The organism is Pseudovibrio denitrificans JCM 12308, from assembly GCF_001310815.1.
GTDB classification, from domain to species: Bacteria; Pseudomonadota; Alphaproteobacteria; order Rhizobiales; family Stappiaceae; genus Pseudovibrio; species Pseudovibrio denitrificans.
In genome coordinates, this window is sequence record NZ_BAZK01000011.1 from 57,672 (window position 1) to 115,342 (window position 57,671).

Here is a 57,671-nt window from a genome sequence, read left to right on the forward strand (position 1 = left end):
AAGAACCCAGTCAGGACGGGCTTCGATCATCGCATTCAGACGGTTCTGGCCGGTTGCAGGCACGAAACGCGTCTCGGAGATCGCTTTCAGAGCGCGGGAACGCAGAGTGTCACCCTTCGCTTCTTCAGAAAGCTCTTTGTCCATGTAAACAAACCACTGAGGCGTGTTACGGAAGATCAGCGGTGCTTTGGAGCGCCAGGAGTGCGGGTAGGAGTGCTTCACGCGGCCACGAGCCATCAGGCCGCCAACCTCAACAAGCTTTTCAATAACGGCTTTGTTGGTGGAACCTTCCTTGCCCTTACGGTCAAGGATGTACTTGCCTTCAAACAGTGGTACGTGCGGGTAGTAAGAACCGTCCGGCTGAACGGTCATTGGAACCTGCTCAGTACCAGCCTTCGCAAATGCTTCGCGGTTGTCCAGGAACATCTGGAAGTCTTCCTGACCGTGACCTGGTGCGGTGTGTACGAAACCGGTACCAGCATCGTCAGTTACGTGATCACCAGCCAGCATCGGCACGTTGAAGTCGAAGTAGTCGCCAGCACCTTCAGCACCGCGCAGCGGGTGCGCGCAGTATTCGATGGTGCTCACATCAACGTCAGACACACGCTCATAAGCATCAACACGGGACGCTTCGAAAACAGACTCAGCAAGCTTGTCAGCAATGATGAATTCTTCGCCAACCTTCGCCCAGTTGTCTTCAGCAGCTTCAGTCACCTTGAAGATGCCGTAGCTGATGTCTTTGGAGAAGGAGATCGCGCGGTTTGCAGGGATGGTCCATGGAGTGGTTGTCCAGATCACCACCTTCTTGCCGATCAGCGCTTCATTGCCGGAAACAACCGGGAAGGTCACCCAGATGGTGTGGGAAGTATGGTCTTCATACTCCACTTCCGCTTCAGCAAGAGCAGTCTTCTCAACGATGGACCACATGACAGGCTTGGAACCACGGTACAGCTGGCCGCTTGTCGCAAACTTCATCAGTTCGTTCGCGATCACAGCTTCACTATCGTAGCGCATGGTCAGGTATGGGTTGTCCCAGTCGCCTTCAATGCCAAGACGCTTAAATTCTTCGCGCTGAACGTCGATCCACTTGTCCGCGAAGTCACGGCATTCCTTGCGGAATTCGTTGATCGGCACAGCGTCTTTGTTTTTGCCTTTTTTGCGATACTGCTCTTCGATCTTCCATTCGATCGGCAGACCATGACAATCCCAGCCAGGAACATAGTTCGCATCAAAGCCCTGCATCTGCATGGAGCGGTTGATGATGTCCTTGAGGGTCTTGTTCAGCGCATGGCCGATATGGATGTTACCGTTTGCGTATGGAGGGCCATCATGCAGGATGAACTTTGGGCGACCAGCGGATTGATCACGCATCACCTTGTAAAGATCCTTGTCTTTCCATTTATCAAGGATCTTAGGTTCATTCTTAGGAAGGCCTGCCCGCATTGGGAAATCAGTTTTAGGCAGGTTGAGCGTTTCCGAATAATCGCGGCTCGTAGTATCGGTCATTTGGCAGTCCGCTTATGTGGGCATCTGTTTGCCCATAGGCATTTGGTAAAGCGCAGGGATTTGCGCAAGCTTGAAAGTCCCGCCACCACGGTGACGGTTGGAGGTCTCCCGGTACTTCAGGGCGCCAGCGGGCGTCTCAGCTGAAGGCCGGGCCAATAATTCGAAATTGGCACACCTTGAAAGAGGTCAAAGGAGCAGTCCTGTTATCTTCAAACTTGGCTAACATAATGAGTGCTTTTAGCAGCGCTTATGTAAGGAATAAAGAGCCTCTAACAACAAAGCTCAATATTCTCAAGACCAAGAGTAATTTTCCTGAAGGCCGAAGCTGATGCGCCGGAGTGTATCACGAAAAGTGAAAACTGGTTTTGGGATGAAGATATGCAGTTGTAGTGACGACTTTTCGGCGGCTTTTCTGTTATGCGCAGTATCTTCGCCACGCCTGACTAACAATGATGGAAACAACATCCGTAAGCATCGCCTCAATGGTTTTGCCAAGTGGAAGTAAGATGCGGTGAGCAGCGTTTGAGTTGGTCTTGAAACAAGGGTTTTGCGATCAAACTCTGGTTAACGTGACAGCACCATGAAAAGCCGATAAGTTCCACTTCATTTGATGATGGATAATTGAGAAATGCCAAAAATAAAACAAGGCGACATAATATTACTGACTGTATCCCTTGCCTTTATGCTTGTGACGTTTTTTTACATATTTAACTATTACAAGTTCTATCAGCATAAACAGGATGTAGTTGAGTATGCCTCTCAGTATGCGCTGGCCTATCATCAAGATATAAAAAATAACACCGTATCTAATGCAATACGATATGACTCCTCCTTTAATAATATGGAGTTTGAATGGATTTTTATTCAAAAAAGCAGGGATGAATATTTAGATTTTTTCTTAGAAAACAGAATGTTCTCTGATTATGCTCTATTGTCTTTTGGTAAAATTTTGAATCGAAATAAAGAAGCTGTCTTTAAAATAGAAAAGTGTGGCGAGGATAACTGTATCTCTGGACCTTATTTTGAAGAAGAGAGCGAGATATTTGATCAGTACTGTGAGCATAGCCAGCAAAATATAAAATCTTTTAGTTACAGCTCCAATGTCAATATAACGGGTTGTCTCAGTGGTGACGGCAAACCTCTCGGTTTTAGTGTTAGCATTTTCACTTATGCAAAACCCTTGCTGTTTTGGACATGGTACATTGATGCCAGCGGTTCTGCGGAAGAACGTGGTGAGGCCGTGATCATTGCAAACTACGTGACAAAATACAGTTGCGGAATTCAGCTTTGGGAAGAAAGCAATTATGTTGCATCTGAGTGTTAGCCAGCTGGCGTTGTCACATTAGGCTTGAACCAAGTTTTATCGTCTGACAACAGCCTGTAACTTCTTCATCGCAGCCCCGCAACCGATGAGGCGCAAACAACATCTGCAAGATCGCCTCAACAGTTTTCCAAAGTGGAAGTGAGCGGTAATGGCCAATGCCTGAATAGCATCTAAAGCAAAGCTTTTGCGATCGAACTCAGGTTAACGTGATAGCTCCGCGTCAATAATGGCGTTTTGGGGAACTGTCGACCAGCTCCTCACTCTCCGTCTGACGCTTTGCTGCTGTCCGCTCACGGTGCGCAATGTAAAGCCCGCCGCTTGCGATAAGCGCAACACCCAGCCAGACAAACATGTCTGGAACATCGCCAAACAGCACAAAGCCAACGATGGTCGCGCTGATGATCTCCGTATAACTCAGCGGTGCAAGCACGGAGGCCGGTGCGCGGTCAAAGGCGAGCACAATGCAGCCATGTGAGGCGAAGGAGATAATGCCCATCAGCACAAATAGAGGCAGATGAGTAAGATCCGGTGTGGTCCAGGCGGCTGCCTCAAACCCAAACAGACTTGCAATAACCACCAGTGGGGTCAGCGTCAAAACACCAGCCACGCCAGTCGCAAACTGAATGCCAAGCAGGGACGCACTGCCAGAAAGCTTGCGCGTTAAAACAAGGTAGGCTGCAAACGAAGTCGCTGCTGCCAGCGGCAATAGGGAAGGCCAGCCCAAAGCACTGGAGCCTGGGCGAATGATGATAAGCGCGCCCACCATGCCGACAACAACCGCTGACCACCTGCGAACTCCCACTTTCTCTTTAAGCACCACGGCAGAAAGCACTGTCAGGATCATCGGCTGCACAAAGAAGATCGCGATGGCATCTGCCAGCGGCATGTATTTAAGAGAGCTGAAGAAGAAGATCGAACAGATCGCCAGACATGCACCGCGGATCAGCTGAATGCGGTTCACTTCTTTCATCAGCGAACCAAACGAGCGCCCCATGAAAACAGCGATCAGAAGAACAATCAGCGCCTGACAAAGAAAACGGCCAAGTGATACCTCAACCGGAGAGATAAAACTGCTCAGATACTTGGCAGTACCATCCATAAGCGGTGCCAGAGACATACCGGCGACCATAAACAGGATGCCATGCAGCCCGGCATTGGAACTATGACTGTCTGTCGAGGCGGTTGTTGTTGTCATGTTGCTCTCGGAAAATGGGGGATACGCTGACATATCAAAGCCAGCGATCAGGGTAAGGGCCTATATTGACGCACCAGCTATTCTTTAGCGCAAGAAAAAGAAAGTATTCGTCAAAGTCTATTCAGTGCAGTTATCTAAAGAGTATCTGTTCCGCCACTCAACATTATGAGGGTGATGGTTTTCGCTCCGCATTCGCCAGTATCAACCCACTGCAGACGAGCATCCCGACGCCAACCCAGACAAACTCATCCGGAATCTCGTTGAAGACCAGATAACCGATTGTGGTTGCAGAGATAATTTCCACGTAGTTGATAGGCGCCAGAACAGAAGCGGGGCTCTTTCAAAAGCCTTGACCAGCAACACGTGCGCAAACAGGCCCGTCCCACCAAGGCAGAGTAGTAAAATGGTCGGGAGTGTGAAATCTGCTTCCTGATCAGCAATCACCAGATCGCCGCCAAAGCCAGTCAGCCATGCGTAAAAGATAATCGGCAGGATGAACAGGCTGCCCGCAAAGCCAGTTGCGAACTGAATGGCCAGCTGAGAGGCTTGTCCGGAGAGCTTACGCGTTAACATCAGATAGCAGGCAAATGTAAACGCCGCCGCTAGGATAAGCAGACTTGCTGGTTGGAACACACCAGTCCCCGGCCGCATGATGACGAGCACACCGGCAAACCCAATCAACACCGCCAACCACCGCTTAGCGCCAACTTTCTCTTTCAGGAACACCGCAGACAAAACCACCAGAATAACCGGTTGCACAAAGAAGATCGCAGTCGCATCAGTAAGTGGCAGGTACTTCAGTCCAAAGACGATGAACACCGATCCAACGGCTAGCAAAAGGCCTCGGCAGAACAGGGGCAGGGTGGTTTCCTGCAGCAGACTGCGCCAGCTCCGTTTCTGAAAAGGGGCAATCGCCAGAATAATGACAAGCTGCACAGCAAAGCGGAAGAAGGCGACGGTTAAAGGTGAGAAAAACTCAGAAAGATACTTCACCACGCCATCAGTGCTCGAAAGGATGAGCAACCCGAACATCATCAACAGCACGCCGTGCAACACATTGTCAGAGCTGGCAGCGCCAGCCCGCGTAGCCGCTGATGTCATACTAGGTCTTTCTAAAGAGTAAGATTATCCGTCGGTGTTGAGCATTTGGTCCAGATGAGAAAGTGGTCGCATCGAAGCAATCATCGCCCGCGCTTCCGCACTATCCTGATCCATCTGCGCAATTAAGCCGTCAATACCGTCAAATTTAAGTTCAGGACGGATAAACCCGATGAAGCAAACGGTGACGAGCTTTTCATAAAGGTTGCCACTATAATCAAACACATGCACTTCAAGCAGCGGTGCTCCGTCATCAAAGGTCGGTCGACGCCCAAAGCTGGCAACGCCGTCATGCATCTCGCCGTCAATCTTGATCTGAACAGCGTAAACGCCTTCTTTCAGCTCACAGTTGTCAGCAAGCTTCAAATTTGCAGTCGGGTAGCCCAGCTCACGACCACGCTTTTCACCATGCTGAACAGTCGCTTCAACAAAATAGCGATAGCCCAGCAGACCATTGGCAACCGCCAGATCACCTTCACCAAGAGCTGCGCGAATACGGCTGGAGGAAATCACCTCACCACCTTCATCACCTTCAGCCCCAACAATAGTCACAGCAAACCCATGAGCCTCGCCTGCTTCGCGCAAAAACTCAGGTGTTCCCTGACGACCTTTACCAAAATGGAAGTCATAGCCGGTGATGCTCTGGGAGATCCCAAGGCGATCCACCAGAATATCCTTCACAAAATCCTCAGCTGCCATGCTGGCGAACTCTTTGGTGAAAGGCAGTTCGATCACACCATCCAGATGCTCTGCCTCAAGGATTTCTGCCTTGATATGGCTCGGAGTCAGACGAAACACAGGTTGCTCAGGGCGGAAGAAAGTACGCGGATGCGGCTCAAACGTCATGGCAAGTGCAGGAACACCGCGCTTTGCTGCTTCATCACGTGCCAGATCAAGTACAGCCCGGTGTCCACGATGCACACCATCAAAATTTCCGATCGCAACAACACCGCCGCGCAGCTTTTCAGGAAACTGTGCAAGGTCGGTAATATGCTGAAAAGAATGCGCCTGCTTGATCGGCTCACCCATGAACTGTACTTCCCGCTAAAGCGTATCCCGATAAGAGGCTCCGGTTTTCCTATGAGAATACGCGTGAAAATAAAGATTTAGAGTTTGCTGCACAAAAGCCTAGCGCGCAACATACTCCAAATTTCCAGAATTTTGCGAGACGGTGCCGTGAGAAGCCCGCCCCGTCAAGCTCTTCAGATAAGGTTTGACGGGCCGGACACAAGAAACTGCAAGTTCTTCGCAGGAATTTCGGCTTAAAGCGGAATATCCATATCAGCGCGAGCAGGGACTTTCACCATAGCTTCCCCTTCCAGAACCACCTTCCCATCCACAAGACACTTGCAGTCCAGGCGGGCTCTGCAGCCTTTGTCAATCAGCTCCGCAACGCTCACGCGAACCTCAATATCGTCGCCGATATACACAGGCGCGCGAAAATTTAAAGATTGAGACAAATAAATTGCACCTGGGCCCGGTAATCGCGTTCCAAGTACGGCTGAGATAAGGCTCGCGGTGTAAAGACCGTGCGCGATACGAGTTTTAAAAGGGGTCTTTGCTGCAAAATGCTCCGACAAATGGATAGGGTTTCTGTCACCGGAAACCTCTGCGAATCCTACGATGTCTTGAGAGCTGACGTGCTTAACGAATACTTCGGTCATGCCGACTGATAGGTCTTCATAAGCAAGCGGACGAAGGCTGAGCATAGTGTTTCCTCGGATTAACCACAGGCAATATTGCCGGTAAAACGCGCAGAAACGCTAGTAAGCGGACCTCTAAAAAACAATTAGGCTTTTAGCATTATTGAAATCGTATTGGAGAAATTAACCTAACTATAACGTAGGGCGGTTAGTTTCGCGAAAGTTGAATTGGTGGGGACCCCTTTTATTGGAAGGACACCTGCGTCCAGTGTGACCTAAAAATGTCGTGGTCGCCGTGAGTATAGCAGAGAGGCAACGACAGCCTCTTGAGAATATGGAGTTGTACATGGCCCTTGATCTTCAGATGCCAATTTTGGTTGTCGATGATTATAAGACCATGATTCGAATCATTCGGAACTTGTTGAAGCAACTTGGCTTTACGGACATCGATGATGCGGCTGATGGCACTGAGGCCTACGAGAAAATGAAGCAGCGCCGTTATGGCCTGGTCATCTCGGATTGGAACATGGAACCTATGACTGGCTATGAGCTGCTGAAGCAGGTCAGACAGGATGCGGCTCTGTGTAAGACGCCATTCATCATGGTTACAGCTGAGTCTAAAACGGAAAACGTGATCGCTGCGAAGAAGGCAGGGGTTAACAACTACATCGTTAAGCCGTTTAACGCGCAAACTCTTAAAGGCAAAATCGAAGCGGTTTTCGCTGACTAATTTTGCATTGCGCGCACATTGAAGAATTTGGGCTGGGGTGAGGACGCCATATCGATTGCGCCCCAACCCTTTCGTGCACCCAACTGACCGGTTACAAGGTCGGGTAGAGCTCCGGCCTGGCAGACATTTCGTCTGCTGGAGGAGACGTTCCCTACTCAAATAAAGGGAAAGTGTAGTTTTGACCAAAATTGATATTCAGCAACTCATCGATTTTCTGGAAGAAAGCCGTGAGAAGTCTAGCGAAGTCACATTAACTGACGTTATGGGGCTGGCTGAGGTTATGACAGGTTCAATGGGGGACATCATTGAACACATCCAACCTGCAGTGACCATGGAACTGGCAGAAATCGGCGAAGAAATCGCGCGGATGAAAGCCGAAATCAGTAAACTTCGCGTCGCAGATATGAGGGATAACCATATCCCTGAGGCTGGCCGGGAGCTGGATGCGATTGTTTCCTCAACAGAAGAGGCAACACATTCCATCATGGAAGCTGCTGAAGCCATTATGGCTGCTGATCCGGAAGACACCGAAGCTTACCAGGACACGGTCAACAATCAGGTGATGGAGATTTTCCAGGCCTGCGCATTTCAGGACATCACCGGACAGCGTATTTCCAAAGTTGTCAGCACACTGAACACGATTGACGAGCGCGTCTCTAACTTCGTTGAGCGTTTGCGTCTTGAGCAGGAAGCTCAGGCGGAACATCAGGGCGAAGAGACTGATGAAGAACGCCGCAAACGTGAGCTGATCCTTCACGGCCCTCAGCACAAAGGCGAGGGTGTCTCTCAGGATGAGATCGACGCAATGCTCGGCGACGTGCAGCAGGACGACATCGACAAACTGTTCGCCTGATCAAACGCGATAGGTTTGCCTGCAGACATGGGCCGCAGATATAAAAGACAAAAGCAGTTTGCTTGTCCTGAACAAGGTGCAAACTGCTTTTTTATTACCAGTTCAGGCGGCCCATAAAGCTATGTACCTGCATGCCTTCAGCCTCGAGCATCTTCACCACAGCTTCTGAATTTCCTTCAAGATCAGCCGCATGAATGCCGTCAGTCAGAAACAAAGCACTGATGCCCTGCGCATTTGCACCCTTGATGTCTGTGGGGAGCCCATCACCAATCGCGAGTATCTCACGGGTTTCAAGCGGTTTACCCGCATGAGCATTGAGCTCAGCGCGGGCCATGTCGTAAATCGGATGAAATGGTTTGCCGGTGATAACCACACGTCCACCCATCTCTTCATAAAGCTTCGCCAGTGCACCACCGCACCAAACCAGCTTATCACCTTGCTCGGCCACAATATCCGGATTAGCGCAAATCAGAGTGAGATCCAGCTTCAGCAAGTCTTCAAAATGAGAACGGTAGTCCTCCGGTTCTTCTACGCGGCGGTCATTCAAACCAGAGCAGACGATAATGTCAGCCTCTTTCGGCTCTACAAAGTCAAAACTAACACCATGAAACAGGCTGTGATTCTTCTTTGGGCCGATATGATAGACCTTGGCATGATCAATCGCCCTCAAGTCGGCCTGAACCACATCCCCGGATGAGACAATCGAGTCGTAGCAAGAACGTGGTACTCCCAAACTACGAAGATGCTCTTCAATCTCGTTGGCTGGCCGCGGTGCATTTGTAATCAGCACCACGGGTCTGTTGTAGTTTGTTTTGTAAGTCTCAAGAGCCTCAATCGCAGCTGGGAAAGCGCTTATCCCATTATGTAAAACACCCCAGACATCACATAGAATACCGTTAAACTGATCTGCTATCTGGCTAAGGCCAGTGATGGGGGAGTGTTGCTGCATGGATGTTCTCTTGGAGGAAGTTTGATAGTCTCTTGAAAAAAGAGCAGACTTGAGCCAAATCCTCATAACCTGAGCAGCTGGCGACGACAAGTAGTTACTATCACTGCTCACCCTGTATCATTATGGGCGCAAATCGCTGTCACAAATGCAGATCGGATGCGCCATATAAATGCACTCCCGAAACTCGGCGGGTTTTCGGTGATAAAAGCAGGGCAATTGAACAACGGAGCGGTTATGGCGGTAAGACAACTTAGCGATACGACGATCAACAGAATTGCCGCGGGTGAAGTAATCGAGCGGCCTGCAAGCGTCGTCAAAGAGCTGGTTGAAAATGCGGTTGATGCTGGTGCAACGCGCATCGAAATCGTAACTGCGACTGGCGGCAAGAGCCTGTTGCGCATAACCGACAATGGTGCAGGTATGACCAAGGAAGACTTGCAACTCGCTGTCCGCCGTCACTGCACATCCAAGCTGCCTGAAGATGACCTCATGGATATCCGAACCATGGGCTTTCGCGGAGAAGCGCTGCCATCCATTGGCGCGATCTCCAGATTGGAAATCACAACCCGCCATGCATCGGAACCACATGCCTGGAAAATTGAAGTAGAAGGTGGCCAGAACAGCGAAGTCGAACCAGCAGCTTTGAATGCAGGGACACGTGTTGAAGTCAAAGATATCTTCTTCTCTGTTCCGGCTCGCCTGAAGTTCCTGAAATCAGACCGCGCTGAAGCCACAGCGATTACCGAAATCATCAAACGTATCGCGCTTGCAAATCCAACCATCCGCTTCACCCTTTCTGGCTCTGATCGCAGGCAGCTTGAACTGCCGGCGTGCACTGGCGATGATGCAGACCTTGCGCGTATCGGCCAAATCCTCGGCGCAGAGTTCACAAAGAACGCAATGGAAATCGAGCTTTGAGGGAAGGGGTACATCTTTATGGATATGCTGGCCTCCCTACATTCCATCGCGCCAACTCTCAGCACCAATTCTTCTTCGTAAATGGCCGCCCTGTGCGTGATAAGCTCCTACTCGGTTCACTTAAAGCCGCATACTCAGACGTTCTCTCAAGAGACCGTCATCCTATCGTTGTGCTGAACATCGACCTAGATCCGCATCAGGTAGACGTGAACGTACACCCCGCAAAAGCAGACGTGCGTTTCCGTGACGGACAACTCGTTCGTGGATTACTGATTGGCGCACTTAAGAACGCGTTTGTTCAGTCTGGTTTCCGCGCATCTACGGCAAACACACAATCTGCTATCAATGCCATCCGCCCAATGGGGCAGGGGACGGGTTTCAACGTTCACTCAGGCGCATCTGCTCATACCCAACAAGGTCACGGAGAAGCAGCACAAAACTACTCCTGGCAACAATCAGCCTATCGCCCTGAAGAAAGCTCCTCCTCTGTCTGGAGCGCTGCAGATATACCTGAAGCAGGAATTCAGGAAACACAACTGGGCCTGATGGAGGCAACAGCACCTTACACAGCTTCGCCAGTGCCATCCATGGGGCAAGATTCTGCAGCTGTACAAGGACATCAAGCCTATAATCTCGTCGATGCGCCATCAGCAGATTCACGCGCACATGCGCATGAACTGCCAGAAGATAGAGAAAGCTTCCCACTTGGAGCAGCACGAGCACAAATCCACGAAACCTACATCGTATCGCAGACGAAAGACGGTCTCGTAATCGTGGATCAGCACGCCGCACATGAACGCCTTGTCTACGAACAGCTCAAAGAAGACCTCGCAAAACGGGATGTCCCAAGGCAAATGCTTTTGATCCCTGAGATTGTCGATCTCCCGGAAGATGACGTCGCCCGTCTGGAAGAGCGAGCTTCTGAACTGGAAGAAGTGGGGCTCGTCCTGGAACGTTTTGGTCCTGGAGCAATCGCTGTCAGAGAAACGCCTTCCATGCTGAAGCGGTTGAATATCAAAGCTTTGGTGCAGGATCTAGCGGATGACTTTGCTGAGTACGACAGTTCAACACGCATCAGAGAAAAGCTGGATCTGGTTGCTGCAACGATGGCATGTCACGGTTCGATCAGAGCAGGCCGCCGCATGCGCCCTGAAGAGATGGACAATCTGCTCAGAGACATGGAAGCGACACCAAAGTCCGGCCAGTGCAACCACGGCCGCCCAACATGGATTGAGCTAAAGCTTCACGACATCGAACGCCTCTTTGGGCGTCATTGAATTCACAACCAAAAAACCAGAAGGGGCGGATCAATGATCCGCCCCTTCCAGTTCGTATTCTCGACTACGCTAAGTAATCGATGGGTTCTGACATGTGGCCTCAGAAGTCCCTTTGAACACGGAGTAGGATAGAAATGATATCCTGCTGACCTAGCGGACGAGTTGGGTTACCGCCGTTAACGGTTGTGTCTGGATACAGGTCACCCAATCCAACGTTACGGTAAGCAACTTCTGTACCGATTTCGAAGCCGCTAACTGGTGTCCAGCCGATCTTACCGACAACATCCCACTGGTTCTGGTTCCAAAGGAACTTAGAGCGAGCGTTGGCGAAGGAAGCCTGGATAGCTGCGTTCCATTCAGGTGAGAAGTCTGCCTGGAAACCCCAAGCAATGGACCAACCGGTAGCGATACCGTCTTCACCATCTGTAAGGGAAGTTGCATCCCAGATGACGTTCTGCCAGTCACTGTTTACGTAACCGAGTGCACCTTGAGAGAAGGTTGCCTGAACCACACCCTGGAAGCCAGAGAGATAATTGGTGAAGAATGGTAGATTAAATTCTACACCACCACCGACGGCCCAACCGAGAAGGCCAGAAGGATAAGATTCAAGATAGCGAACTTCTGTCAGAGCACCCATGATCTGGGCAGAACCCCAACCTTGGTCCAAACGGATGTTTGCAACCAAGTCTGGGAAGCGCATGCCGCCGTAGCCCTGGTTAAATCCTGTAGAGTTAAGATACTCACCAGTAAAGAGGTTCTGCTGGCGAGCGGTTCTGTCTTCTACAGACCAGCTGGTTGAAAGGCCATTGCCAAGGTCAAATGTGTAACCGGCAAGCCAGAGGTTTTGGTCAGAGTATGCTACGGTGGTGATCGCACCATATGCATAACCGGTCCAGAAGTCATAGAAGGACTGTGCGCGACCAATGGTCATGCCACCAAACTGCACGAACGCGTAATCAAGCGTCATTACAGTGTTGTCCTGCTCAACCCCAAACGAGCCGACTGGGTTGTTCACGTTAGGAACAGAGCTGTCATCCTGAATAAAGCCAGGAGTATCAACTGTTCCGAACAAATCGATGTAAGCGCGAAGCAGACCGTATTCTGTTTGAGTCCGTGCGTCCATGCGGAGGTAACCACGTGCACGAGTGGAGGTTGAATTTCTTGTCCGCTCGGACCAGTCGCTTGGGCCAGCTCCAAAGTTGTTGAAGCGGTATTCAGCACGAACACGACCGCGAATTCTCAAACAGGTATCAGTGCCTGGAATATAAAAATATCCAGTACCGTAGGCGTCACAGATCTGGACGTATTCTACGGGCTCCGGCGCAACGGGAAGATCGGCTGCAAGGACCGGAGTGGCACTCATCATAAGCGCTGCTGCGGCGCTAGTTGTAAAGTGGCGCATAATTCGACTCCTAAATCGGGTTGAAACCCACTCCTCAAACAAGGTTAATTGACAAAACTACTTAAGGCGGCCCAAATGCTGCCTAAGCAAAACTGATTTTATTTTTGTGTACGCGAATTCCCTGCAGCAATTGATGCCAGCACATCCTTATCGATGCAATAATAACTCTAAAAATAACCTAGAGTTATCAAAGTAATCGAAACCGCTGTTTCATTCCTGCAACGCTTTTATCCAAAACTAGGTAGATGTAACAAAGATGAAATCGGGGTCGATCTCCGTGAATTAAGTGCTTGTTATTGTTTATTAAAAGTTTGTTTCGCAGATTCCTTGGTCTTTTTATATGCAATCTGCGTCATTCGAATCAAAGACTCGCTGAGCGCCAAATCTGGAAAATTCAGGCTTTCCCTTATAAGTATAGTGATAGTAATGACAAGTATTCGTGTTTTGCGTTGGTTTGGAGAATTCTGCGTTCTTTTGAGGTGTGACGCATTGCTATGTGAACTGTGAACCCGATCCCCTCAAATCCCGGAGATCTCGGCCCCAACCATTCCGCGAGGATAACTACCCCAACTGCCACCGCCCAAAACCACCTCGACACCCGTGTCAGATATCCTCCGCCGCCACCTCACTCAGCTGCGCCCCAACAATCCACCCATCACCGTGAAGCTTCACTCCGCGCCACACCACCCAGCCCAAACAAAAAGGCCCTCCCGAAACCACGTCGGGAAGGCCTTCTACTACTCTTTATATATAAGGGCGGTCTGAACGAGCACGCACCGTGCTCACGTCCAACTCCGCAACAGGCTCAGAATCTCCGCTTCAAGCTCAATCCCAAACCTCTTACCGGAACCGCATGCCGAAAGGTGGCTCTACAGCCCCACGTACCGCACAATCAGGATCTGGCTGTCACCGGCGTGGCGCACGTCCAGTCCCTCGAACCCATCAGGGATCACCGGCGAAACGCTCGCATCTTCTTCCCAGATGCACAGCGCGCCTTCATTGAGCCAGCCACCGGCTGCGGCACTTGCCAGAGCCTTTTCGCCCAGCTCCTGCCGGTAGGGTGGATCCAAAAACACCAGATCAAACGGCATCATGGTGCCGGCATGTCCCAGAGAAGTCGCATCGCGGCGCAGGATCTTCGTGGCGCCCATCAGACCGGTGGTCTCCACATTCCGGCGGATCAGACCGCGCGGCTCCACGGCATCTTCAACGAACACGCAGTATTTGCCGCCACGGCTCATCGCTTCCAGACCCAGAGCACCAGTGCCTGCAAACAGGTCCAGCACACGGGCATCCTGAACCGGATTGCCATAGGCATGAGCGAGCACATTAAAGATGGTCTCTCTCATCCGGTCAGTGGTTGGCCGCGTATTCTGCGTCTTGGGTGTAGCGAGCGCTGTTCCCCGAAATCGTCCAGCAACAATTCTCACGAGTTTCTGCCACCTTTATGTCCGCGAGGCGCGCCACGATCACCGCCTGGGCGACCACCACGTCCTTTATCTCCGCCAAAGCTCTTGCCAGAACGAGGGCCTTTGCTGAAGCCGCGCTTGTCGCCATCACGGCCACCCTCACGAGGGCCTTTGCTGAAGCCACGCTTATCGCCATCGCGGCCACCCTCACGAGGGCCTTTGCCAAAGCCGCGCTTCTCACCATCACGACCACCGCGTGGGCCTTTGTTAAAGCCGCCGCGTTTTTCATCAGATGGAGCATCATCGCGGGAGCGACGATTGGAGAAGCGGCGCTCGCCCTCAGTTGGGCCAGTATCACCGGTGTACTTCGCGTTTTCTGCCGGGTTGAAGCGGCCACCGCGACGATCTTCACGGCTTGGCGCATCTTCAGCTGAACGCTTGGTGCCACCATGTGCCAGATCGAAACCACCACGCTTGGTGCGGGTGCCGAAGCGGCGCTCTTCTGGCTTACGCTTCTCGTCGTTACGACGGTTGTCGCCATCCTCGAAGGAAGGTGTGTAGGTGTCTACAGTGCCGTCAGCGCTGAACACGCGGCGTGGCTTGCTGTCGCCACCGCGTTCATTGCTGCCATAGCGGGAAGGGCCCGCCTTGCGGTCACGATCGCCAAACGGTTTACGATCTCCACGGTCGCGGTCGCCAAAGGATTTGCGCTCACCGCGATCGCCGAACGACTTACGCTCGCCGCCATCACGATCACCAAAGGATTTCCGGTCGCCGAAGGTTGGCTTCACGCCAACGCGTTTACGGTCACCAAATGGGTTGCGCTCAGAACTTTCACCGTCACCATCGCGCTTGTCTTCGCCATGGCGCATCGGCTTCTTGTTGTGCTTGGCAAGAACAGCCGCCGCATCTTTCGCGCTGATCCAGCCGCCACCAGCACCACCAGAAGATTTCTTTTTCTTCTTCATCTCGGCTTTTTTGCTGGTGCGTGCATCCATCTGGTTGATGATTGGCGCATCAAAATCAAGGTCAGCTTCAGAAACCAGGCGCTCGCCCAGCTGGTCACGCAGCACACGGCCACGGATCTCCTGCAGCTCACCTTCTCCAAGGTCGCCCAGCTGGAACGGACCGAAGGAGATGCGGATCAGACGGTTAACGGAAAGGTCCAGATGTTCAAGAATGCGCTTCACTTCGCGGTTCTTGCCTTCACGCAGGCCAATGGTCAGCCAAACGTTGTCACCTTTTTCAGTGTCCAGCGTCGCTTCAATAGCGCCGTACAGAACACCGTCAATGGCAACACCATCTTTCAGGGCATCCAGCTGCTCTTGAGTCACCTTACCAAACGCGCGCACGCGGTAGCGGCGCAGCCAGCCGGTTGCAGGCAGTTCAATCACGCGGGAAAGGCCGCCGTCATTGGTCAGCAGCAAAAGGCCTTCAGTGTTGATGTCCAGACGGCCAACAGTCACAACGCGTGGCATGTCTTTTGGCAGAATGTCAAAAACAGTCTTGCGACCTTCAGGGTCTTTGTTGGTGGTGACAGTGCCCCGAGGTTTATGGAAGAGCCACAGACGGGTGCGCTCACGGGTTGGCAGAGGTTTGCCATCCACGTACACCTTGTCTTTTTGGGTCACGGTAAAAGCTGGTGTGTCCAGCACATTGCCGTTCACGCTCACGCGGCCGGCTTCAATCCATGTTTCTGCTTCACGGCGTGAACACAGGCCAGCACGTGCCATCGCCTTGGCGATACGCTCACCAGTAACGGTTACTGTCTGTTCCTGTTTCTTTTTGCCGGAGGATTTCTTGGTCTGCTCGCCGGATTTGCGGGGGGAGCTTTTGGGGGGGTTACCGCTGTTTTTCATTGGCTCTTGCCCGGCGAACCGGGGCCTTTAACTTTCTACACTCTGTACAGATACACTGGATGAGCTCGCATAGGCGTCACCGCCTTGGCTGCCCAGCAGTCTGTCAGATGCCACACAATATTCGAATGTCGTCAAAGCGCATTCCGTTTGATTGGTTCAATCAGAAGACAGGAATTCGCTCAAAAAAAGAAGTCGGAGCGTGCTGCGTGGATGTTTTCGGGACGCAAACATACTCTGAAAACGGTCATAACCTAAGCAGAGCCCGTTGGCAAAGGGGCAAAAGCAGACTCGCGAACTTTTTTCTGCTTTTGTTGGGCTACAGCGTACCTGTAGGAGAGTAATGAAGTCTAATATGGCGAGGGCTTAAACGCGGGACGGAACGGTCTTTCGCTTCAGCCTTGGCTGCTCTCTTCAGCATACCGCAAAAGGTCTATTCCTTTTTCGGCTTGAGCCGCGTTTCCATGTAGGTTGGTAGGTTGTCCTTGGTTAACATCTTTTGATCGTCCACGACAAAGGTGTCCAACGAAGGCATCTCCAGAAGCGGAGATAGGTCTGAAGCCAAAGTATCATTCAACCACAACCCCTCAACGCGGATCATACCGACAAGCGGGCTTATGTCCTCGGCAGGTATGCGCGAAAGGCTCACACTTTTAACGCTTTTGAGGTGTCGTAAGGGTGCAAGATCAAAGACCATTGTATCGCTCAGGTCAAGAACTGTCAGGTTTGGCAGGTCAACCAATGGAGAGAGATCTGAGATCGGGTTTTTGCGCAGGTCAATTTGCTCAAGCCGGAATTTGCCCCGAAGTGCCGCGACATTTGTAACGTTTGCCTGTTCAAGCAGCACCCGTTTCACGTTTGTTGCCGGGGCCAACGCCGAGATGTCACGGAGGCCACTTTTTGAGCCATCAAAATGAACCAAAGATGGACCAAGCCGCAGGCCATTTAGACTGGCAATGCTCGGACCACCAATACGGAGATGTGTGATTTCTGTGCTTCGGGCAAGTGGCGAAAGGTCCGTTATCTGATTGCTGACAAGTGTGACACGTCGCAACTTCAGCTGCGCAAGGGGGCCAAGATCACGCACGGGATTGTTAGTAAGTGCAATCGCCTCAAGGTTTTGCAATGCTTCTATGCCTTCGAGCGACGATACACCCGAATTGATGATCGAAAGCTGTTCAAGAGCCCCCAATTTGTTGAGGGGAAGTTCAGAAATCGAATCTATTGCATTGTTGATTTGAAGAGTTTGTAGCTTCTCAAGCGATGCTGCGAAGTCATAACTCAGGGGCCGACCGTTTCGGATAGACAGCGACGTCAGGGACTCATTTTGGATTCCCGACGCATCAAAGGCCCCAAGATCTGTCAAATCCAACCGTTCGAGTTGCGTGAGGTGCGCAATGACGCTGAGATCAATTTGATTCTCTGTGCTTTCACGACCGGAAATGGACAGAAGTCTGATCCATGGCGCATCTGCGACTGCGCTCAAATCCGCAAGATCGGCTGCTTTTCGTATGATCAGACTATGATCTGTGCGCTTTTGGCATTGGGACCCTATCTGAACACAATTATCCGATTGCGCGACGGCTTGGTGCGCAATCAGCATAGTCCACAAAATACAATGAACCAACAGCCTCATCGCACGTATCCTTCAAGCAAAGAGAATGTGTGATTTCGAGCTGGCAGACTATATTGAAGCGCACCTACGAAACTTCCACTTTTTCAATTTTGCAGCGCTTTGTGGCGAAAATGTGAACTCAATGCGGCGACAACAAGGTCCAAAGAAAATCGCCAATGTAGCTGAATGCGGTCATGCATCCAGAGCGCAGCATTGAGCGGTATGGGCTCTTTGATCACTTTCATAAATGAGGGCACTTTAGCATTCAGAGTAGAAGAAACTCTTGCTCAGGCAAGTCAGGAGGAGCTGTTTTATCTCTTGTTTTGCATATCTTTGTCCGCAAACCAGCTTCCCCTTTTCTGCAAATAGCACTAGCTTGGCGCACATGAAGACGCCCACATTGAACTCAACCTTTATGGACATGGCACTGGACGAAGCCCGCGCGGCAGAAGCACGAGGGGAAGTGCCCATCGGCTGTGTTGTGGTCAAAGATGGCGAGGTGCTTTCCGCTGCAGGCAACCGCACGCTGGAGCTGAATGACCCAACCGCCCATGCCGAGGTGCTGGCCATCCGTGAAGCTGGCAAGCAGCTGAACTCCCAGCGTCTGGAGGGCTGCGATCTTTACGTCACGCTGGAACCATGCCCAATGTGCGCAGCTGCGATCTCCTTCGCCCGCATCCGCAGGCTCTATTATGGAGCAGGGGATGCAAAAGGCGGCGGTGTAGACCACGGCGTCCGCTTCTACTCCTCCCCAACCTGCCACCACACCCCTGACGTCTACTCCGGCCTAGCCGAAACCGACTCCGCCGCCATGCTGAAGACGTTCTTTCAGGGCAAGCGGGATTGAGTGGTGAGGGGCAGTGGCAATTGAGAGATTTCGGAGTGTACGTGCTCTATGTCTCACCTAAGGCGTGACTGAAGATTTAAGAGTTCAGGAAGCAGGCAATCTGCGACTTCCCTGATGAGAGATAGTTCTGAGGTTGGCGCCACAGCAAGTTCAGCTGCACGCCAAATCATAGGTGCAAGAAAAAGAAACGCCTCAGAGGCGATCTTTGCACATGGGTAGATGTCTCGGGAGTAGGCGTTCCTTCTCAGCATTTCTGCTTCAAAGAGCGAGCGGACAATACGTTTCATTAGCCAACTACAGACCCGTTTCCGCTCACCATCTGTCTTCGCGTCGGCAAGGTGTGTCGGCCAAGCCTTTGCCCACCGATCTACGCGATGCAAATGAGCAATCGCATGAGAGCCGAGCGTTGGAGCTGGTAACTCCGCAAGAAGGTTTTGAGGCCCAAAGCAATAGCCAGAGTAGCTGAGTGAAAACTTGAGCCACTGGAATCTGGAAGATTGCAGGAAGTCCTTGGGCTCAAACCATTCAAGATCAATGTCGATTGCTTGAGTAATCCAGTGCTCTGGAGACAAGGTTTGCAAAGCAGGACCACGAGTGAAGACAATCAGATCGATGTCAGAAGCCCCTTTAACGAAGGTACCTCGGGACGCTGATCCTCGAACTGCCAGACAATGAAAGCGTTCCCCAAGCTCTAGCTTGAGCTTTTCCGCAAACTGAGAAAGCTCAGAAAACAACGGCTCTTCTGGAGCTCTCCCAATGTGCGGCAATACTCCATGCTCGTCAGCCCAGGAAAGCCGCCCAATTGGCTTAAGGTGTGATGCGGTTGCTTCCATGCTTTCCCGGAGTTGGTCGAGCTTTATATGCAATGAGAAGATAACTCAAACATGCTATCAGCAAACGCCCGAAATAACGGCATCTAATTCTTTAAAAAGTAACATCGGCTTTACCTCCGTTGTTATGCATCGCTTAGCGCCTGTGACGTAAACTTCCCAAAATGATGGTGAACGCGTCATGGTCTAAGAATTTATGCTAGTCAGCCAAAAACAGGTCCTAACGGGTGCACCGCTCAGGCAGTTTCTGCTTTATGCGATCCCGTCGACGTTCAGTTTACTGGCATTGGCGATCGCTGAAATTGTTGATGCCTACTTCTTGGGAAACTATGTTGGCCCTCATGCGCTTGAAGCCGTAAATTTCTCCCTTCCAATCATTACTGCCATCTATGGTCTCATGTTGATGATAGCTGTCGGCGCATCTGTCATCACCGGCAAGTACGTTGGAGAGGGTAAAGAGGAAGCCGCTTGTCAGGTCTTTATCAAGACCTTGCTGACGACCATTCTCCTTGGGTTTGCGCTGACTGTTCTTATTCTCGTCTTTATCAAAGATATTGTTGAACTGATCGCATTCGATCCTGAAGCATCAGATTACATCGCAGATTATCTGAAAGTGTTTGCCTGGGCATTTCCGCTCATAGGGTGTGCCATCGTTCTTACCACCTTTGGGCGGATTGATGGGCGGCCTGCTCTGGTGCTGCTGGCAATCGTTTTAGGGACAGCGCTTAACGTGCCACTTGATCATGTACTCGTTGCTGAACTTGAGATGGGCGTAACAGGTGCTGCTATCGCGACAGGAAGCTCTCAGGTGGTGGTGGTGCTTGTGTTACTACCGCACCTGTTCAGAGGAGCAGGGATTATGCGCTTGCTCCGTCCTGATGGGAAATGGCGTGTCATGTTGCGCGCTGCTTACACCGGACTTGCCGAATTCATAAACGAGATTTCTACGGGTGTGATTGTCTTTGTAAGCAATTGGATTTTGATCTTGGAGCTGGGCACTGACAGTATCGTCGCGTTTGGAATGCTGAACTATCTGGTTTTCCTGTCCATCATGATCTTCTATGGATTTGGGGAGGCTCTGGGCCCGCTCATCTCGATAAATCTGGGCGCTCATCGCTACGACCGAATTAAAATCTTCCTCTTCTATGCGTTGTCTGCAAACCTCTTGGTTGGTGGAGGACTTGCAATCTTCATTCTTCTGTTCCCTGTGTTCATCAGCACGGTCTTTCTGAACATGGCGTCAATGATGGTTGTTGATCTGACAGAAGAGTTCTCCAACTACTTGTGGCCCATCTTCATTTTCAATGGCATCAATATCACCCTTTCCTGCTATTTCGTTGCCATCCAGAGTGCATCTCGGGCAGCCATTGTTGCCTTGTCACGATCCCTAGTGTTCCCAGTGATATTCATGATTGTTTTTCATATGCTATTTGACGGTGGAATGGTCATCCTCGCACTGCCATTGGCTGAAATCATGAGCCTAACCATATGTTTGTATCTATTCTGGCAGAGGACACCGGGAAAGTTGCAGGCTTAAGCCACCCTCTTTGCTGCAATCAAGGAACCTCCTGCAATCGCCAATGCGGCGATAATCACGTTGGCCTCCAGAGTGCCTTCACCAAACAGGATCAACAGCAGCGTCGAGATCAGCGGGGCGCCGTAGGCAAGCACGCCGAGCAGCTGAACGTTGCCGTGTTTCACACCAAAATCCCAAGTATAAAAAGCAACACCAACAGGCCCCAAGCCGAGGCCGAGAACGGCAATGATCTGCAGCGGGTCAGCGGGAACAGCCGTGGTCTCCCAGAGAAAATGCGAGAGCCAGCCAAACGCAGCGGTCAGCGCACAATAGCCGATCACCGCATCCGAAGAGGTGTTCTTGATCAGCCGGCTCAGCACGGAATAGCTAGACCAGATAAGCGCACAGCCCGCAGCGGCCAGATAGCCAATGAGATACTCCCACTGCAAGTTGCCTGCGGTATCTTTCCACCCAAGCAACACCCAGTATCCAGCCAACGCCACAAGCGCACCAGAAATATGCCACCGCGTGATGGTTTCCCCTGGCAACAGCGCAGAAAACAGCACGATGAGCAGCGGCCAGATGTAAGCGATCAACCCGGCCTCAACCGCTGGCGCGTTCTGCAGGGCCACGAAGTAAAGCGCATGGAAACCAAACAATCCACCAACTCCGAGCAACCAACCGGACAAAGGCAGCTTGAACGCAGATCGCAAATCAGCCTTCCCACTGAGCAGCTTGCCAGAGAGCGTGAGCGTTGCAACGGTGAAGGTCATAGCCAGCAGCTGAAACGGCGGGAACTGATCTCCCGTCAGCTTGGTCAACACCGCAAGGGTGCCCCACAAAACAATGGAGATGCTCCCGATCATCGTCGCAGCGCTGGTCTTGCTCGCTGAGTGGTTCTGTAACATGCAAATAGTCCGCTTAGATAACAATGGTCTGGCGCCGCACCTTTCGCACGCCATCACCGCCATGCCGAGGCTTCTCAGCAAAGCAGGCCAGATCTTGCCCCATTTCCTGCTTATTGGAATTAGGCAAAACAGGAAATAGATTTTCTTTTTGAGATTTGTGCGCCTACGCTGTATCCCTTAGCCATCAACAGGCTTAGTACGCTCAGATAAGAAAGTTGAGACCCGGAAGGAAAAGATGTCGTTTCAAGCTGTAATCCGCGAATACAACCGGCTGGAACTCGGGCACCGCCACGCGTTTGCGCAGGCTGTTATTCCGTTGCAGGGCGAGATGGACATCGAGATTGGCGGCCAGTTCAAAGAGCTGAAGGTCGGCTCCGTCGGCCTCATCGCGCCGGAAACCCTGCACGACAGCGAAACCACCTCCGGCAGCCGCTTTCTTATCATCGACGTCAGCGACAAAGCTGCCATCACCCAGTTCTTCCGCAATGCCAATGACAGTCATCTGGAACTGTCACCGCTCGCGCTCAAGTACCTCAACTTCGTCGCCTCCCTGACGGACACATTCGCCACAGACGCAACCGGCGCATCCACCATTCTCAACACGGCCCTTGAGCTGGCAACCGGGCAGGGCACCGATCTTGCCAACCAAAGCATGACCAGCACCCGCCTGATGAGCGTGAAGGACCAGCTGCCCGCGCCCGTCAAAATCTCCGAGCTTGCGAAAGAAGAGGGCTTCTCAGTCAGCAGTCTGCAAAAGAACTTCAAAGCCTCGTTCGGCAAGTCCCCTAAGCAGGTACAACTGGAGATGCGCCTGAATAAAGCGCTGGGTCTGCTGCGATCCTCCAACCAGACCATGCTTCCATCGCCTATGAGGTTGGCTACGAGAACGCGTCGTCTTTCACCAACATCTTCAAAAAGCACTTCGGCCTGACGCCATCTCAGTACAGAGCCCAGTACCGCGCCTCCCTGACGCGCCATAACTAATCTCCACCAGAACACTCAATCATTACAGCCCTTTAAGTTGTCACCCTTAGGTGCGATCAGTATGTTGCATGCTTTCTTCAGTATCACCACTGCGTGCAAAGCCAACAACAGAAAGCATCTGATGACTGAAACTGCTCTGATCACCTATGTCGCAGCGCTGTTCTCCATGATGAACCCCATCGGAAACACCGGCGTCTTCGCAGGCATGACAGCGGATCGAGACGCTGCCACCGCCCGCCGCATTGCATGGACCTGCGCTGGCGCCATCGCGCTGACACTCCTCACTGTCACCTGGACCGGCGGCATCCTCCTCAAGTTCTTCGGCATCACCGTGCACGAGCTGCGCGCTGCGGGTGGCGTAATCGTGCTACTGATCGCGCTTTCCATGCTGCGTAGCGATAACAGCCACCGCCAGACCCCGCAGGAAGCCGCCTCCGCAGCAGAGCAGAACCACATCGCCGTTGTGCCACTGGCCATCCCAATCGTTGCCGGGCCGGGCGCTATCGCAACAGCCATCGTCGCCGCTGAGCGTCATTCCGGCATCTGGGCCAAGATTGATCTCTCCATCGCAGCCGTTGGCCTCGCACTCTTCACCGGCTTTTTGTTCTCCGTCTCCAAACCAATCGCCAACAAACTGGGCGAGTCCGGCATGGGTGTTGTCACCCGCCTCATGGGTATGGTGCTTGCTGCAATTGCCATGGGCATGCTCGCCGATGGCGTCAAAGGCATGATCCCCGCATTGGCGAGCTAATCGCCAGCGGAAAGGCTCACCTAATTGAGCCTTTCCCCTCTGAAAACCAATGATTTTCGCCACAAGCTTTACCCTCTGTTTCGCACAGCAGGGATCGGTCCATCCGGCAAAGAGTACAGAAGCTATACTTGATCCAACGAGGCACCATCCGCCTCTAAAACAACAGATCAGGTGCTTCCATGCTGGAGTTCAGCAGCCACAAAAATCATCGGAACCCCTCAGGCCGGGCGTGGGCGCTGCAGGCCATCAAAAACATTGAGGCGGATTACAATCGCTCGGCTGATACACATCTGATCAAGCTGAACATTCCCAAACTCACCAAGGCGGGCATTGATCTCTACCTCAAGGATGAAAGCACCCACCCAGCGGCAGCCTCAAACATCGGTTGGCCCGCTCACTCATCCTTTATGGCATCTGTAATGGCTGGATCAGGGAAGGTATGCCCATCGTGGAATCCTCCTCCGGTTCCACAGCAATCTCGGAGGCCTATTTCGCCCGCCTCATCGGCAATCCCTTCATTGCCATAGCGCCCAAAGCCACCGCCACTGGCAAAATCCGTGAGATCGAGGCGTTGGGCGGTGAGGTGCATCTTGTTGAGCCTATCAGATCTACAGTGAGGCGGAACGATTGGCGAAAGAACTTGGCGGACATTACGTGGATCAGTTTACCTACGCCGAGCGTGCAACCGATTGGCGCGGCAATAATAACATCGCCCAGAGCCTGTTCTCACAAATGGAGCTGGAGCGCTTCCCCGCTCCCAAATGGATCGTCATGAGTGCCGGAACTGGCGGCACATCGGCAACCATTGGCCGCTACATCCGCCTCCATACAGAGGACTATTCCAAGACACAGCTCTGTGTGGTTGATCCTGAAAACTCAGTCTTTCATGAGTACTACCGCAACCGCGATCCCCAAATTGTCCGTAACAAACCCTCCCTCATAGAAGGGATCGGCAGACCAAGGGTAGAACCCTCCTTCATGCCAGATGTCATCGACAGAATGATCGACATCCCCGATGCAGCCAGCATCGCCACCATCAGATGGCTGGAAGGGGTTATCCTGCGCAAATGCGGCGGCTCAACAGGCACCAACCTTTATGGTGCTCTGGCTCTAGCCAAGGAGATGATGGAAAACGATCAGGAAGGCTCCATCGTCACCCTCATCTGCGACAGCGGCGAGCGCTATCTGGATACACTCTACAACGACGACTGGGTCGTCAGCAAAAACCTCGACCTGCTCCCCTACATGCACAAACTCATCGACTTCGCCGAAATCGATGGTATCTAGTGAGGGAACTGCCTCACCTACTGATGAAAGTTGGTCTAACGAAGCTATACAGAAGATGTTTGGTCTCCGGTTCAGTTGCACTGATCCGGCATTGCTCCCAAAGTTTCGGATCATGATCCTCGATCATGGATTCATACGTTATCTCGTCAAAACACTGTTCTTTGAAGTTTTCACGAAGAGATTTTACATTCACCAAGACAATGTGTTTTCGGGTAATAGCGAGAGGGAATGGGTGTAGTCGAACCCTCAGGCTAACCTGCATAAGACTTTTTGTGATATCAGTGGAGAATGTTGCCGCATCGTCGATGTCGATACCTAGGTGCGGTGCTAGCTCTACGTTTTTGATGTCTGCAAAGCCTTCTAAGATTAAAACCCAAATATCGACGTCTTCAAAGCTGCTGGGTTCGCGAGAAGCAAATTGCCCTTTTGCATCAGCCATAACTTGCGTAAACAGCGGAGGGTTTTTGTATAGTTCACCATCTTGCCAAAACACAAAGGTCGAAGGATTGAGTTTCCTTTCCAAGATGGCCAAACTACCAAATCGCGTCGATGCGACAGAAAACAACAAAGCAAGGATTATGAGCAAAATATATAAGCCGATTAATCTGTTTGCCCACCAACTAAAACGTACCATTCCTACCCGCTTTCAGTCCCATTATGCCTAGACCTGTCAAAAGGCGCTGTTGTTCAATTGTCAGTACTCGATCTAGGGATAAGGTTTGTAGCCCAAACAACAGAGCCGCAACCATGTCGGTTATAGAAGTGAGTACGTCCGCGTAACAAGCTCTGCCTCTTTAGCTGTGCCTTGAATAAACAGAACCGCCAATCACTGGAAACAAATGCCTAGCGAAAGGCGAGACGTACTCTCAGCTATAATTGCGAGTTTTCATAGTAAACTATTGGCGTCTTACTTAGTGCAAATTAGCCAAGCACGCTGACTTTAAATCCAGCCAGCGTGCTGAGTGTTAAAAGCTGATAGCCTTACGGCTGACTTCCTGCTGCATTAAGGCATTTGATAGAGCCCCAAAGCGTTTCCGAATGGGTCGGCAAACTCGGAGTATGTCACGACCTCAGGTATCTCCACGGCCTCTCCCGTATCGATTTTCAGTGCCGTGCGCGCGGTTTGGCTCGCCGCCATATCCTCCACCATAAAACGGACAATAGCGCCGCTTGGCTGCGTGTCATCTACCTCAAAGACTTGGAACCAAACCCCCGGCGCTACCTTGAACTCCACAATACCGGGAACAGGTCTGAGCACCTCAGTGTCAGGGCCAAGAAACTTGGTGTACCACGCTTCTGCTTCCGCCAGTGAAGGCACCGGCACCCCAACAGTCACCTCCTGAAACGGCTCTGCCGAAACAGCGCTTGCAAACGCAAAAGAAGCAACAAAACCCAGAGCAAACCGACGCACAACGGCGCCTTTGCCCTGCAATGAATTAAACAACATAACGACTCTCCATAATATAAATATAGCTACTATACTTTATGGACATAAATCCACATGTCAACATCCCTTCTTTTGATCTCGGAGTTTTGAGAGCGGCGCCGGAACTGAAACGCACTCCTTGAGCAGGAGGAGGTAACGTAGTCCCTTGAGATATCGTGATGGCTGGAAGGTGTAATCCTGCGTGAACGCGGTGGATCAAAAAGCACTAACCTTTCCGTGGCTTATGCATTGGCCATGGAGAGGATGGAAAATGCTCAAAACGGCTGCAAAGATGGTATCGTCCTAACCAATTGGCAGATAAGCAGGTTTAACTGGGGCGAGTTGATGCGAACTCATGCCATTCTGCTTTTTGGTGAACGCCAGTTTGGTCATTGCTGCCATTGCCATGTCTGATCATGTTCGCTTCTAATGGTCTTTGAGCGAGAAAAGCAACTGAGGGTGAAGCGTAGTTCGCCAATCTGCTTGTCCAGGGTCATTCTACAGACCCTGGAATAGTCTGAAGTTTTTGACGTAAAGTCTCGATTATTTAGCAGCTTTGGAGGTCAGCTTCGCCAAAACACCGCGCATTTTCTCGATTACTGGGGACTTATCGACATTATCCAGATCCTTCATTGTTTCTTTTGGATCCTCATAAGCCAGCCAGACTTGCCCTTCGGAATCCTCATAGACCTGCACTTTGAGTGGCAGGAATAGACCTGCCCGCGGATCTATTTCCATCGCAGGTGTACCAAGAGCCGGATTACCGAAAATCAGCAACTGGTTCGCTGGAATGGACATGCCAACTTTTTCGGCTCCTGCTGCATGATCAACACGAGCAAATATGGTTGCCCCTGCCTTTTGAGCAGTAGCCTCCAGTGCATCCATAGCCTCTTGCACGGCCTTATTGGTATTGACCTTGATAATATCTTGAGCCATGGCGGGATACAAACTTCCAAGTATTAGAGCTGAGGCCAGAAACAAACTACGCAAAGCATCATCCTTCTTGTGAAACTAATTCGACTTAGGGGACATAAAGTTGAATGCAACAGAAGCCCAACATAAACTCCAAGCTGAAGAAATAGAAACTTTCCCCTACTGGAGTATGTTGATTTAACTATGGAAATATTCTGATTACATATAAATTATTTTCACATGATCGTGCTTCTCTCAAAACAACACAATCACCCCCGCCGACGAGATTTTGACAGCGTCACTGGAATAGCCTTGCTTGTGGGAGTGTTGGATTGATCACCCGTGGAATACACCGGAACGAGCACGTTCACCTCTGGGAAATAGGAGGCAATGCATCCCTCAGGGATGTCGTAGGGCACAACCTGAAAATCTAGCGCACGCCGATTGCGGCCATCTTCGCTAACAGTGCCAATATCAACCTTTTCGCCTCTGGAAACGCCGGCACGGCGCATGTCGATCGGGTTCATAAATACCACTTTACGCCCGCCTGAAATGCCGCGGTAACGGTCATTCAGCGAGTAAATGGTGGTGTTGAATTGGTCGTTGGAGCGCATGCTCTGCAGAGTAAAGGTGAGCTTCGGCGCTTGGAAGTCAGCTGAGCAGCGGTTGCCAGTGGCAAGGAGTAACCGGAGAACTCGGCCTTGCCGGATTTCGTTGCCCACCGACGGTCTGCAATCGGGTTAGCCAGATAAAACCCGCCCGGTGTCCGCACCTGGCTGTTGAACCCGGCAAACTCCGGCAATACTTCCTCAATCTTCTCGCGAATGCGGTCGTAGTTCTCAATGAGATGCGTCCAGTTCACCACCTTGTTGCCAATAGTTGCTCTGGCAAGCCCGGCAATGATGGCAGGTTCAGACATCAGGAGATCTGAGGCCGGTGGATTGACCCCGGCGGAGCTATGGATCTTGGAGAGCGAGTCTTCTACCGTCACGATCTGGTCGCCAGACCGCTGCTCATCATACTCCGTGCGCCCAAGGCTCGGTAGAATGTAGGAGAGGGAGCCAGTCATCAGGTGGCTTCGGTTCAGTTTGGTCGCAATGTTAATGGTCAGGCGACACTTGCGAATGGCTTCTTCCGTCAGGCCTGTATCCGGGGCAGAGCGGGTGAAGTTGCCGCCAAGGCTCATGAACACCCGCAGCTTGCCTTCATTCATCATCTTGATGGCTTCAACCGAGTCCACACCCGCGTGCATTTCCGGCTCAAACTCAAACGCATCCTGCAGCGCCAGCAAAAACTCCTCGGATGGATCAGAGGTAATGCCCATCCGACGGATGCCTTGCGTGTTCGCATGCCCCGGCATCGGACAGGCGCCTGCGCCCGGCTTGCCAACATTGCCGCGAATGAACAACAGATTCATGATCTCGCGAATGGTCGCCACAGAGTGCTTATGCTGACTGATGCCAGTGCCCCATGTAATAATCGGACGATCCGCCTGCACATAAAGCAGGGCAGCTTTCTCGATTTCATCACGCGTCAGACCAGACTGATCCTCAATCTCTTTCCACGGGGTCAGCTCCAGCGCCTTCTCATAACTCTCAAACCCACCGCAGTTCTCTTCAATAAACACACGGTCGATGATGCTATGGGTGAGAATGCGCTCGTTGTCCCAGGCAAGAATGGCTTTCACCATACCGCGCACAGCTGCCATGTCGCCGCCCAGCTTGGGCGTGAAGAAGTGGCTGGCAACAGGGCGAGAGCCAAAACGCACCATCTCCAACTGGTTCTTCGGGTCCGCATACCGCTCCAGCCCACGCTCGCGCAGCGGGTTGAAGGAGACAACCTGCGCGCCCCGCTTGGTTGCGTCGCGAAGAACAGGCAGCATACGTGGATCAGTCGCGCCAGGGTTATGGCCAAACACAAAGATCGCATCTGCTTTGGCAAAGTCTTCCAGCCGAACCGTCGCCAACCCGCACCCAATGGCTTCCTCCAGCGCAATACCACTGGCCTCGTGGCACATGTTAGAGCTGGAAGGGAAGTTGCTGGTGCCGTAAATGCGGCCAAACAACTGGTAGAGGAAGGCAGCTTCATTGCTGGCGTGCCCGGAGGTGTAAAACACGGCCTCCTTGCGATCTTTAATCGCCCGCAGCTCAGCGCCAATCTCCTTGAAAGCCTCAGCCCAGGTGATCTCGTTATAGCGGTCTGTAATCCTGTTGTAGCGCAAAGGGCAGGTCAGTCGGCCCTGATCCTCAAGGTCGAAGTCAGAGAACGTCTGTAACTCGGAGACGGTGTACTCCTGAAAGAACGACTCAGTGATCCGCTTTTCGGTCATTTCCGCGGCCACGGCCTTCACACCGTTCTCACAAAATTCGATGGAAGTTGTTTTTTCCGGATCCACCCACGCCACGCCGGGGCCAATAAACCCGTCAGGCTGGTTGGTTTTTAAGACTGTTTTGATTCCCGAAGTGAGCGACGTGTTTTGCAGCAGAGCCTGACCACAGCTCCACACGGCACCCCAGCCACCAGCAGGAGCTGTTGATTTCTTTGCAATAATATTGTCGGACACGCCGGACTCCTCAGGCTCTTAAATCGCCCACGAACTTGATGAGTCGCTAGCTGTAGCGTGTGAAGCTGTATCCACGGTTGCAACTAAACAGATTTAAACAATTCTCTCGCGCCAGCTTGACAGCCAGATCGCTGGGCGTTGCCATAACAGCAAGCGTGCCCACACGAGCGCTGACAGCCTTCTGCACCAGATCAGAGCTGCACCGGCTTGTGGTGATGACAAGATCGACCGGCTCACCACTGCGCGCACCGGCCCCAAGCGCCTTGTCCATGGCGTTATGGCGGCCAATGTCTTCGCGCACGGCCAGAATATCCTCGCCGCAGCACACGGCAGCTGCATGCAGTCCGCCACCGTAAATGTCGTTGAGCGTCTGCTTGGACTGCATCGCCTCAAACATGGCGCTGATGCTCTCCGTTTTGGGAGCTGGCTGAGGGGAAAGGGGAGTAAGCGCACGCAATGCCGCGCGAATGCTATCAAGACCGCACAGCCCACAGCCGGACGTCCCGGTCAGCAGGCGTTTGCGTTTCACAGCGGTGAAGAACTGCTCGTCTTCAATCTCCAGATTGACGCTGATGCCTTCCTCGCCATGTTCATGCAAGGCAATAGACTGCACATCCTTGATGCCGGAGACGATGGACTCGCTGATCGCAAATCCCACGGCGAAATCTTCAAGGTCTCTGGGCGTGGCCATGAACACAGCAAAGCCCTCTCCGTTCAGCGTAACCGCGACCGGAACTTCAGGAGGTAGCTTTCTGCCGTCATTGATAGGTGTTTGCCACTCAGGGTCTACAATAGACAACCCAGACTCCACTTCTTTCTATTCTTCTTATCAGGAGATTAGGTAGTTCTCGATCTTCTGGTCAAGCTCAACCTTCACACTATTCCTTAACCCAGCGCTATCTTCCAGAATTTCCCGTGCCTTCAGGAAATCAAGTACCTGATATTGCTTGATATTCGGGAAGATGGAAAGGTCCGGTGCCCGTATTCTCAATTTTTCCTGAGAAATGGTCTGCATCAGGATCTGAGTGGCTCCGAACACACTTTCGGTCGCGCTGGGCACAGCGCGCTTCTCATCCTTCTTCGGCGTGCCAACCACATCCACGGCGATCACGATGTCACAATCGCCGGGCAGCACATCAAAGGGCAGGGGGTTCACCACGCCGCCATCAATCAGCACCGTGTTGTTCAGGTGCACAGGCTTGAACACAAACGGAATGGCAATACTCGCAGAAACCGCGTCCACCAGATTTCCCTCCGCAAAGCGCACTTCCTCTGCCTTGTAGTAATCCGCAGCAATGGCCTGAAACGGGATGGAAAGCTCAGAAAAGTCCTGCTTCAGCACATCACCGACAAAGACTTCCAAAACACGCTTGGAATCGAACTGGCCAAAACTGGACTTGCCGCCGATCAGATCTGCAAACCGTTTGGGCATGCTCACTTCCACCAGCTTGCCCAGCACCTTCTTCCACTCCCCAAGCGTTTCCAGTGTGTACTCCTCAAGCTGGTCACCGCTCATCCCACCAGCATATCCAGCGCCAATCAAAGCGCCGATAGAAGTGCCCGTAATGGCATGTGGGGTGAGGCCCATATCATCAAGAGCTTGCAAAACAGGAATATGGGAGAGACCGCGGGCGCCTCCGCCACCAAGGGCAACGCCGATCTTGGGAGTACTCATTGAAAGCCTGTTCCTTTAATATCTATAATAAAAATATAGGTGTTCCCCTCAGCTTTCCAATTGAAAACCGAGAAGAATACAGTGATAATCACCGCGACGAACATAGATAAACAATAGATGGGCGTTGGGGCAAACATATCATTATATTTGGTAGCAGTTGAGCAGGGCTCGACTGGCTGATGTGTAGCGGGGCTCCAATCTTGCGGTGTTACGATGAACTATTCCATGGGCTATCCGGCGGGCTTTGACCGAAATCTCCTGCAGTTTTCTCAAGAGCTATGGAACTGTTCATCCCTACAAGCACGCTGGGAAGAACTCACTCGATTTGCAGAAAAGCTCGGTTTTGAAAAAGGCGCCTACATCATCGTGCCCAAGATTGAGGGCCGTGTAGAGGATCGCCAGCCAATCTGCCTGTCCAACCATGCGCAAGACTGGGTAGAGCACTACAACTCCCATCACTACTATTTCAAAGACCCGGGTATGGACCACCTGCTCAGCGGCAGGAAGGTTGATCAGCTCTGGACGGACTATACCGTTCGGCCAACGAGTAAGGTGGACAGCGACTTCTTCAATGATGTCCGCTCTGCTGGTCTGAAGTTTGGCGTCACGATCCCACTGGAGTGTTCCAACAAGCATTTGGTGGGTGGGGCCAGTTTCGCCTCATGCGAACGCACCCAGTTGGGCTTCGATGCGCAGATGACCTCCAACTACCCGGTTCTGAAGGGTGCGGTGCACCTTTTCCATACTTATGCGCAAGAACCCGAAACCCTAAGCGAGTTTTTTGGTTTCACGCCGCGGGAGCATGAATGCCTGCTGTGGTTGACGGCGGGGAGGGCAAATAAAGAAATCGCCCATATCCTGAATCTCTCTGAGAAAACTGTAGAACACCACATAAAACGGGCCTGCAAAAAGCTTAGAGTGACCAACCGTACGCACGCTGTGGCCCGTGCAATGACCTTTCAGTTGCTTTCACCTTAGGCACTTGCAACTTTAAGGCATCAGGGAAAATCCCCCATTGTTATGAGTTGTGCATTTATGCATACTCACATTTGCTAGAGGTTGCACTTTAGCTCCTGCATGGCACTTTTTCGCCTCGTGCAGTTGTTTGTGGTAGTTTATCAATTTGATCTGTTGGTCTGGGCACAGGCTGTCGTGGCCCGGCCGAATAGTGTAGATAAATACAACTCCTCCGAAGCCAGCTTCGGAGGATTTTTTTTGCCCACCCCCAAGCCAAAAACAAAAAGAGCGGCCCTACAGCCGCTCCTTTCAAAACTCATAGGTCAAAGCTGAACTTGATCAGCCCTGCTGCTCACGCTCAACAGCGCGCCAACCGATGTCTTTGCGGTAAAACCCTTCCGGCCAGTCGATCTTCTCAATCGCGGCATAAGCTTTCGCCCGTGCTTGAGATACAGTCGCCGCCCGTGCGGTGATGTTCAGAACACGGCCACCATTGGACAGCAGTTTCTCATCAGCAACCACGGTGCCTGCGTGGAAGATCTCCACGTCCGGATCAGCCGCAGCTTCCACCAGACCTTTGATCTCGGTCAGCTTCTCATAGGAACCCGGATAGCCCTTGGCCGCCATCACAACAGTGATGGCAGGATCACTATGCCATTCCGCATCGACCAGATCCAAAGTACCTTCCGCGCAACCAAGCAGAATTGGCAGCAGGTCGGTCTTCAGGCGCATCATCAGCACCTGACACTCAGGGTCACCAAAGCGAACGTTGTATTCAATCAGCTTCGGACCGTCCTTGGTGATCATCAGACCAGCATAAAGCACGCCTTTGAACGGGCAGCCCTGCGCTTCATATCAGCGATGGTTGGATGGATGATTTCTTTCATCACCCGGTCCATCATCTCTTCGGTCATTACAGGAGCAGGGGAGTAAGCACCCATACCGCCGGTGTTCGGGCCTTCATCACCATCAAACGCACGTTTATGATCTTGTGCAGTGGCCAGTGGCAGCGCATTCACACCATCAGACAGAACGAAGAAGCTGGCTTCTTCACCCTCAAGAAACTCTTCTACAACAACCTCGGCACCTGCATCGCCAAATGCGCCATCAAAACAGCTGTCGACTGCGTCCAACGCTTCCTGCTCGTTCATGGCGATGATAACGCCCTTACCAGCAGCAAGGCCATCTGCCTTCACAACAATCGGAGCGCCTTGCTCACGAATGTAAGTCTTGGCGGCTTCTGCGTTGTCAAAGCGGCCATAGGCAGCGGTTGGCACGTTCGCGCGAGCACACATGTCTTTGGTGAAGCCCTTGGATCCTTCCAGCTGCGCAGCAGCAGAAGAGGGACCAAACACGCGCAGACCAGCATGGGTCAGGCTGTCAGAAAGGCCATCAACCAATGGTGCTTCCGGGCCAATCACGACAAAGTTGATGTCATGCAATCGGCAGAACTCGATGACACTACGGTGATCAGTCAGGTCCAGTGCAATACATTTGGCAAACTGTTCGATGCCTGCGTTGCCCGGAGCAACAAACAGTTCATTGAGCACAGGAGATTTTGCCAAAGACCATGCCAGCGCATGTTCACGCCCGCCAGAACCGATCAGCAGAATATTCATGAGAGGTAGACCCTGAAATTAAGAAGGGAACAGGTTCCCGAGTTGTGCGTCTAGATTGTGATGCAGCGTGTAGCATGAGTAACGCTGTCAGTAAACGAACAACAGCTCCGGAGAGACCCAAAAATGCCTCGTCCATCAGTCGAATTGCTGCTGGTTACACCGCTGTTTATGAATGAGTTCTTCGAGCTGCTGGCAAAATGGGGAGAGCAGGACACGCTCTCAGAGCCGGTTCTCTCGCTGGAAGAAACCGCCCGCCGCCTGTTGGTGGACCCAAGTGCAGGGCAGGCCTGGTTGATCAGAAGCACAGGAAAAAGTCTCGGATTTGTGCTCGTCAGCTATCGCTATAGCGTGCGGGCAGGTGGCAAGGTCGGGTTCATTGAGCAGATTGCTCTGGCCCCGATTGAAGGAATAGAGCGGCTGTTGCCCTCCATATTGCATGAGCTGGAAGACGATCTGGCACAAAAGTCTGTCGTTAAAATGGAGGTTTCGCTCAAGAAGCCTCAGGGAAAGACCAGAAAACGGTTCTTCGAAGAATTTGGCTTCTTGACGCAAAGTGTCGATCTGTTGGAAAAGACCATTCACTACGAAGAGGAATTCCCTCTTAGCTTTTAAAGCGTATATGGAGTGTGCCGTGTCATCCTGATGAGATGCGGAGAAGCTCCGGTGATGACGGTGAGGTGGCAATGTTCAATACCAAAGACACTGGACCAGTTGCTGATGCGGTAAAGCGTCATTGGGTTGATACACGCCTGCCTGCGGGCCTTCGCCCGTTTGCCCGCCTTGCAAGATGGGAACGCCCGATCGCTGGTACCTGCTCATGTGGCCGTGTCTGTGGTCTTTAGCTCTGGCTTCTAATGCAGCTGGCGCACCGATTCCAAACATCTGGTATGCCATCTTGATGTTCATTGGCGCAGTGGCAATGCGCGGTGCTGGCTGTACTTATAATGACATTGTCGACAAGGACATCGATGACAAGGTTGAGCGCACGCGCTCTCGTCCCATCCCGTCCGGTCAGGTCACCAGCAGGCAAGCCAAGATCTTCATGATTCTGCAGGCTCTGGCGGGGCTCATTGTTCTTCTACAGTTCAACACCTTCACCATCATTCTGGGCATGTCGTCCCTTGCCATCGTGGCGGCTTACCCGTTCATGAAACGCATCACCGACTGGCCACAGTTTGTGCTTGGTCTTGCATTCTCATGGGGCGCACTGATGGGCTGGGCAGCGGTCTTCGGCAGCTTGTCGCTGGCACCTGTGCTGCTCTATTGCGGCGGTATTGTCTGGACCATCGGCTACGACACTATCTACGCGCATCAGGACAAAGAAGATGACGCTCTGGTCGGCGTTCGCTCTACGGCACGTCTGTTTGGCGAGAAAACCCGTCAGGCTCTGGTCATTCTCTACGGAGCCACTGTGGTTCTGTTTGCAGGCGCATTCGTTCTCGCTGGCAGCGGTCTGCTAGCGTTTGCAGGCCTTGCGATTGGAGCCTTCCATCTGTTCAACCAGATCCGTGTGCTGGACATTGACGATGGAGATCAGTGTCTCGAGCTGTTCAAGTCCAACTCCACCTTCGGTCTGATCCTGTTTATCGGATTGGTACTGGACGGTCTGGCCGCCTATTACATCTAAGAATTCCGGCGACGCAGGGATGTAAAGCGGCGAGAGCTGGCAAAAACTTTCTGCAGCTTCGTCGGCTTACCTGTCTCACGTCCCACAAGAAACCGCGGGCGACGTCCGGTGAGCGCACGCAGTTTTCTGCGTGGCAATGGCTCCCCTTTAGAGCAGGTGTTCAAGCCAAGCGCGCAAGTTTGGAAGTGCCATCACTGTCGATGGTCAACAACGGTAATGCCAAAGCATCCGACCACGCTTCCCAGTAATCAGCCGTCAGTTCCATATCAGTGCCAGTAAGAAGCGGAATGCTCAGAGCATGATCTCGGTGCAGCAGAACCACCTGATACTCAAGCTCATCAGTGATCTCGTTGACCGTAACCTTAGCTGCAATACCTGAGTAGGAGCCAAGTGGAACCGACAGAGTAAGAGGCAAGCCCCCCATCTCCCGTCGGATCAGCACCTTGTCTGGATCAATGCGAATATCGGATCTGTTAACACCCGGTGTTTCAAGAAGATCATCCGGCAGGTCCGCTTGCATACGAAACGGCAGCGAGACACGCACACGATTAATGTGGTTGTCGTTGCTCGCAAGGCCCAAAAACTGCGATTTGTAGTTGATCACGGAACTGCCCCTCCCTCCACAGGTGTGGAGGTTTCAATTCATCTTCTTTTCAAACTAGAGGAAAATTACAGGGTAGAATCTGCGTAACTCCTTAACTCGAATGGTTAAAAAACTCTGATTTTAAAGAGGCTTAGCGAACCTCTTCCGAACTCGATAAAATTCTAACTATCTTTAGGTGGGTTCATCGGTAGGGCAGGGAACTGCAAGCAGAATGCCGCAATTTCTGCGTACAGCCCCGCGATTCTTGGCAGGTGTGCTTGCTCTTATGTCAGGCACGCCCTAAACACGAAGAGCAAGACAACAGGAGGTCCGCGCGAATGTCTGACGCAATTGCCAATTCAAAGCTTGAAGAACAGGCAGTCAGCTTGGTGGAAGCTGCAAAAGCAGCTGGAGCCGATGCAGCAGACGCAATCGCAGTTACGGGCATGTCACTGTCTGTCTCCGTGCGCGAAGGCAAGGTTGAAAACACCGACCGCGCAGAAGGCAACGACGTGACACTCCGCGTCTTTGTTGGCAAACAAGTCGCCAGCATCTCTTCCAACGCCAGTGATGACCCAGCCGAACTCGCTGCCCGCGCAGTGGAAATGGCAAAAGTCACTCCGGAAGACCCATATGCTGGCCTTGCTGAACCTGAGCGCCTCCTGAAAGAAATCCCGCAGCTGGACCTGATCGACCCACGCGAAGTGAGCCCGGATGAGCTGACCAAAACTGCTCTGGATGCGGAAGCCGCAGCACTCGCTGTAGAGGGCGTGTCCAAATCCGGCGGTGCTGGAGCAAGCTGGGGCCTCTCCGGCATCGTGCTTGCCACAAGCCACGGTTTTGTCGGCGCCTACCAACGCTCCCGATCCGGTTTCTCCATGACCGCTATCGCGGGTGAGGGTACTGGCATGGAGCGCGACTACGAATTCGATTCCCGCACGTATTGGATGATCTGATGTCTGCGGAAGAAGTTGGCCGCATCGCAGGCGAGCGGACAGTTCGTCGCCTCAATCCACGCCAGCTGGAAACCCGCAAGGCACCCGTGGTTTACGAACCACGTACTGCACGCTCCCTTCTTGGTCACTTCGCAGGTGCAATCAACGGTGCATCCATCGCCCGCGGCACCAGCTTCCTGAAAGACAAGATGGGCCAGCAGGTGTTCGGCAAAGGCATCACCATCTCCGATGATCCTTTCAAAGCACGTGGTGGCGGAACGGCCCCGTTTGATGCAGAAGGCACCGGAGCTGAGTACCTCAACATGATTGAGGATGGTATTCTCGGTCATTGGTTCCTGGATGGTTACGCCGCCCGTGAGCTTGGCCTGACCTCCAACGGTCGTGCCCGCCGCTCCGGTTCAAGCACATCTCCCGGCGCAACCAACCTGACACTACAGGCTGGCGAGAAAACACCGGAAGAAATCTTAAGAGATATCGGCGAAGGTTTGCTGGTAACGGACTTGATCGGTCACGGTGCAAACGGTGTAACAGGTGACTATTCCCGCGGTGCCTCCGGTTACTGGGTTGAGAACGGCGAAATCGCCTACCCAGTGAGCGAGATCACCATTGCAGGAAACCTGAAGGATATGTTCCTGAACCTCACACCGGCATCTGATCTGGACGAGCGATATGCAGTGGCAACGCCAACAGTGGTTATCGAAGGACTGACGATTGCCGGAAGCTAATACAAATAGCCTGCAGGAAGATCTGGAGCTGCTGGTCACAGCAGCTCTGCAGGGCGGCAAGATCGCCCTTTCTTATTTTGGAAACTCACCAAAAAACTGGACCAAAGAAGGCGACTCGCCGGTATCTGTCGCAGATATCGAAGTTGACCAGTTCTTGGCTTCCAAACTGCGCGAAGCACGCCCGAATTACGGCTGGCTTTCGGAAGAAACCGAAGACGATCTAGCCCGCAAGGATCACGAAACCGTCTTTATCGTTGATCCGATCGACGGAACTCGCGCGTTCCTCAATGGTCGCGATGAATGGTGCCTGTCTCTGGCCGTGGTCAAAAATGGCCGCCCCACCGTCGGCGTCATCTATTGTCCGGTTCGCGATGAGCTTTACACCGCAGTCAGTGGTGGTGGCAGTTACCTCAATCAGGAAAAGATCAGTGTTTCCGCTCGCCCATCTGTCACCGGATCCTACATTGCTGGTCCGGTCAGCTTCCTCGAAAAGGAAGGCGTAAAAAGCGAGCAGATTCGTTTTAGCCCCTATTTGGGCTCACTTGCCTACCGTTTTGCACTGGTCGCCTGTGGGAAATTGGATGCCGGTTTGGCCCGCGCCAGAGCCCGTGATTGGGACCTTGCCGCAGCGGATTTAATCATAAGCGAGGCTGGTGGGCAGTTAGTAGACTTGTCTGGATCAACGCTCTACTACAATAAAACTAGAACAAATCACCCCGGACTAGTGGCATCTTCTGCCAAATTGTTTAAAAGGCTTCAGGGAATATCCGTAGAGGATTAATCCTTACGGTATTCGGTCGGACTGTTTGTGGAGAAGGTGAGCGAACACCATGAGTGCTCAAGAAGAAAACCAACAGCTACTTCACCTCGTGTTTGGTGGCGAATTAGAAGATATCAGCAATGTTCGCTTTAAGGATCTTAAGGATCTGGACATTGTAGGAATCTACCCGAACTACGCTGAAGCACACGCAGCGTGGAAAGCAAAGGCGCAAAGCACTGTAGATAACGCCTTGATGCGTTACTTCATTGTACACATGCACCGTCTGCTTGATCCGGGCGCAGAAACCAAGTAAGTACTGCGCCTCCCGGGAATTCCGCCCGAAACCAAATGGGCCTGTGAAATGTTGAAAAAACTCGGCAAACACCCGCTTGTGATGAAGCTGGTGGGCAATGCCATGGCGTATTATCTGCTCTTCGTGCGCAAGAGCAGTAAGTTCACTCTCGATCCTCCGAACTTTTATGAGGATCACGAGGACACTGTTCCATACGTTGTGTCCATGTGGCACGGTCAGCATTTCATGATGCCCTTTGCGCGCCCAAAAGACTGGGACGTGCGGGTGATGATTTCCCGAAGTGCTGATGGTGAAATGCAGGCGATTTGCGCATCAAAACTGGGGCTCGGTCTCATCCGGGCCGCTGGTGCGCAACGCGCCAGCCAGATCAGCAAACGTGGCGGCATGCGCGGCTTTATCGAAGCTCTGCGTGCGCTGAAAGAAGGTGGCAACGTCGCGATGACGGCGGACGTGCCAAAAGGCCCTTCTCGTAAAGCAGGTAAAGGCATTGTTCAGCTGGCCAAGCATTCCGGTCGGCCACTCATGCCAGTCGCAATTGCGACCAGCCGTCATTATGACCTTGATACTTGGGATAAGGCTTCCATCAATTTGCCGTTCAGCCATATTGCGTTATGCTTTGGCGAGCCCATTCCGGTTCCGGCTGATGCAAGCGATGAACAGCTTGAGGAAATTCGTCAGCTTCTGGAAACCAGAATGAACGAGACGACTGACAAAGCTTACGCAATCGCTAAATCAGGCAAAAAATAATTACTGGCAGAACTGGGTCCCATGAGTTCAGTGATCTTCAGAGTCTATCAAGGTCTCGGTCGTCTGGCCGCGCCTTTGCTCGTTGGCTTATACAAGCTGCGCGCCCGACAGGGCAAAGAAGATCAGAACCGCAAAGGTGAACGTTTTGGCGTTGCCTCAAAGGATCGTCCAGCTGGAAACCTGATCTGGATCCACGCAGCTAGTGTTGGTGAAGCCAATGCCGTTTTGCCTCTGGCCAAGCAAGTGGTGGATGGCGGTTCACATGTCCTGCTCACCACGGCAACACTGACATCTGCGCAAGTGGTTGAGGCATCTGCGCCAGAAGGTGTGATTCACCAGTTTGTCCCCTATGATACCCGCGGCAACATCAAACGGTTCCTAAATCACTGGGCACCGTGTCTGGCCATCACTGTTGAATCCGAGATCTGGCCTGCAACGTTCCATGAGTTGGAGAAGCGCCAGATCCCGCTGATCATCGTCAACGGACGTATGTCAGAAGGTTCCTTTGCAAACTGGAACCGTGTTCCATCCTTCGCGCACTCCGTTTTCGGGACTGTAGACTGTGTGCTCGCGCAGTCTGACGATGATGGCGCCCGCTTTAAGCAGCTTGGTGCAATCCGCGTAAAGGCGACAGGCAACATCAAGTTTGATGGCAACATTCCTGAGTGTGACCCGGTCGAACTCGCTGATTTCAAAGATCAGCTCGAAGGTCGACCAAGATGGCTCGCAGCCAGTACACATCCTGAAGAAGAAGCCGAGATCGGTAAGGCCCATCTGGAGCTGAAGCAGAAGTTTGATCGGTTGCTCACAATCATTGTTCCTCGCCATCCGGTCCGGGCCAAAGAAATCCGGGAAGAGCTGGAGCATATGGGTCTCGTATGCACACAGCGCTCAAGAGGTGAGGCAATCACCAACGCAACAGACATCTATATCGCGGATACGCTTGGCGAGTTAGGTTTGTTCTACCGCGTAGCTCCAATCGTCTTCATGGGTGGCTCTTTCGCTCCAATCGGTGGACACAATTTGCTTGAACCAGCTCAGATTGGCTGTGCGATCCTCTCTGGTGTTCATACTCAGAATTTTGCATGGATCTATCGCCACTTCTCTAAAGAAGAGGGTGTGCTTTTGGTACACAATGCGAGTGAGTTGGCCGCACAGGTCGAAGATCTGCTCCATAAACCGGAAGAGGTTCAGCAGCGTACTGAAAAGGCGAAAGCCTTGGTAGAATCCGGACGCGGTGCGCTCGCTGCAACACAGCTTGAGCTGCAACAGTATCTTCCGGTGAAACCAACAGAAACAGGGGAGGCTTAAGTTATGAATGCTCCTAATTTCTGGTGGACGCCAAATGGAACGTGGCAAGCAAAACTATTGAGCCTCTAGGTGCGCTCTACGGGTTCTTGGCAGCACGCCGCTTCAAATACAATCCACGTTACAAAGCCAAGCAGCCAGTGATCTGCATCGGCAATTTTACAGCTGGTGGAACAGGAAAAACACCTTTTGCACTCGCATTAAATGCACTGCTGCGTGAAGCGGGTCATACCCCTGGTTTTCTGTTGCGAGGTTATGGCGGCACCAACAAAGGCCCGCTGCTAGTGGAAGCTTCCAACTATGCAGCTGCTGAGGTGGGAGATGAAGCTCTCTTGTTGGCTCGTCGTGGTCCAACAGTAATCTCAGCTGATCGCGCTGCAGGTGCGAAGCTTCTGGAACAGCAAGACATCTCTGTCATCATCATGGATGATGGATTTCAGAACCCTTCCCTGCACAAAGACTTCTCCATCGTGCTGCTGGATGCCAAAACCGGTATCGGTAATGCCAGATGTATTCCAGCTGGCCCACTCAGAATGCCGTTTAAGAAGCAACTGGGACGCGTTAGCCTGCTGATGGTTGTGGGTGAGGGGGATAAGAGCAAGCTGCAACAGGAAGCCGCCCAGCAAGCCGGTATCGACCTGATGCGCGCTGCTATCCGTCCCGTCTCTGCGGATGCACTGGAAGGGGAGCGAGTCCTGGCTTTTGCAGGTATTGGCCGGCCTGAGAAACTCTTTGCCAGCCTGAAGGAAGCAGGTGCTGAGGTCGTTGAGACCATGTCCTTCCCGGACCATCACTACTTTACAAAGGAAGATGCACGCCTGATTTTGCGCATGGCAGAAGCACAGGATCTGCTGCCGATCACCACAACCAAGGACTATGTGCGTTTGGATGGTCGCGAAGAGCGGTCCATTGCGCGGCTTGCAAATGTTGCAAGTGTTTTGGAAGTGGAAATGAAGATTGAAGATCCAGACGCCCTGCTTGAGCGCCTGAAACCAGTGCTTGGATCAGCGAGGGCTTAAGCCTTCAGATCATTGCTTTCATAAGCCTGTAGTGCAGCATCTGCATCCACATAAGCTTCCTGACGGGAAACACTCCAGTACTTGAGCTCTTCAAGCATGATCGTTTTGCCAGTGATCGCACACTTCACAAAGTTACCCGGTGCTTTCACCTGATAATCACCATCCATGTAGCGGATACGTGCTTCTGTTGGAATGCGCGGTTGTTCAAAACGGTTCATTATTTCTGCATCCGGAATTGTTTCATTTCTCTCTTCTTACCGCTCAAACTCTAAAAAGGCCACCGCGTATCTCCGAAAAATGGAGACGTAGTTTTCAGGTTAGAGACGCCCTTTGAAACGGCAAAGCAGTAAATCTGGATATCTTAAGCAATGAATTCTGGCAGCAATTAAGCTGCCGCCAGTTTTTCCCTGCGAATTTTCTCGATGGTCCGCCAGCACACATACTGCGCAAGAAAGGCAAAGACCACGCCACCAATGGCTTGTCCCGCCAAGACACCGTTAGCCTGATAGAAGTAAGCACCGGCAATGGTGAACGGAATGGTACCCAGTGTCGCTCTGCCCCAGTTGAACAGCATGGAATAGATTGGGAAGCCGAGGTTGTTAAAGACCGCATTGGTCACAAATAGTGCTGCGTTGAACAGGAAGCCAGCCGCAGCAAATGTGCAGAAGAAGAATACCAGAGACGCACTGTCACCCTCCGCATTGAAGAATTCAACAAGTGGCTCTTGCAGCATGAACAAAAGTGCCCAGGCAGCCAGCGTATAGACCACGATCAGCAGAAGAGAGTCCTTCACGATCTTGCTTAGGCGATCAAACTTCAAGGCTCCAAAGTTCTGCCCAATGATCGGACCAACAGCACCGGAAAGGGCAAACAGCGCACCAAAGGCCACAGGGATGATGCGGCCAACAATTGCAAAACCTGCAACGGCGCCATCACCAAACTGAGCCATCTCAGCAATGATCCAGGCGTTGCCTGCGGGCGTCGCAATGTTCGTCAGCATGGCAGGTGTCGCCACCTTGAACAGATCCACCGTATCACTCACAGCCTCTGAGATTTCTGGCTTGCCGATCATGTTGTGCTTCACGATCAGGATGTAAAAACCAACCCCAACCATCACCGCACGGGAGATGACGGAGGCAACAGCTGCGCCTGTGATGCCCATATCAAATCCGAAGATCAGGATAGGGTCGAGAACTGCCGTAACAAACCCGCTGGAAAGTGTCACAAACATAGCACCGCGTGCATCGCCAACAGATCTCAGCAGAGCAGAAAGCACCATGGCGCCAACAAGCAACGGCATGGATGGCACGACGATGTAAAGGAAGTCAGAGTGTACTCGAGAGTGCGTCCACTCGCGCCAAGCAACATCGCCAAATCATCCAGAAACGCCAGACTACCGGCCACAACAGCCAGTGAGATCAAAGTGGAGATGATCAACGACATACTAACGAGCGGTTCGCGCTTCTGGCATCCCCTTGTCCAATACGGCGGGCAACAGAAGCACTGGCAGCGATGGAAAGCCCGATGCCGATGGCGGAGTTGAAGAACATCACTGTACCGGCATAACCGATAGCCGCGGCCAGCTCTTCAATACCCAGCTGTGCAATGTAAAAAAGGTTAGCAAAATCAACGAGGAAAATAGCAATCAATCCGACGGAGCCGGTAGATGTCATCACCAGCACATGGCGCATGGTCGAGCCATAGGTAAACTTCGCATCCCGTGCGCCGGATCTAGTTGGTCTGGACATAAAAACTCACTTTTCGCGATGCTGATAGCAATCGCAGGAGAGGGCCTCAATGACCCTGCAATCATGTATCTTGCCGCTGGAACAATGAACCAGCATCTTTTTCAGTTCACTTTGCAGGCTTTGCAGACGAGCAATCTTGTCTTCAACCTCAGCAAGGTGAGCCCGCGCGATCTCGTCTGCGCCCTCGCAGTCATCTTCCGGATGTTCCTTGAGCAGCATAAGGCTCTCGATCATCTCAAGAGAGAAACCAAGATCACGTCCATGACGAATGAAAGACAGTCGGTTCAGGTGGTCTTCGCCGTATCGGCGCTGGCCTCCCTCTGTCCGCGGAGGCTCCGGTAGCAGCTTCTTTTGCTCGTAAAACCGGATTGTTTGGACTTTTACGCCAGCCTTCTTCGCCAGATCACCGATTGAATATTCACCAGCCATATCGAACCATAGGGATTAATGTGAACCTCGTGGGAATGCAGTGCCACAGATCACGAAATGTAGAAAAGAGGATGCAATGCACCCTCGCTCTAAATGTGCTTCAAATCAATAGAGGTCAAGAGTAGTGCGCTGATATCTTGACTAAATTAATCAGGTTTTTCTGATTTGCCTTCGTCCCGCGGAGTACGTTGATGCAGCATATCAGAGCCCGCCAGATCACCACCAGCCAGCTGCATTGTCAGCCGCTCATCGTCCCGTTTGCGAACATCATCCTCAACCTCATCAATCCGGTCCGCTGGCAGACCAAGGTACTCAAGTGCCTTGCGGCCAAAGGTGAGGCTGGACTCGAACGTCTCGCGGATCTGGTAGTCAACACCCAGGCGGGTGAGATCCAAAGCATGCGCCCGATCCGTTGCACGGCAATAAAGAGCCGCATTCGGGAAGGCGGATCTAATCTGCAAGATGGCTTGCTTCATCACGCGGTCATTTTCAATACACAGCGCGATCAAGGTCGCATTCTCGCCACCAGCAGCCTTCAAAACATCAGGCCGCGTTGCATCACCATAATAGACCTTGTAGCCATACTGACGCGCGTAGTTGATGCGGTCCGGCTTGTTATCGAGCGCGGTCACGGAGATACCTTCAGAAGTCAGCATTTGCGCAACCATCATGCCAAAGCGACCAAAGCCAACGATCAGAACGCTCGGGCAAGCATCTTCAAAGGTTTCGATCTTGTTGGTGGTATCGCCATGCTTCTTCATGCGCTCGGCCACGAAGTCCAAACCGACAGCGCCAAGGGGTGTCAGCAGCATGGTCAGGATCACAACCGCACTCAGAATATTGGCTGTTTCTTCCGGCAAAATGGCCGCAGCGGTCGCTGTTGAGAACAACACAAAGGCAAACTCACCACCTTGAGGCAGAGTAACAGCCACACGGAGTGCGTCGGAGTTGGACGATCCAAACAAGCGGGAAAGCCCCCAAAGCAACACGCCCTTGGTGATCATAAGCAGGACCACAGCAGAAACGATGCGCTGCCAGTTGGCGACAATAAGATCCAGCTCCAGCGCCATGCCCACCGTCATGAAGAACAAGCCCATCAGCATGGATCGGAACGGCTCAATATCAGCTTCCAACGTATGCCGATAACTGGACTCTGCCAGCATCACGCCGGAAAGGAATGCACCGAGAGCCATGGACAATCCCACAAGGCTCATCAAGCCTGCACTGCCAAGCGCAACCAACAAAGCGGCGGCAATCATCAACTCACGCGCACCAGATGCGGTCAGAAGCTGGAAGAGGGGCGAGAGCAGGAAGCGTCCGGCAAAGATCACGAAACCGACGGCGGCAACAACCGTAATCACCTGCATCGCAATGGAAGCTTCTTCTACGTCCGCTTCAGCAGGGGCCAGAATGCCGACCATGGCGAGCAAAGGCACAATGGCCATGTCCTGCAGCAGCAAAATACCAAAAGCCCGCTGGCCATACTTGGTGCTTAGATGGCCACGCTCTTGCAGCATCTGCAAGGCAAATGCGGTGGACGACAAAGCAAGGCCAAGACCGGCAATCAGCGCAACTTGCCAGGAAAGGCCAAACATCAAGGCCCCTAATGTCAGTACAAGGCCGGAAATCAGCACCTGTGCCGTGCCAAGGCCAAAGATGTCTCGCCGCATAGTCCATAATCGGGCGGGCTCAAGCTCAAGCCCGATCACAAACAACAGCAGCACCACCCCAAGCTCCGCAAAGCCCAATATTCGCTCAGGCTCATTGAAGAAGCTGATGCCATAAGGGCCAATCGCCATGCCCGCTGCAAGGAAGCCCACAACCGCGCCAAGTCCAAGCCGTTTGGTAATTGGAACGGCGATGACGGCTGCGGAGAGAACCACAATGGTTTCAATAAAAAACGGAGGGACGTGAGCTTCTGCCATTGGCACCCTAAAAACAAAATTCAAATACTGAAACAGACTTTGCTGATTTCTGTCGATTCTGAGGGAAATACCTTAATTGTATCTAAGGGAAAATGTAGTTTTCCGTATAAAGCTAGTCTGATGATGGCTTATGTGTTGAAGTTTTTTCAGAATTGTCCGCCTGCTCCTTCTCAGCCTGTTTTTCAGCCTCTGCCAACCGCCGTGCTGGCTCGTTCAGGGCCGTGGATTCGGACTTTGGTTTGATCAGTGGTTTCACTGGCACTTCTGGCAGTTTGAACTGCTTGTAACCTGAATAAAGCCCACCAACCTGTTGCAAGGCCAACAGCTCCGCATCACGCCGGCGAACATCAGCAAGAATTTCGTGAGTGTGATCCTCGTCTTCTCCAAGCTCCTCCAGAATCTCCCGCCCAAACTCCAGCGCTGACTCCAGTGTTTCGCGCAGTTGATAATCCGCCCCGGCAGTGACCAATTGAATGGCATGGCGCCGGTCATGAGCGCGCGCAAATATCTTGGCGAGCGGAAACTGTGTTTTGGTCATACGCACAATCTGGCTGGTTGTCTCAGCACGTTCCGTACACACCGCAATTACGCTGGCATTTTCTGCCCCAGCTGCCCGCAGAACATTCAGTCGCCGACCATCTCCATAATAGATCCGATAGCCAAAGCGCGAAGCCTCCCGAATGTGCTGGGCATCCATATCCAGAACGGTCACAGTTGAGCCCTGTGCAATCAGCATCTGGCTGGCAAGCTGCCCAAAACGACCAAACCCGATCACCAGCACATTAGTGCGCCCACCTTCTGTATTGGGAATGTCCGGCTTTACCGGTTCCGGCCTGAGCTTAACTCCAAACCACTGCGTCAGTTTCACACTGAGCAGTGTGAAAGCCATGGTGAAGGAGATAATCGCAGAAAGCAGGCTGCTTTGATGCGGGTTCAGCAGGTCAACGGCAACGGACGCGGAGAAGATAACAAAACCAAACTCCCCCGCTTGCGCCAGTAACCCGCCAATCTGCAAACTGTTTTCAGAGGTATGACCGGATATGCGGGTTACGGTGAAGATGCTTAAGCACTTCAGAACCATGAGCCCAAAACTGCAAGCCAGCACTATCACCCAGTTCTGGAAGACAAAGTTCATATCAATGGACATGCCCACGGTGATGAAGAAGAAGCCCAGCAATAAGCCACGAAACGGCTCAAGATCTGCTTCCAGCTCATGTCGGAATGAACTCTCTGCCAACATCACCCCGCTATAAACGCCCCAAGAGCACTCGAGAGCCCAACGGCTTTCATCAGTGCTGCAGCTCCCAGCACGGTCAGCAATGCAGAGGCCGTCATCATCTCTCTGGCACCAATGCGGGCAAACAGGCGAAACAACGGAGTCAGTAGATATCGCCCAACAGCAACCAACAGCAGCACGGTGGACGCCATAATCAATGCGGTCTCCCAACCGGGCCGTTGTCCCGTATCAATCGGAACTGGCGCCACAATCGCCATCAGGGCGAGAATGGGAACGATCATCATGTCCTGAAACAACAGGATTGCGATGGAGGTTTGCCCCATGGGTGTCGTCCGGTCCCCACTGCCTTGCAAAATGCGCAAGGAAAGAGCGGTTGAGGAGAGGGCGAGGGAGAGCCCGATTATGAGTGACTTCTGCCAGGTCAGCCCTGCAAAATAGATTGCCAGACCAATCAGAAGTGCAGAAAACCCGACTTGAGCAGACCCTGAGCCAAAGATCTCCCGCCGTAATGACCACAGCCTGCCGGGATTAAGTTCCAGCCCGATCAGAAACAGCAGCATCACCACGCCAAGCTCACCGATAGGGCGAAGTTCATCCGGCGTGCTGAAAGGGCTGCCTAGATACTGCCCGATCCCCCAGGGGCCAAGAATGACACCGGCAATCAGGTAGCCCACAATCGTCCCAACCCGGATCAGCTTGGCAAACGGCACCACCAGTATCGCCATGCTCAAAAACAGCATGATGTCTGCGACAAAATCCAGTTGGTGGAGTGAGATCATGAAAAGGGGCGGCTCATTATTATTTTTGCAGGAAAAGCTACAGACCCATCGTAAATTCGGCTTCAACACAATGCAGACAAGCTAAGGCAAATCTTCAGGACCCTTAACGAACTGCAATTTCCGGTGTTCAGGTTGTATTGAAAAAAGATGCAATTTAGCCCTTGAACCTACAGTGACTAGAGCCTTTACAGTCGATTCATTCTCGATTGGAGGCGCAAATGCTGGATAAACCGAACACTCAATTAGATGTCCTGCTCAAGGAAACCCGACTGCTAAACTTCCGGGCGCCAACCATCCGTAAGCTTGTAGATCAACGTAAATGGAAGGACTTATCACCTTTTGATCGGGCAGGCGCTGTCTATGATTTTGTCCGCAATGAAATCATGTTCGGCTACAACAAGGCCGACAATATCCCTGCCAGTCAGGTGCTCGCTGATGGTATCGGTCAATGCAACACCAAGGGCACACTGCTCATGGCCCTGATGCGCGCAGTTGGTATCCCTTGCCGCCTGCACGGCTTCACCATCCATAAGGAGCTGCAGCGTGGTGTGGTGCCGGAGCTTGTTTACAAAATCGCCCCTGAGAACATCTTGCATTCCTGGGTGGAGATCTGGCTGGAAGATCGCTGGATCAATCTGGAGGGCTTTATTCTGGATGAGGCCTTTCTGACAGCGCTGCAAAAGGAGTTTGCCCCAAGCCGCCAATCCCTGTGTGGTTACGGTGTCGGCACCAACTGCCTCAGTGCGCCTCAGGTCGACTGGCAGGGACAAGACACCTACATCCAGAAAACCGGCATCAACAATGATTTCGGAACCTACGACAGTCCCGATGACTTCTATGCAGAGCATATGCAGGCGTTTTCGCCAGTGATGAAAGTGCTTTATGAAAACGGCATTCGTCATGTGATGAACTGGAAAACCAACCGCATCCGTGCCGGCAAAGTGCCAGCTATCCCATTGCGAGACTAAAGCGGACCGCAAAGAAAAAGGGGCATCACTGCCCCTTTAAAATTCTTAAAATGATCTGAAACCAATCAGGTCGCTGTGCCACCAATAGTCATCTCATTGATGCGCATGGTTGGCTGGCCCACGCCCACCGGCACACCCTGACCAGCCTTGCCACAAGTACCAATACCCGGATCAAGCTTCAGGTCATTACCAATCATGGAAACACGTGTCAGAGCATCAGGACCGTTACCGATCAACATCGCACCTTTCACTGGGGCACCAATCTTACCGTTTTGAACGCGGTAAGCTTCTGTGCAAGAGAACACGAACTTGCCAGAAGTGATATCAACCTGACCACCACCAAAGGAAACGGCATAGATACCATCCTCAAGGCTCTCAATGATCTCTTTTGGGTCTTTATCACCGGCTTCCATGATGGTGTTGGTCATGCGTGGAAGTGGCTGATGTGAGAAGGACTCACGGCGGCCATTACCAGTCGGCTCAACACCCATCAAACGTGCGTTTTGACGATCCTGCATGTACCCAACGAGAATACCATCTTCGATCAGTGTCGTACGGCCCGTTGGCGTACCTTCATCATCAACGGAAAGAGAGCCGCGACGCTTGGCAATGGTGCCATCATCAACGATCGTCACGCCCTTCGCGGCCACCTGCTGACCCATCAGACCAGCAAAAGCAGAGGTCTTCTTGCGGTTGAAGTCTCCCTCAAGACCATGGCCAACGGCTTCATGTAGCAGAATGCCCGGCCAGCCGTTGCCAAGCACAACATCAAACGTACCCGCCGGAGCCGGGATCGCTTCCAGATTGACCAGAGCCTGACGCAGCGCTTCATCAACCGCATGCTGCCAGCTGGTCTCTGCCACAAACTCACCAAACCCTTCGCGGCCACCAGAGCCGTAGGACCCAGATTCCTGTTTGTCGCCATCACCGGCCACAATGGAAACGTTGAGGCGAACCAGCGGGCGCACATCGCGAATGCGGTGCCCATCAGCGCGCAAAATATCAACGGTCTTCCAGCTGCCAGCCAAAGAAACAGTTACCTGCTGAACGCGTGGGTCTTTCGCCCGCGCATAGGCATCAATCTCCTGCAACAGCTGAACCTTCTCAGCAAAAGTTGGGCTGCCGATCGGATTTTCATCCGTGTAGAGCTTCTGGTTGGTGCGGGTTGGCGGTGCTGCATACGTGCCGGAATGTCCGCTTTGCACGGACGCCACAGCATCAGCCGCACGTTTCAACGCTGCTTCGGAAATGTCGTCGGAATGGGCATAGCCAGAGGCTTCACCAACAACAGCGCGCAGGCCAAAGCCCTGACCGGTGCTGAAGCTGGAAGATTTCAGGCGTCCATTATCGAACACCAGGCCTTCGTTCTGGCTGTACTCCAAATAAAGTTCCCCATCATCGGCGCCTTTCAGCGCTGCCGCAGTGATCTGGCGCGCTGTCTCCTCGTCCAGTCCTGAGGTCTGGAGAAGATCAATCGGTTTATCGCTCATGGGTAAAACTCCGAAATAAATGGATTTGCTCTGTTGTGGCGAACAATCCGTGCACTTTCAAGGCTTACTCGTCAATAAAGGGGGAGGGAAGCCCATCGCTCCCAAGTATTTGAGGGTTAGTGCAGGAAGGCAAGCACCAAACCTGCACAAACCAGAACCGCACCAGAAACTCGATCAAGCCTGAACTTGGCCGATGGCGCAGACATCCAGTTGCGCCAATACCCGCCAAGAATAGCAATCAACCCATCAATCAAAACCGCCATCACCAGATAAGTCGCGCCCATAAGAGCAAGCTGCGGATCTGGAGGGGAGGCCTTGTCGATAAACTGCGGAAAGAAAGCTGCCATGAACAGCAGTGACTTCGGATTGGAAAGACCAACCAGAAAACCGATTTTCAAGTGCTTACGCCCATGGCTCTCGATCTTGTCATGCCGCCCGGCACGCAGCCAGCTGGTGATCCCAAGAAAGATCAGATAGGCGGCACCACCCAGCTGAATGATCTCAAAAGCATCAGGATATGTGCGCACCACCCAGGAAAGACCCAGAATAACGGCAAGTATCTGCACCGCCTGCGCGATGGTCATGCCAGCCATGACAATCAACCCGGTTGCTGTGCCTTCTCGTGTCGATTTCGCCAGTATCATCATTATGTTAGGGCCGGGAATGGCAAGCAGTATGAAGGTTGCAGCAATAAACCCAAGATAAAGGCTGATAGTCATCATCTGGATCCAATACCCGACGTGATGTTCCTGAAGGCAGCTGGCGCAGAGCAAACTGCTGCACGGAGATGCTCCCAACATGCATAAGTTCCGCAATCAAACCCTTGGGATTTCTGCGAGAGTTTTAAGCAAGCTCTCTGTTTCATCTGAAAACCAGCAGGCCCATCAGAAAAACACCCGCCGTCAAAAGCACACCGCTGTTAAACCGCTTCAGAATGTCTTCAATCCGCGGCGACCGGATCAGGCGCTCAACCAGCCCACCACCAAGAACGAGCGGCAAGTCCAGACAAGTGGCGATGAGCAGGAAAGTGGTACCAAGAAGAACAAACTGGCCATCAACGGGATGAGTATGATTGAGGAAATGAGGAAACAGAGCTGCGAGGAAGATGAGGGTTTTAGGATTGGCAATGCTGATGGTGAAACCGGTGAGAAAGTCTGAACCTTGTCCGCTGGGCTCCTTGATTTTTCCATCCGCAGCCCGCCACCTGCGGATGCCCAGATAAATCAGATAGGCTGCCCCCAAAACGGTCACAACTTCAAACACATAAGGATAGCTCACAATCAGCCAGGAAAGCCCGAAGGAGACCAGTATCACCTGAATGGCTTCAGCGGCTTTCACGCCAATAAGAGTAAAGAGCCCAGCAAAAGTGCCACCGGATGCGGATCTGGAAAGGATCAGCATTTTGCTGGCGTCAGGCACGGACATGATCATTAATGTCGTGACAACAAACGCGATATAGACATGCAGCGCTATGGGCAAGGCTCACCTGCAAGGGGCTGTTTTTCTGTTCTGACGGGCCGATGTAGCCGCAATCAATCAGAATGTGCCTTCATAAAAAACTGCCTATCGAATATAGGGTGCAAAAACCCTTTGCCCGGCCCGCACCTTTTTAGGAAAACTAAGAGGGCTCTCGGTTCGATAGCGTTCTATTTCAATGCAATAAGATAATGTAATGATGACACTTCAATACTTTAAAGCGCAGGCAAGGAACAACGCCTGGGCCAACTACAGGCTCCTGAGCAGCTGTCAAAACCTGACAAAAGAGGAGCTGACCGCAGAGCGAACCAGCTTCTTCCCCTCCATTTTGATGAGCTTGAACCACATCCTCACCGTTGACTGGTTCTATGTCAGCGCTCTGGAAGGAAACCCACTCGGCATCCGTGCTTTCGATCCTGAATACCCATTCGACGAACTCGCACCGCTTTTCGAAGCGCAAAGAAAGAGCGATACCAAGCTGATTGGTCTTGTTGAAGCTCTGGAACTATCTGATCTTTCGCGAATGCTCCTGCTACGAGATGACAAACCGATGAGAGAACAGGCAGACAGAATTCTACTGCACCTCTTCCAGCATCAGATCCACCACCGCGGACAGGTGCATGCCATGCTGAGCGGAACCTCCGTCAAACCTCCGCAGCTGGACGAGTTCTTCTTGGGGAATGAGATGGAACAGGCCGCCCGAAAAGACGATTTTGCAGCTTTGGGCTTTACCGAGGCAGATATCTGGCCAGAGCCTGAAAAGCAGAAGGGCTAAAAACGGTATTTTTGCGGCTCTGAAAAGACAAAAGCCGAAGCGATTAACATCACATCGGCTTTCAGCTTACTTTTTAGAGGAGCGAGGGCTTATGGAAGAGCCGCAATCGCTTCTTTCAAACCAGTCAGGGAAATCGGAATACCGATACCTTCTTCTGGTGTCTCAAAGATAATAAAGGTCGCAGTCTGGCCATTCGTCAGCTTGTCGATCAGGTCTTTTTCCAACATCGCTTCAGAAACACAGCCGCTTGGAGCTGGCAGACAGCGGATGAAAGGCATACGGCCAACATCTTTGCCATCAACATTCAGGCCAAGCTGCATAGGCAGCAGAACGCCCAGTGGAGCGAGAATGCGCAAAACGGTTGCTTGCTGGTCAGCCGTCTTAAGAATGATCGCTGTCAGGCCCACGGTATCGCGCGCAGAATCTGTAACGCTTTGAATAAGAGCACACTGCTCGACGTTGGATCCCGGAGAAGTGGCGCAACGCTGCTGCCAATCACCAAACTCGCCCTTCAGTTCGCCGAGTGCCTGTTGCGCATAGCCTGCACCGGAAAACCCGACGGTGCCCGCCATTGTCATCGCAACTGTTAAAGTCAGCGTGCGTAAAAACTGCTTCAAAAAACCTTCCTCCAGTTCACTGGCTACGCAGTGCCTGTCTCCTCAACCAGCCGGCGAGGGGTGCTTCCCTAAAATATTGGAATACCGCTCCTGATGTCAAAGCGCAAACTGGCATTATTCGCTGTCCACTTAACTGACGGGGAAGGAGGGTTCCGACTCACTTTGTTCACGCCGAGGTAACGATCCTTTTTGCCGATAAAGTGACGATTTGGTGTGTGAAATTAGACGCGTGGATAGAAATGATCGATTTTCTTTATAGGGGAAAGTAACTAGGTGAAAACACCAGAGCGGGCTCAAAATCCCATTGCATCTGCGGATTTCTTATGTTTTTTGTCACCCACATTGATCAAAGTCAAATGATACTGCGACTTATAGTCGCTATAACCTAAGGGGAATCGCGTAGAAACCTTATTGGGTTAATATGTCGCAGGGATTCACGCAGGTGTGAGGACTGGTCGGACGGGCCAAAGTGGGCACCCCACGTGCGTGAACAAGAAGAGGATTGCCGTTTCGGCGGCATTAAGAGGGACAGGGAGCGCAAGACGTGATGAAGCTCTTGAAGCATCACCTGGCGGCCGTTGCTGCGATTGTAGCAATTGGACTGACGGGTTTTATGGCAGGTGCGGCCAGTGCTGCACAGCCAACGCCGTGGCAGCTGGGTATGCAGCCTGCGGCGACAACAGTGATGGAAGACATTCGCTGGTTTAACGATTTTACCCTTATCATTATGGCCGGCGTGACAGTATTTGTAGCAATTCTGCTGCTTGTTGTGATGATCCGGTTCCGCAAGAAGGCGAACCCAACGCCATCTCGCACTTCACACAACACCATGATCGAGGTTGTCTGGACCGTTGTTCCAATCCTCATTCTGGTGATGATCTCAGTTCCGTCTTTCCGTTTGCTCTTCAAGCAGCTTGATATCCCTGAATACGAAATGACCATCAAGGCGACTGGCTACCAGTGGTACTGGGGTTATGAATATGCCGACGAAGGCATGGAAGACGTGTCTTTTGATGCGTTGATGATTCAGGACGACGAGCGCGCTGGCATCATGGCTGAAAAAGGCCTGACAGACGCAGAACTTCCTCGCCTCCTTGCAACGGACTACAACATCGTTGTTCCAGTCGACACCACCGTGCGTGTTCAGGTGACAGCAGCTGACGTGATCCACTCATTTGCTGTTCCTGCATTTGGCATCAAGATCGACGCCGTTCCATATCGCCTCAACGAAACCTGGTTCCGTGCTGATAACACCGGCATGTTCTACGGCCAGTGTTCTGAGCTTTGCGGTAAGGACCACGCGTTTATGCCAATCGCCGTTCAGGTCGTGACCAAAGAGCAGTACCAGGCCTGGGCCGAAGCTGCGAAGTCCGACATCGACGAAGCGAACACACTTCTCGCAAAATTGATTGCTGATGAGAAGAAGGTTGCTGCCACCGCAGCCACCGACGTGAAGGTTGCGTCCCGTTAATCGGGACCACTGATTTAGCCGAGTATGCGCGCGTCAAGGGCTGCTGCGCATACGAGCAAGAACTTTACGAGGGAGCACAACTATGTCTGCGTCTGAAACGCATGCACATGACCATCCAACCGGATGGGTGCGGTGGGTCTACTCCACCAACCACAAGGATATCGGTATCCTTTACCTGATCTTCGCGATCATGGCTGGCATCATCGGCGGTCTTCTTTCCATCGTTATGCGTATGGAACTGCAAGAACCGGGAATGCAGTACTTCGCAGATCCGCACATGTTCAACGTGTTCACCACAGCGCACGCGCTGATCATGATCTTCTTCATGGTTATGCCAGCGTTGATCGGTGGTTTCGCGAACTACTTTGTTCCGATCATGATCGGTGCGCCTGATATGGCGTTCCCGCGCATGAACAACATCTCCTTCTGGCTTCTGCCACCAGCATTCATCCTGCTGCTCATGTCCTTGTTCGTACCAGGGCCTCCAGGTGCAAACGGTGTTGGCGGTGGTTGGACCATCTATCCTCCGCTGTCCACCTCAGGTCAGCCTGGTCCTGCAATGGACTTTGCAATCCTGTCACTCCATGTTGCAGGTGCATCCTCCATTCTTGGCGCGATCAACTTCATCACCACCATCTTCAACATGCGTGCCCCAGGCATGACCATGCACAAGATGCCACTGTTCGTGTGGGCGGTGTTGGTGACTGTATTCCTGCTGCTGATCTCCCTGCCTGTTTTGGCTGGCGCGATCACCATGCTTCTGACAGACCGTAACTTCGGCACCACCTTCTTTGAAGCTGCTGGTGGCGGTGACCCAATCCTGTTCCAGCACTTGTTCTGGTTCTTCGGTCACCCTGAAGTGTACATCCTGATCCTGCCAGCATTCGGCATCATCTCCCACATCATCTCTACCTTCTCCCATAAGCCAGTGTTCGGTTACATCGGCATGGCATACGCGATGGTGGCGATTGGTGTTGTTGGCTTCGTCGTGTGGGCGCACCACATGTTCACCGTTGGTCTGTCTGCTGACACTCAGGCGTACTTCCTGTTCGCGACCATGGTGATTGCGGTTCCAACCGGCATTAAGATCTTCTCTTGGATCGCGACCATGTGGGGTGGTTCCATCGAGTTCCGCACGCCAATGGTTTGGGCAATCGGCTTCGTGTTCCTGTTCACCGTTGGTGGTGTAACCGGCGTTCAGCTGGCAAACGCAGGTCTCGACCGCGCTCTGCACGACACCTATTACGTTGTGGCTCACTTCCACTACGTTCTGTCTCTGGGTGCTGTGTTCGCGATCTTCGCAGCCTGGTACTACTGGTTCCCAAAAATCTCCGGTTACATGTACTCCGAGTTCCTCGGTAACCTGCACTTCTGGGTGATGTTCATCGGCGTGAACCTGGTGTTCTTCCCACAGCACTTCCTTGGTCTTGCTGGTATGCCACGTCGTTATGCTGACTATCCGGATGCGTACGCTGGCTGGAACATGGTTTCCTCCTATGGTTCCTACATCTCCGGCATTGGCGTGCTCATCTTCCTGTGGTGTGTTGCTGATGCATTCCTCAAGAAGCGTGTAGCTGGCGACAATCCATGGGGTCAGGGCGCAACCACTCTGGAATGGACACTGTCTTCACCTCCTCCATTCCACCAGTTCGAGATCCTTCCAAAGATCAAGTAACTGGCCTGAGATTACCGGGGGCGGCCAATGCCCCCGGTGCTAGCCGAAGCACAAGACCCGGAAGTGCTCCAATGTTCCGGGAATGAAGCCAAGAACGCTGAAAACAGCACAGGCTTCTCTATCGCGACAGAGGTACAGGCATGACAATGCTGGATCAGACTCAAGGACTTCAGGAAGACGTTACCGATCTGGGCGGTCGTGGCAGCGTTTCTGATTACATCGCGCTGCTCAAGCCGCGGGTAATGTCCCTTGTTGTGTTCACAGCAGCTGTTGGCCTTGTCATGGCGCCGGGCAACCAGCACCCATTCCTCAGCTTCATTTCTATTCTCTGCATCGCTATTGGTGGCGGTGCATCTGGTGCGTTGAATATGTGGTGGGATGCAGACATTGATGCTGTTATGTCCCGCACCAAAAAACGCCCGATCCCTGCAGGTAAAATCACGCGCGAAGAAGCCTTTGCATTCGGCATGGTGCTTTCTTTCGGTTCCGTCCTGACACTCGGTCTGGTCGCAAACTGGGTCGCAGCTGGCCTGCTGGCATTCACCATTTTCTTCTACGTTGTCATCTACACAATGTGGCTCAAGCGCAGCACACCGCAGAACATCGTGATCGGTGGCGCAGCTGGCGCGCTCCCTCCAATGGTTGGTTGGGCTGCGGTCACTGGCGATGTTACTCTGGTCAGCATCGCGCTGTTCATGATCACCTTCACTTGGACACCTCCGCACTTCTGGGCACTGGCGCTGGTTAAAAACGGCGACTATCAGGAAGCCGGTGTCCCTATGCTGCCGGTCGTTGCTGGTGAAACCGCAACCCGTCATCAGATCGTTCTCTATTCCCTGCTGCTTCTGCCGGTTGGTATGTCACCATACTTCTTGGGCTTCGCATCCGCCTTCTTCGGTGTTGGCTCTGCGATCCTTGGTCTGGTGTTCCTTGGCTACGCAATCCGCGTCTGGAAAGTGCGCGAAGGTGATGCAGCCAAGAAAGCAGCAATGT

General features: G+C 52.4%; 49 protein-coding genes and 7 pseudogenes (2 of these 56 cut by a window edge). 24 read left to right on the forward strand and 32 right to left on the reverse strand.

The genetic code is table 11. The annotated features are described in order from the left end of the window. Positions 1-1,506, reverse strand: the 5' portion of a protein-coding gene (gene ileS / locus JCM12308_RS15895; RefSeq protein WP_054784418.1) for an isoleucine--tRNA ligase. 1,428 nt of this gene lie to the left of the window's left edge; only the first 1,506 of its 2,934 coding nucleotides appear in the window; its start codon is at positions 1,504-1,506; its stop codon lies beyond the left edge, outside the window. Between the two features lie 628 nt (positions 1,507-2,134). On the opposite strand from ileS, the gene JCM12308_RS15900 reads away from it, so the two are divergent. Continuing rightward, positions 2,135-2,830: a hypothetical protein gene (locus JCM12308_RS15900; RefSeq protein WP_054784419.1), complete on the forward strand. Its 696-nt coding sequence runs from the start codon at positions 2,135-2,137 to the stop codon at positions 2,828-2,830. Between the two features lie 220 nt (positions 2,831-3,050). On the opposite strand, the gene JCM12308_RS15905 is transcribed toward JCM12308_RS15900, so the two are convergent. The 4 genes from JCM12308_RS15905 to JCM12308_RS15920 all read right to left on the reverse strand — a co-directional run bounded on the left by JCM12308_RS15905 (position 3,051) and on the right by JCM12308_RS15920 (position 6,832). Next, entirely contained in the window at positions 3,051-4,025 is a 975-nt protein-coding gene (locus JCM12308_RS15905) for a DMT family transporter (protein WP_054784420.1), read from the reverse strand. Positions 4,026-4,226: 201 nt separating this feature from the next. Next, entirely contained in the window at positions 4,227-5,126 is a 900-nt protein-coding gene (locus tag JCM12308_RS15910) for a DMT family transporter (protein WP_208978639.1), read from the reverse strand. Between the two features lie 24 nt (positions 5,127-5,150). Then, positions 5,151-6,152: a bifunctional riboflavin kinase/FAD synthetase gene (locus tag JCM12308_RS15915; RefSeq protein WP_054784421.1), complete on the reverse strand. Its 1,002-nt coding sequence runs from the start codon at positions 6,150-6,152 to the stop codon at positions 5,151-5,153. 233 nt (positions 6,153-6,385) lie between these two features. Then, a complete protein-coding gene (locus JCM12308_RS15920; RefSeq protein ID WP_037037988.1) occupies positions 6,386-6,832 on the reverse strand; it encodes a MaoC family dehydratase in 447 nt (148 codons plus the stop codon). 280 nt (positions 6,833-7,112) lie between these two features. Between JCM12308_RS15920 and JCM12308_RS15925 the strand changes: the two genes are divergently transcribed. After that, complete coding sequence (locus JCM12308_RS15925; RefSeq protein ID WP_008552155.1) at positions 7,113-7,496, forward strand: response regulator; 384 nt, start codon at positions 7,113-7,115, stop codon at positions 7,494-7,496. 178 nt (positions 7,497-7,674) lie between these two features. After that, a complete protein-coding gene (locus JCM12308_RS15930; RefSeq protein WP_014284269.1) occupies positions 7,675-8,349 on the forward strand; it encodes a protein phosphatase CheZ in 675 nt (224 codons plus the stop codon). 94 nt (positions 8,350-8,443) lie between these two features. Here JCM12308_RS15930 and JCM12308_RS15935 read toward each other — a convergent pair whose 3' ends face one another. Further along, entirely contained in the window at positions 8,444-9,298 is an 855-nt protein-coding gene (locus JCM12308_RS15935; RefSeq protein ID WP_054784422.1) for a TIGR01459 family HAD-type hydrolase, read from the reverse strand. A gap of 234 nt (positions 9,299-9,532) precedes the next feature. Here JCM12308_RS15935 and mutL point away from each other — a divergent pair. After that, positions 9,533-11,493: pseudogene (gene mutL / locus JCM12308_RS15940) on the forward strand (DNA mismatch repair endonuclease MutL). Between the two features lie 100 nt (positions 11,494-11,593). On the opposite strand, the gene JCM12308_RS15945 reads toward mutL, so the two are convergent. The 4 genes from JCM12308_RS15945 to JCM12308_RS15960 form a co-directional block, all read right to left on the reverse strand. Then, entirely contained in the window at positions 11,594-12,895 is a 1,302-nt protein-coding gene (locus JCM12308_RS15945; protein WP_008552090.1) for a porin, read from the reverse strand. A gap of 869 nt (positions 12,896-13,764) precedes the next feature. Then, positions 13,765-14,325, reverse strand: a complete 561-nt coding sequence (gene rsmD, locus JCM12308_RS15950) for a 16S rRNA (guanine(966)-N(2))-methyltransferase RsmD (protein WP_037037985.1) — start codon at positions 14,323-14,325, stop codon at positions 13,765-13,767. After that, the gene (locus JCM12308_RS15955) at positions 14,322-16,163 is read right to left on the reverse strand and encodes a pseudouridine synthase (RefSeq protein ID WP_054784423.1); all 1,842 of its coding nucleotides are present in this window, start codon (positions 16,161-16,163) and stop codon (positions 14,322-14,324) included. Before JCM12308_RS15955 ends, rsmD begins: the two co-directional genes overlap by 4 nt. A gap of 430 nt (positions 16,164-16,593) precedes the next feature. Continuing rightward, on the reverse strand, positions 16,594-17,646 hold the full coding sequence (locus JCM12308_RS15960; RefSeq protein WP_164845329.1) for a leucine-rich repeat domain-containing protein: 1,053 nt from the start codon (positions 17,644-17,646) through the stop codon (positions 16,594-16,596). A 514-nt stretch (positions 17,647-18,160) separates the two neighbouring features. Between JCM12308_RS15960 and JCM12308_RS15965 the strand changes: the two genes are divergently transcribed. Further along, the gene (locus JCM12308_RS15965) at positions 18,161-18,622 is read left to right on the forward strand and encodes a nucleoside deaminase (RefSeq protein WP_373282376.1); all 462 of its coding nucleotides are present in this window, start codon (positions 18,161-18,163) and stop codon (positions 18,620-18,622) included. Positions 18,623-18,675: 53 nt separating this feature from the next. On the opposite strand, the gene JCM12308_RS15970 is transcribed toward JCM12308_RS15965, so the two are convergent. Further along, entirely contained in the window at positions 18,676-19,455 is a 780-nt protein-coding gene (locus tag JCM12308_RS15970; RefSeq protein WP_208609043.1) for a nucleotidyltransferase domain-containing protein, read from the reverse strand. A gap of 193 nt (positions 19,456-19,648) precedes the next feature. Between JCM12308_RS15970 and JCM12308_RS15975 the strand changes: the two genes are divergently transcribed. Further along, the gene (locus JCM12308_RS15975; protein WP_083417051.1) at positions 19,649-20,989 is read left to right on the forward strand and encodes an MATE family efflux transporter; all 1,341 of its coding nucleotides are present in this window, start codon (positions 19,649-19,651) and stop codon (positions 20,987-20,989) included. On the opposite strand, the gene yddG is transcribed toward JCM12308_RS15975, so the two are convergent. Beyond that, positions 20,986-21,876 (reverse strand): aromatic amino acid exporter YddG, encoded by an 891-nt coding sequence (gene yddG, locus JCM12308_RS15980; RefSeq protein ID WP_054784427.1) that lies wholly within the window; start codon positions 21,874-21,876, stop codon positions 20,986-20,988. The genes JCM12308_RS15975 and yddG overlap by 4 nt on opposite strands. Before the next feature lie 861 nt (positions 21,877-22,737). Here yddG and JCM12308_RS33045 point away from each other — a divergent pair. Together JCM12308_RS33045 and JCM12308_RS15990 are read left to right on the forward strand one after the other, a co-directional pair. Next, on the forward strand, positions 22,738-22,860 hold the full coding sequence (locus JCM12308_RS33045) for a helix-turn-helix domain-containing protein (protein ID WP_373282378.1): 123 nt from the start codon (positions 22,738-22,740) through the stop codon (positions 22,858-22,860). Between the two features lie 121 nt (positions 22,861-22,981). Beyond that, positions 22,982-23,611 (forward strand): MarC family protein, encoded by a 630-nt coding sequence (locus tag JCM12308_RS15990; RefSeq protein WP_208609044.1) that lies wholly within the window; start codon positions 22,982-22,984, stop codon positions 23,609-23,611. A gap of 218 nt (positions 23,612-23,829) precedes the next feature. Here JCM12308_RS15990 and JCM12308_RS32365 read toward each other — a convergent pair whose 3' ends face one another. Next, the gene (locus JCM12308_RS32365; protein WP_280138389.1) at positions 23,830-23,973 is read right to left on the reverse strand and encodes a hypothetical protein; all 144 of its coding nucleotides are present in this window, start codon (positions 23,971-23,973) and stop codon (positions 23,830-23,832) included. Between the two features lie 23 nt (positions 23,974-23,996). Here JCM12308_RS32365 and JCM12308_RS32370 point away from each other — a divergent pair. Then, positions 23,997-24,152 (forward strand): annotated as a pseudogene (locus tag JCM12308_RS32370) (PLP-dependent cysteine synthase family protein); the annotation flags it as partial. An 86-nt stretch (positions 24,153-24,238) separates the two neighbouring features. After that, positions 24,239-24,898, forward strand: a complete 660-nt coding sequence (locus JCM12308_RS32375) for a pyridoxal-phosphate dependent enzyme (protein WP_280138390.1) — start codon at positions 24,239-24,241, stop codon at positions 24,896-24,898. A 13-nt stretch (positions 24,899-24,911) separates the two neighbouring features. Here the strand turns inward: JCM12308_RS32375 and JCM12308_RS16000 are convergent, their stop codons facing one another. The 6 genes and pseudogenes from JCM12308_RS16000 to JCM12308_RS16025 form a co-directional block, all read right to left on the reverse strand. After that, positions 24,912-25,532 carry a hypothetical protein gene (locus JCM12308_RS16000; protein ID WP_054784429.1) on the reverse strand — a complete coding sequence of 207 codons (621 nt, stop codon included), beginning with the start codon at positions 25,530-25,532 and terminating at the stop codon, positions 24,912-24,914. Positions 25,533-25,901: 369 nt separating this feature from the next. Continuing rightward, a complete protein-coding gene (locus JCM12308_RS16005) occupies positions 25,902-26,345 on the reverse strand; it encodes a VOC family protein (protein ID WP_054784430.1) in 444 nt (147 codons plus the stop codon). Positions 26,346-26,867: 522 nt separating this feature from the next. After that, positions 26,868-27,260 (reverse strand): DUF302 domain-containing protein, encoded by a 393-nt coding sequence (locus JCM12308_RS16010; RefSeq protein WP_054784431.1) that lies wholly within the window; start codon positions 27,258-27,260, stop codon positions 26,868-26,870. Positions 27,261-27,505: 245 nt separating this feature from the next. Beyond that, positions 27,506-29,799 (reverse strand): annotated as a pseudogene (locus tag JCM12308_RS16015) (FdhF/YdeP family oxidoreductase). A gap of 46 nt (positions 29,800-29,845) precedes the next feature. After that, the gene (fdhD, locus tag JCM12308_RS16020; RefSeq protein ID WP_008549681.1) at positions 29,846-30,598 is read right to left on the reverse strand and encodes a formate dehydrogenase accessory sulfurtransferase FdhD; all 753 of its coding nucleotides are present in this window, start codon (positions 30,596-30,598) and stop codon (positions 29,846-29,848) included. A gap of 30 nt (positions 30,599-30,628) precedes the next feature. Further along, positions 30,629-31,474, reverse strand: coding sequence for a patatin-like phospholipase family protein (locus tag JCM12308_RS16025; RefSeq protein WP_054784432.1), 846 nt, complete (start codon positions 31,472-31,474; stop codon positions 30,629-30,631). A gap of 213 nt (positions 31,475-31,687) precedes the next feature. On the opposite strand from JCM12308_RS16025, the gene JCM12308_RS16030 reads away from it, so the two are divergent. After that, positions 31,688-32,452: a helix-turn-helix transcriptional regulator gene (locus JCM12308_RS16030; RefSeq protein ID WP_054784433.1), complete on the forward strand. Its 765-nt coding sequence runs from the start codon at positions 31,688-31,690 to the stop codon at positions 32,450-32,452. A 318-nt stretch (positions 32,453-32,770) separates the two neighbouring features. On the opposite strand, the pseudogene purD reads toward JCM12308_RS16030, so the two are convergent. Next, positions 32,771-34,050 (reverse strand): annotated as a pseudogene (gene purD, locus JCM12308_RS16035) (phosphoribosylamine--glycine ligase). Positions 34,051-34,173: 123 nt separating this feature from the next. Here purD and JCM12308_RS16040 point away from each other — a divergent pair. Together JCM12308_RS16040 and ubiA are read left to right on the forward strand one after the other, a co-directional pair. Then, positions 34,174-34,662 carry a hypothetical protein gene (locus JCM12308_RS16040; protein ID WP_014284291.1) on the forward strand — a complete coding sequence of 163 codons (489 nt, stop codon included), beginning with the start codon at positions 34,174-34,176 and terminating at the stop codon, positions 34,660-34,662. 71 nt (positions 34,663-34,733) lie between these two features. Further along, positions 34,734-35,677: pseudogene (gene ubiA / locus JCM12308_RS16045) on the forward strand (4-hydroxybenzoate octaprenyltransferase). 160 nt (positions 35,678-35,837) lie between these two features. Here ubiA and JCM12308_RS16050 read toward each other — a convergent pair. Beyond that, positions 35,838-36,281 (reverse strand): DUF6101 family protein, encoded by a 444-nt coding sequence (locus tag JCM12308_RS16050; RefSeq protein ID WP_054784434.1) that lies wholly within the window; start codon positions 36,279-36,281, stop codon positions 35,838-35,840. Between the two features lie 317 nt (positions 36,282-36,598). On the opposite strand from JCM12308_RS16050, the pseudogene JCM12308_RS16055 reads away from it, so the two are divergent. The 6 genes and pseudogenes from JCM12308_RS16055 to lpxK all read left to right on the forward strand — a co-directional run bounded on the left by JCM12308_RS16055 (position 36,599) and on the right by lpxK (position 42,088). Further along, positions 36,599-37,941 (forward strand): annotated as a pseudogene (locus tag JCM12308_RS16055) (TldD/PmbA family protein). Next, on the forward strand, positions 37,928-38,722 hold the full coding sequence (locus tag JCM12308_RS16060; protein WP_054784435.1) for a 3'(2'),5'-bisphosphate nucleotidase CysQ: 795 nt from the start codon (positions 37,928-37,930) through the stop codon (positions 38,720-38,722). The pseudogene JCM12308_RS16055 and the gene JCM12308_RS16060 overlap by 14 nt, the downstream one beginning before the upstream one ends. A gap of 49 nt (positions 38,723-38,771) precedes the next feature. Then, positions 38,772-39,014, forward strand: a complete 243-nt coding sequence (locus tag JCM12308_RS16065; protein WP_008550012.1) for a DUF4170 domain-containing protein — start codon at positions 38,772-38,774, stop codon at positions 39,012-39,014. A gap of 48 nt (positions 39,015-39,062) precedes the next feature. Further along, positions 39,063-39,761, forward strand: coding sequence for a lysophospholipid acyltransferase family protein (locus tag JCM12308_RS16070; protein ID WP_054784436.1), 699 nt, complete (start codon positions 39,063-39,065; stop codon positions 39,759-39,761). A 21-nt stretch (positions 39,762-39,782) separates the two neighbouring features. Further along, positions 39,783-41,072, forward strand: coding sequence for a 3-deoxy-D-manno-octulosonic acid transferase (locus JCM12308_RS16075; protein WP_054784437.1), 1,290 nt, complete (start codon positions 39,783-39,785; stop codon positions 41,070-41,072). A gap of 41 nt (positions 41,073-41,113) precedes the next feature. Further along, positions 41,114-42,088, forward strand: coding sequence for a tetraacyldisaccharide 4'-kinase (gene lpxK / locus JCM12308_RS16080; protein WP_244271922.1), 975 nt, complete (start codon positions 41,114-41,116; stop codon positions 42,086-42,088). On the opposite strand, the gene JCM12308_RS16085 is transcribed toward lpxK, so the two are convergent. The 7 genes and pseudogenes from JCM12308_RS16085 to JCM12308_RS30155 form a co-directional block, all read right to left on the reverse strand. After that, positions 42,085-42,306: a DUF2093 domain-containing protein gene (locus tag JCM12308_RS16085; protein ID WP_014284299.1), complete on the reverse strand. Its 222-nt coding sequence runs from the start codon at positions 42,304-42,306 to the stop codon at positions 42,085-42,087. The genes lpxK and JCM12308_RS16085 overlap by 4 nt on opposite strands. A 167-nt stretch (positions 42,307-42,473) precedes the next feature. After that, a complete protein-coding gene (locus JCM12308_RS16090; protein WP_373282379.1) occupies positions 42,474-43,388 on the reverse strand; it encodes an MATE family efflux transporter in 915 nt (304 codons plus the stop codon). A 133-nt stretch (positions 43,389-43,521) separates the two neighbouring features. Then, positions 43,522-43,836, reverse strand: a complete 315-nt coding sequence (locus tag JCM12308_RS33050; protein ID WP_208978641.1) for a hypothetical protein — start codon at positions 43,834-43,836, stop codon at positions 43,522-43,524. A gap of 6 nt (positions 43,837-43,842) precedes the next feature. Then, positions 43,843-44,265: a MerR family transcriptional regulator gene (locus tag JCM12308_RS16095; protein ID WP_014284301.1), complete on the reverse strand. Its 423-nt coding sequence runs from the start codon at positions 44,263-44,265 to the stop codon at positions 43,843-43,845. Between the two features lie 146 nt (positions 44,266-44,411). Beyond that, the gene (locus JCM12308_RS16100) at positions 44,412-46,190 is read right to left on the reverse strand and encodes a monovalent cation:proton antiporter-2 (CPA2) family protein (RefSeq protein ID WP_054784438.1); all 1,779 of its coding nucleotides are present in this window, start codon (positions 46,188-46,190) and stop codon (positions 44,412-44,414) included. A gap of 112 nt (positions 46,191-46,302) precedes the next feature. Then, the gene (locus JCM12308_RS30150; RefSeq protein WP_373282380.1) at positions 46,303-47,079 is read right to left on the reverse strand and encodes an NAD-binding protein; all 777 of its coding nucleotides are present in this window, start codon (positions 47,077-47,079) and stop codon (positions 46,303-46,305) included. A gap of 48 nt (positions 47,080-47,127) precedes the next feature. Continuing rightward, positions 47,128-48,206, reverse strand: a pseudogene (locus tag JCM12308_RS30155) (monovalent cation:proton antiporter-2 (CPA2) family protein); the annotation flags it as partial. 218 nt (positions 48,207-48,424) lie between these two features. Between JCM12308_RS30155 and JCM12308_RS16110 the strand changes: the two are divergent. Continuing rightward, a complete protein-coding gene (locus tag JCM12308_RS16110) occupies positions 48,425-49,174 on the forward strand; it encodes a transglutaminase-like domain-containing protein (RefSeq protein WP_054784439.1) in 750 nt (249 codons plus the stop codon). A gap of 65 nt (positions 49,175-49,239) precedes the next feature. Here the strand turns inward: JCM12308_RS16110 and tldD are convergent, their stop codons facing one another. The 3 genes from tldD to JCM12308_RS16125 form a co-directional block, all read right to left on the reverse strand. Beyond that, positions 49,240-50,664, reverse strand: coding sequence for a metalloprotease TldD (gene tldD, locus JCM12308_RS16115; protein WP_008550088.1), 1,425 nt, complete (start codon positions 50,662-50,664; stop codon positions 49,240-49,242). A 116-nt stretch (positions 50,665-50,780) separates the two neighbouring features. Next, positions 50,781-51,386 carry a LysE family translocator gene (locus tag JCM12308_RS16120; protein ID WP_208609045.1) on the reverse strand — a complete coding sequence of 202 codons (606 nt, stop codon included), beginning with the start codon at positions 51,384-51,386 and terminating at the stop codon, positions 50,781-50,783. Between the two features lie 139 nt (positions 51,387-51,525). After that, complete coding sequence (locus JCM12308_RS16125) at positions 51,526-52,143, reverse strand: LysE family translocator (protein ID WP_208609046.1); 618 nt, start codon at positions 52,141-52,143, stop codon at positions 51,526-51,528. A gap of 193 nt (positions 52,144-52,336) precedes the next feature. On the opposite strand from JCM12308_RS16125, the gene JCM12308_RS16130 reads away from it, so the two are divergent. Further along, a complete protein-coding gene (locus tag JCM12308_RS16130) occupies positions 52,337-52,915 on the forward strand; it encodes a DinB family protein (protein WP_054784440.1) in 579 nt (192 codons plus the stop codon). Positions 52,916-53,004: 89 nt separating this feature from the next. On the opposite strand, the gene JCM12308_RS16135 is transcribed toward JCM12308_RS16130, so the two are convergent. After that, the gene (locus tag JCM12308_RS16135; protein ID WP_050773929.1) at positions 53,005-53,487 is read right to left on the reverse strand and encodes an invasion associated locus B family protein; all 483 of its coding nucleotides are present in this window, start codon (positions 53,485-53,487) and stop codon (positions 53,005-53,007) included. A gap of 592 nt (positions 53,488-54,079) precedes the next feature. On the opposite strand from JCM12308_RS16135, the gene coxB reads away from it, so the two are divergent. The 3 genes from coxB to JCM12308_RS16150 all read left to right on the forward strand — a co-directional run. Further along, complete coding sequence (coxB, locus tag JCM12308_RS16140; RefSeq protein ID WP_008549512.1) at positions 54,080-55,003, forward strand: cytochrome c oxidase subunit II; 924 nt, start codon at positions 54,080-54,082, stop codon at positions 55,001-55,003. A gap of 82 nt (positions 55,004-55,085) precedes the next feature. Continuing rightward, positions 55,086-56,678, forward strand: coding sequence for a cytochrome c oxidase subunit I (ctaD, locus tag JCM12308_RS16145; RefSeq protein WP_008549500.1), 1,593 nt, complete (start codon positions 55,086-55,088; stop codon positions 56,676-56,678). Positions 56,679-56,818: 140 nt separating this feature from the next. Continuing rightward, positions 56,819-57,671, forward strand: the 5' portion of a protein-coding gene (locus JCM12308_RS16150) for a heme o synthase (RefSeq protein ID WP_054784441.1). 80 nt of this gene lie beyond the right edge of the window; only the first 853 of its 933 coding nucleotides appear in the window; the start codon lies at positions 56,819-56,821; its stop codon lies beyond the right edge, outside the window.

Excerpts from the sequence above, each read along its gene's own strand:
- JCM12308_RS16120 (WP_208609045.1), bottom strand. The coding sequence starts at position 51,386 with ATGATGACTATCAGCCTTTATCTTGGGTTTATTGCTGCAACCTTCATA.
- JCM12308_RS15935 (WP_054784422.1), bottom strand. The coding sequence starts at position 9,298 with ATGCAGCAACACTCCCCCATCACTGGCCTTAGCCAGATAGCAGATCAG.
- JCM12308_RS15910 (WP_208978639.1), bottom strand. The coding sequence starts at position 5,126 with ATGACATCAGCGGCTACGCGGGCTGGCGCTGCCAGCTCTGACAATGTG.
- JCM12308_RS16130 (WP_054784440.1), top strand. The coding sequence starts at position 52,337 with ATGATGACACTTCAATACTTTAAAGCGCAGGCAAGGAACAACGCCTGG.
- JCM12308_RS16030 (WP_054784433.1), top strand. The coding sequence starts at position 31,688 with ATGAACTATTCCATGGGCTATCCGGCGGGCTTTGACCGAAATCTCCTG.
- JCM12308_RS15920 (WP_037037988.1), bottom strand. The coding sequence starts at position 6,832 with ATGCTCAGCCTTCGTCCGCTTGCTTATGAAGACCTATCAGTCGGCATG.
- JCM12308_RS16010 (WP_054784431.1), bottom strand. The coding sequence starts at position 27,260 with ATGGCTCAAGATATTATCAAGGTCAATACCAATAAGGCCGTGCAAGAG.
- JCM12308_RS16025 (WP_054784432.1), bottom strand. The coding sequence starts at position 31,474 with ATGAGTACTCCCAAGATCGGCGTTGCCCTTGGTGGCGGAGGCGCCCGC.
- JCM12308_RS33050 (WP_208978641.1), bottom strand. The coding sequence starts at position 43,836 with ATGTCCAGACCAACTAGATCCGGCGCACGGGATGCGAAGTTTACCTAT.
- ctaD (WP_008549500.1), top strand. The coding sequence starts at position 55,086 with ATGTCTGCGTCTGAAACGCATGCACATGACCATCCAACCGGATGGGTG.
- JCM12308_RS15955 (WP_054784423.1), bottom strand. The coding sequence starts at position 16,163 with ATGAAAAACAGCGGTAACCCCCCCAAAAGCTCCCCCCGCAAATCCGGC.
- JCM12308_RS15915 (WP_054784421.1), bottom strand. The coding sequence starts at position 6,152 with ATGGGTGAGCCGATCAAGCAGGCGCATTCTTTTCAGCATATTACCGAC.
- JCM12308_RS30150 (WP_373282380.1), bottom strand. The coding sequence starts at position 47,079 with ATGGCTTTCACACTGCTCAGTGTGAAACTGACGCAGTGGTTTGGAGTT.
- JCM12308_RS16065 (WP_008550012.1), top strand. The coding sequence starts at position 38,772 with ATGAGTGCTCAAGAAGAAAACCAACAGCTACTTCACCTCGTGTTTGGT.
- JCM12308_RS15975 (WP_083417051.1), top strand. The coding sequence starts at position 19,649 with ATGCTAGTCAGCCAAAAACAGGTCCTAACGGGTGCACCGCTCAGGCAG.
- JCM12308_RS16095 (WP_014284301.1), bottom strand. The coding sequence starts at position 44,265 with ATGGCTGGTGAATATTCAATCGGTGATCTGGCGAAGAAGGCTGGCGTA.
- JCM12308_RS15905 (WP_054784420.1), bottom strand. The coding sequence starts at position 4,025 with ATGACAACAACAACCGCCTCGACAGACAGTCATAGTTCCAATGCCGGG.
- JCM12308_RS16090 (WP_373282379.1), bottom strand. The coding sequence starts at position 43,388 with ATGCCGTTGCTTGTTGGCGCCATGGTGCTTTCTGCTCTGCTGAGATCT.
- JCM12308_RS15965 (WP_373282376.1), top strand. The coding sequence starts at position 18,161 with ATGAAGACGCCCACATTGAACTCAACCTTTATGGACATGGCACTGGAC.
- JCM12308_RS16040 (WP_014284291.1), top strand. The coding sequence starts at position 34,174 with ATGCCTCGTCCATCAGTCGAATTGCTGCTGGTTACACCGCTGTTTATG.
- JCM12308_RS16135 (WP_050773929.1), bottom strand. The coding sequence starts at position 53,487 with ATGGCGGGCACCGTCGGGTTTTCCGGTGCAGGCTATGCGCAACAGGCA.
- coxB (WP_008549512.1), top strand. The coding sequence starts at position 54,080 with ATGAAGCTCTTGAAGCATCACCTGGCGGCCGTTGCTGCGATTGTAGCA.
- JCM12308_RS16000 (WP_054784429.1), bottom strand. The coding sequence starts at position 25,532 with ATGGTACGTTTTAGTTGGTGGGCAAACAGATTAATCGGCTTATATATT.
- JCM12308_RS15925 (WP_008552155.1), top strand. The coding sequence starts at position 7,113 with ATGGCCCTTGATCTTCAGATGCCAATTTTGGTTGTCGATGATTATAAG.
- JCM12308_RS16075 (WP_054784437.1), top strand. The coding sequence starts at position 39,783 with ATGAGTTCAGTGATCTTCAGAGTCTATCAAGGTCTCGGTCGTCTGGCC.
- JCM12308_RS15970 (WP_208609043.1), bottom strand. The coding sequence starts at position 19,455 with ATGGAAGCAACCGCATCACACCTTAAGCCAATTGGGCGGCTTTCCTGG.
- JCM12308_RS15990 (WP_208609044.1), top strand. The coding sequence starts at position 22,982 with ATGACTGAAACTGCTCTGATCACCTATGTCGCAGCGCTGTTCTCCATG.
- JCM12308_RS15900 (WP_054784419.1), top strand. The coding sequence starts at position 2,135 with ATGCCAAAAATAAAACAAGGCGACATAATATTACTGACTGTATCCCTT.
- JCM12308_RS15945 (WP_008552090.1), bottom strand. The coding sequence starts at position 12,895 with ATGCGCCACTTTACAACTAGCGCCGCAGCAGCGCTTATGATGAGTGCC.
- JCM12308_RS16100 (WP_054784438.1), bottom strand. The coding sequence starts at position 46,190 with ATGGCAGAAGCTCACGTCCCTCCGTTTTTTATTGAAACCATTGTGGTT.
- JCM12308_RS16070 (WP_054784436.1), top strand. The coding sequence starts at position 39,063 with ATGTTGAAAAAACTCGGCAAACACCCGCTTGTGATGAAGCTGGTGGGC.
- JCM12308_RS16085 (WP_014284299.1), bottom strand. The coding sequence starts at position 42,306 with ATGAACCGTTTTGAACAACCGCGCATTCCAACAGAAGCACGTATCCGC.
- JCM12308_RS16110 (WP_054784439.1), top strand. The coding sequence starts at position 48,425 with ATGCTGGATAAACCGAACACTCAATTAGATGTCCTGCTCAAGGAAACC.
- tldD (WP_008550088.1), bottom strand. The coding sequence starts at position 50,664 with ATGAGCGATAAACCGATTGATCTTCTCCAGACCTCAGGACTGGACGAG.
- yddG (WP_054784427.1), bottom strand. The coding sequence starts at position 21,876 with ATGTTACAGAACCACTCAGCGAGCAAGACCAGCGCTGCGACGATGATC.
- JCM12308_RS16005 (WP_054784430.1), bottom strand. The coding sequence starts at position 26,345 with ATGTTGTTTAATTCATTGCAGGGCAAAGGCGCCGTTGTGCGTCGGTTT.